The sequence below is a fragment of the Mastigocoleus testarum BC008 genome (assembly GCF_001456025.1).
GTDB classification, from domain to species: Bacteria; Cyanobacteriota; Cyanobacteriia; order Cyanobacteriales; family Nostocaceae; genus Mastigocoleus; species Mastigocoleus testarum.
Genome location: NZ_LMTZ01000094.1, coordinates 1 through 57,671 on the forward strand (window position 1 = coordinate 1; position 57,671 = coordinate 57,671).

General features: G+C 37.3%; 41 protein-coding genes and 2 CRISPR repeat arrays. Of the genes, 31 read left to right on the forward strand and 10 right to left on the reverse strand.

What is annotated here, in order from left to right:
• Window positions 1-86: 86 nt before the first annotated feature.
• The 4 genes from BC008_RS19200 to BC008_RS19215 all read right to left on the reverse strand — a co-directional run bounded on the left by BC008_RS19200 (window position 87) and on the right by BC008_RS19215 (window position 6,079).
• Window positions 87-500, reverse strand: a complete 414-nt coding sequence (locus BC008_RS19200) for a type II toxin-antitoxin system VapC family toxin (protein ID WP_063800782.1) — start codon at window positions 498-500, stop codon at window positions 87-89.
• The gene (locus BC008_RS19205; RefSeq protein WP_058183758.1) at window positions 482-712 is read right to left on the reverse strand and encodes a type II toxin-antitoxin system Phd/YefM family antitoxin; all 231 of its coding nucleotides are present in this window, start codon (window positions 710-712) and stop codon (window positions 482-484) included. The genes BC008_RS19200 and BC008_RS19205 overlap by 19 nt, the downstream gene beginning before the upstream one ends.
• 318 nt (window positions 713-1,030) lie before the next feature.
• On the reverse strand, window positions 1,031-4,351 hold the full coding sequence (locus BC008_RS51410; RefSeq protein ID WP_027846732.1) for an efflux RND transporter permease subunit: 3,321 nt from the start codon (window positions 4,349-4,351) through the stop codon (window positions 1,031-1,033).
• 183 nt (window positions 4,352-4,534) lie between these two features.
• Window positions 4,535-6,079: an efflux RND transporter periplasmic adaptor subunit gene (locus BC008_RS19215; RefSeq protein ID WP_058183759.1), complete on the reverse strand. Its 1,545-nt coding sequence runs from the start codon at window positions 6,077-6,079 to the stop codon at window positions 4,535-4,537.
• Window positions 6,080-6,539: 460 nt separating this feature from the next.
• On the opposite strand from BC008_RS19215, the gene BC008_RS19220 reads away from it, so the two are divergent.
• From BC008_RS19220 to BC008_RS19230, 3 genes are all read left to right on the forward strand, one after another.
• On the forward strand, window positions 6,540-7,415 hold the full coding sequence (locus BC008_RS19220) for an Npun_R2479 family HD domain-containing metalloprotein (protein ID WP_027846637.1): 876 nt from the start codon (window positions 6,540-6,542) through the stop codon (window positions 7,413-7,415).
• A 138-nt stretch (window positions 7,416-7,553) separates the two neighbouring features.
• Entirely contained in the window at window positions 7,554-8,687 is a 1,134-nt protein-coding gene (locus tag BC008_RS19225) for an ABC transporter permease (protein WP_027846636.1), read from the forward strand.
• A 256-nt stretch (window positions 8,688-8,943) separates the two neighbouring features.
• The gene (locus BC008_RS19230; RefSeq protein ID WP_153009620.1) at window positions 8,944-9,366 is read left to right on the forward strand and encodes a four helix bundle protein; all 423 of its coding nucleotides are present in this window, start codon (window positions 8,944-8,946) and stop codon (window positions 9,364-9,366) included.
• Window positions 9,367-9,423: 57 nt separating this feature from the next.
• Here the strand turns inward: BC008_RS19230 and cas6 (BC008_RS19235) are convergent, their stop codons facing one another.
• Both cas6 (BC008_RS19235) and BC008_RS19240 read right to left on the reverse strand, forming a co-directional pair.
• Complete coding sequence (gene cas6 / locus BC008_RS19235; protein ID WP_027846846.1) at window positions 9,424-10,548, reverse strand: CRISPR-associated endoribonuclease Cas6; 1,125 nt, start codon at window positions 10,546-10,548, stop codon at window positions 9,424-9,426.
• Window positions 10,549-10,910: 362 nt separating this feature from the next.
• On the reverse strand, window positions 10,911-11,462 hold the full coding sequence (locus tag BC008_RS19240) for a hypothetical protein (protein ID WP_027846847.1): 552 nt from the start codon (window positions 11,460-11,462) through the stop codon (window positions 10,911-10,913).
• A 518-nt stretch (window positions 11,463-11,980) separates the two neighbouring features.
• Between BC008_RS19240 and BC008_RS19245 the strand changes: the two genes are divergently transcribed.
• From BC008_RS19245 to BC008_RS19315, 16 genes are all read left to right on the forward strand, one after another.
• Window positions 11,981-13,642, forward strand: a complete 1,662-nt coding sequence (locus BC008_RS19245; RefSeq protein WP_153009617.1) for an NB-ARC domain-containing protein — start codon at window positions 11,981-11,983, stop codon at window positions 13,640-13,642.
• Between the two features lie 120 nt (window positions 13,643-13,762).
• Window positions 13,763-13,897, forward strand: coding sequence for a hypothetical protein (locus BC008_RS52120; protein WP_268768230.1), 135 nt, complete (start codon window positions 13,763-13,765; stop codon window positions 13,895-13,897).
• Window positions 13,898-15,046: a VWA domain-containing protein gene (locus BC008_RS19250; RefSeq protein ID WP_027846714.1), complete on the forward strand. Its 1,149-nt coding sequence runs from the start codon at window positions 13,898-13,900 to the stop codon at window positions 15,044-15,046.
• On the forward strand, window positions 15,030-18,257 hold the full coding sequence (locus tag BC008_RS50600; RefSeq protein ID WP_058183760.1) for a tetratricopeptide repeat protein: 3,228 nt from the start codon (window positions 15,030-15,032) through the stop codon (window positions 18,255-18,257). The genes BC008_RS19250 and BC008_RS50600 overlap by 17 nt, the downstream gene beginning before the upstream one ends.
• Window positions 18,258-19,217 carry a hypothetical protein gene (locus BC008_RS19260; protein ID WP_058183761.1) on the forward strand — a complete coding sequence of 320 codons (960 nt, stop codon included), beginning with the start codon at window positions 18,258-18,260 and terminating at the stop codon, window positions 19,215-19,217.
• Between the two features lie 90 nt (window positions 19,218-19,307).
• The gene (locus BC008_RS19265) at window positions 19,308-20,933 is read left to right on the forward strand and encodes an effector-associated domain EAD1-containing protein (protein ID WP_027844486.1); all 1,626 of its coding nucleotides are present in this window, start codon (window positions 19,308-19,310) and stop codon (window positions 20,931-20,933) included.
• A gap of 61 nt (window positions 20,934-20,994) precedes the next feature.
• Window positions 20,995-21,204: a hypothetical protein gene (locus BC008_RS19270; RefSeq protein ID WP_027844487.1), complete on the forward strand. Its 210-nt coding sequence runs from the start codon at window positions 20,995-20,997 to the stop codon at window positions 21,202-21,204.
• An 82-nt stretch (window positions 21,205-21,286) separates the two neighbouring features.
• Window positions 21,287-23,212, forward strand: a complete 1,926-nt coding sequence (locus BC008_RS19275) for a tetratricopeptide repeat protein (RefSeq protein WP_058183762.1) — start codon at window positions 21,287-21,289, stop codon at window positions 23,210-23,212.
• 284 nt (window positions 23,213-23,496) lie between these two features.
• Window positions 23,497-23,997: a DUF2231 domain-containing protein gene (locus BC008_RS19280; RefSeq protein ID WP_027844488.1), complete on the forward strand. Its 501-nt coding sequence runs from the start codon at window positions 23,497-23,499 to the stop codon at window positions 23,995-23,997.
• Complete coding sequence (locus tag BC008_RS19285) at window positions 23,994-24,599, forward strand: DUF2231 domain-containing protein (protein WP_027844489.1); 606 nt, start codon at window positions 23,994-23,996, stop codon at window positions 24,597-24,599. Before BC008_RS19280 ends, BC008_RS19285 begins: the two co-directional genes overlap by 4 nt.
• A 157-nt stretch (window positions 24,600-24,756) precedes the next feature.
• On the forward strand, window positions 24,757-25,689 hold the full coding sequence (locus BC008_RS19290; protein ID WP_027844490.1) for a cytochrome c oxidase subunit II: 933 nt from the start codon (window positions 24,757-24,759) through the stop codon (window positions 25,687-25,689).
• Complete coding sequence (locus tag BC008_RS19295; RefSeq protein WP_082650579.1) at window positions 25,686-27,473, forward strand: cytochrome c oxidase subunit I; 1,788 nt, start codon at window positions 25,686-25,688, stop codon at window positions 27,471-27,473. Before BC008_RS19290 ends, BC008_RS19295 begins: the two co-directional genes overlap by 4 nt.
• A 122-nt stretch (window positions 27,474-27,595) precedes the next feature.
• Window positions 27,596-28,213, forward strand: coding sequence for a cytochrome c oxidase subunit 3 (locus BC008_RS19300; RefSeq protein ID WP_027844491.1), 618 nt, complete (start codon window positions 27,596-27,598; stop codon window positions 28,211-28,213).
• 393 nt (window positions 28,214-28,606) lie between these two features.
• A complete protein-coding gene (locus BC008_RS19305) occupies window positions 28,607-32,032 on the forward strand; it encodes an alpha/beta fold hydrolase (RefSeq protein ID WP_027844492.1) in 3,426 nt (1,141 codons plus the stop codon).
• A gap of 305 nt (window positions 32,033-32,337) precedes the next feature.
• On the forward strand, window positions 32,338-33,837 hold the full coding sequence (locus BC008_RS19310; protein WP_027847018.1) for an MBL fold metallo-hydrolase: 1,500 nt from the start codon (window positions 32,338-32,340) through the stop codon (window positions 33,835-33,837).
• A 352-nt stretch (window positions 33,838-34,189) separates the two neighbouring features.
• Window positions 34,190-35,197 (forward strand): NAD-dependent epimerase/dehydratase family protein, encoded by a 1,008-nt coding sequence (locus BC008_RS19315; protein ID WP_027847070.1) that lies wholly within the window; start codon window positions 34,190-34,192, stop codon window positions 35,195-35,197.
• Between the two features lie 51 nt (window positions 35,198-35,248).
• Here BC008_RS19315 and fabG read toward each other — a convergent pair whose 3' ends face one another.
• Window positions 35,249-35,944 (reverse strand): 3-oxoacyl-ACP reductase FabG, encoded by a 696-nt coding sequence (fabG, locus tag BC008_RS19320; protein ID WP_027846748.1) that lies wholly within the window; start codon window positions 35,942-35,944, stop codon window positions 35,249-35,251.
• Between the two features lie 435 nt (window positions 35,945-36,379).
• Between fabG and BC008_RS19325 the strand changes: the two genes are divergently transcribed.
• Window positions 36,380-37,222, forward strand: coding sequence for a hypothetical protein (locus BC008_RS19325; protein ID WP_027846749.1), 843 nt, complete (start codon window positions 36,380-36,382; stop codon window positions 37,220-37,222).
• A gap of 118 nt (window positions 37,223-37,340) precedes the next feature.
• On the opposite strand, the gene BC008_RS19330 is transcribed toward BC008_RS19325, so the two are convergent.
• Window positions 37,341-38,372, reverse strand: a complete 1,032-nt coding sequence (locus BC008_RS19330; RefSeq protein WP_063800783.1) for a helix-turn-helix transcriptional regulator — start codon at window positions 38,370-38,372, stop codon at window positions 37,341-37,343.
• Between the two features lie 146 nt (window positions 38,373-38,518).
• A CRISPR array of direct repeats spans window positions 38,519-40,309; the repeat unit is 37 nt; unit sequence GTTTCAATCCCGCAAGCGGGATTAAGTAAGTTGAAAG.
• A gap of 484 nt (window positions 40,310-40,793) precedes the next feature.
• Between BC008_RS19330 and cas3 the strand changes: the two genes are divergently transcribed.
• From cas3 to cas2, 10 genes are all read left to right on the forward strand, one after another.
• Window positions 40,794-42,986, forward strand: coding sequence for a type I-D CRISPR-associated helicase Cas3' (cas3, locus tag BC008_RS19335; RefSeq protein WP_235595890.1), 2,193 nt, complete (start codon window positions 40,794-40,796; stop codon window positions 42,984-42,986).
• Window positions 42,987-43,071: 85 nt separating this feature from the next.
• Complete coding sequence (cas10d, locus tag BC008_RS19340) at window positions 43,072-46,176, forward strand: type I-D CRISPR-associated protein Cas10d/Csc3 (RefSeq protein WP_036267899.1); 3,105 nt, start codon at window positions 43,072-43,074, stop codon at window positions 46,174-46,176.
• A 62-nt stretch (window positions 46,177-46,238) separates the two neighbouring features.
• Window positions 46,239-47,228, forward strand: a complete 990-nt coding sequence (gene cas7d / locus BC008_RS19345; protein WP_027846023.1) for a type I-D CRISPR-associated protein Cas7/Csc2 — start codon at window positions 46,239-46,241, stop codon at window positions 47,226-47,228.
• Between the two features lie 123 nt (window positions 47,229-47,351).
• Window positions 47,352-48,128, forward strand: a complete 777-nt coding sequence (gene cas5d, locus BC008_RS19350; protein WP_027843932.1) for a type I-D CRISPR-associated protein Cas5/Csc1 — start codon at window positions 47,352-47,354, stop codon at window positions 48,126-48,128.
• Entirely contained in the window at window positions 48,100-48,903 is an 804-nt protein-coding gene (gene cas6, locus BC008_RS19355) for a CRISPR-associated endoribonuclease Cas6 (protein ID WP_027843931.1), read from the forward strand. Before cas5d ends, cas6 (BC008_RS19355) begins: the two co-directional genes overlap by 29 nt.
• 161 nt (window positions 48,904-49,064) lie before the next feature.
• Window positions 49,065-49,337, forward strand: a complete 273-nt coding sequence (locus tag BC008_RS19360; protein WP_027843930.1) for a hypothetical protein — start codon at window positions 49,065-49,067, stop codon at window positions 49,335-49,337.
• An 8-nt stretch (window positions 49,338-49,345) separates the two neighbouring features.
• On the forward strand, window positions 49,346-49,594 hold the full coding sequence (locus BC008_RS47550) for a PIN domain-containing protein (RefSeq protein ID WP_058183763.1): 249 nt from the start codon (window positions 49,346-49,348) through the stop codon (window positions 49,592-49,594).
• Between the two features lie 413 nt (window positions 49,595-50,007).
• Window positions 50,008-50,592: a CRISPR-associated protein Cas4 gene (gene cas4, locus BC008_RS19370; RefSeq protein ID WP_027843929.1), complete on the forward strand. Its 585-nt coding sequence runs from the start codon at window positions 50,008-50,010 to the stop codon at window positions 50,590-50,592.
• Between the two features lie 20 nt (window positions 50,593-50,612).
• Complete coding sequence (gene cas1d, locus BC008_RS19375) at window positions 50,613-51,590, forward strand: type I-D CRISPR-associated endonuclease Cas1d (RefSeq protein ID WP_027843928.1); 978 nt, start codon at window positions 50,613-50,615, stop codon at window positions 51,588-51,590.
• Complete coding sequence (cas2, locus tag BC008_RS19380) at window positions 51,587-51,880, forward strand: CRISPR-associated endonuclease Cas2 (RefSeq protein ID WP_027843927.1); 294 nt, start codon at window positions 51,587-51,589, stop codon at window positions 51,878-51,880. Before cas1d ends, cas2 begins: the two co-directional genes overlap by 4 nt.
• A 207-nt stretch (window positions 51,881-52,087) precedes the next feature.
• Window positions 52,088-52,775: direct repeats of the CRISPR family, unit length 37 nt; unit sequence GTTTCTAATTACTTAATCCCGCTTGCGGGATTGAAAC.
• Between the two features lie 40 nt (window positions 52,776-52,815).
• Here the strand turns inward: cas2 and BC008_RS50605 are convergent.
• Window positions 52,816-54,522, reverse strand: coding sequence for a hypothetical protein (locus tag BC008_RS50605; RefSeq protein WP_027843925.1), 1,707 nt, complete (start codon window positions 54,520-54,522; stop codon window positions 52,816-52,818).
• Window positions 54,523-55,140: 618 nt separating this feature from the next.
• On the opposite strand from BC008_RS50605, the gene BC008_RS19390 reads away from it, so the two are divergent.
• Window positions 55,141-56,778, forward strand: coding sequence for an ArnT family glycosyltransferase (locus BC008_RS19390; RefSeq protein ID WP_027843924.1), 1,638 nt, complete (start codon window positions 55,141-55,143; stop codon window positions 56,776-56,778).
• Between the two features lie 208 nt (window positions 56,779-56,986).
• On the opposite strand, the gene BC008_RS19395 is transcribed toward BC008_RS19390, so the two are convergent.
• On the reverse strand, window positions 56,987-57,358 hold the full coding sequence (locus tag BC008_RS19395; protein ID WP_058183764.1) for a hypothetical protein: 372 nt from the start codon (window positions 57,356-57,358) through the stop codon (window positions 56,987-56,989).
• Window positions 57,359-57,671: the final 313 nt, after the last annotated feature.

Sequence of the window (57,671 nt, forward strand, 5' to 3'; positions counted from 1 at the left end):
AGTTGCCTTAATATGTTCAAAACTTATTTTTTGTTTTTCCTCGAATAACGAATCAATCTGTATCTTACTTTTTCAGCAAGCCCTAACTACCAAATAGTCTCAACAATTTTCGCATCAATCAGATTTTTATCTGCTGTAACCAATGGACAATTCTCTAAAATAGATGTGGCGATAATCAACCTGTCTGCTGGGTCGTTATTAATTTCATGATTCAAATTAACAGATAGCTCTGCGATTTCAGGAGAAATGCTCTTCACTATGTAATTTCGAGCAATCAAAATAGTATTGATTAAATTTGCTGGTGTCTCATCTACCTGAATTCGAGCTTTTTTGAGCAACATAGATATTTCCCAAATGGATATATCACTGATAATTAAGTTGCTTTTTTGATCCGCTTCCTCGATTGTCTTTTTTGCTTTTGCGCTAAGCTTTTTGGGTTCGAGAGCGTCCCAAATCATAACACATGTATCGATTACAACCACTATTTCATCACATCCCATTCATTATCGATGGGAGAAATTACGTCACCGATCGCAGCTGTTTTAGCTAATTCCTCCAATTTTGCTCTAGCTTGCTTGGATCTATTAATTGGTGGAACAATCGTTGCTAAAACTTCACCGTGAGAAGTAATGTTTAGCTCTGTACCTTCTTTTGCTTTCTTTAAGTAACTCAACAAGTTTGCTCTGAACTCACTGATATTTATGCTTTCCACAATATCAACCTTGATTTTGTACAAATATATTGTACAATAATTGCGAGTAAGAAAAGGGTAATCTTCTCAAAGTTCCCCAGACTTGGGGGATTTATATCATGTCCGGTAAAACACTTGTGATAAGGTTCGCGCTTTAGCGCTAAGATTTGCCTGTGGCGCTAAAGCGCAACTACGAACCAACGCAGGTAATTAAGCGGACATGATATTAGGGGGTGATATTTTTGTTAACACTTACAACCAACAGATTTTGTAGAGACGTTGCAGAGGCTAACGCCGACGCCGCAGGCTCTGGAACGTCTCTACAGCGCGTCATAAATCTCAACTTGCTGGTGGAAGTTCCACGGTTTTATTATCTTCGCGCATTTTCCGTGGTGCTTTCTTCCCAAAACCGTAGCGCACCGTATTGATAATCCACTTCTGGAAATTATCAATATAAGTAAATAATACTGGTACCACCACCAAAGTTAATAAAGTAGAAGTAGTAAAACCACCAATAATTGCAATCCCCATTGGTTGACGAACCTCCGCACCAGCACCCATACCCACCGCAACCGGAATTGTTCCAGCAATGGTTGATAGGGAAGTCATCAAAATCGGACGTAAGCGGGAAATTCCAGCTTCAATTAATGCTTGACGTTGGGATCTACCTCGTTCTAAACCAATCAGAGTATAGTCCACCAACAGAATTGAGTTTTTGGTCACAATTCCCAACAATAATACAATTCCGATTAAAGCATAAAGTCCCAAAGCTTTCTGAGAAACCAATAAAGCGATTAGAGTTCCTCCCAAACATAAGGGTAATGCAACCATGATGGTAATAGGATGGAGGAAATTGTTGTATAACAGCACCAAAATTGCATAAATCATCATTACTGCTAGTCCCAGCGCTCCCCCAAAGCGACCGAAGATTTCCTGCATAATTTCGGCGTTACCACTGGAACGTTGCATCACTTCGTCAGGTAAGTTTTGCAAAGCGGGTAGTTTATTAACAGCTTGCAGTGCTTCACCCAAGGAAATACCATTTAAGTTCGCTTCCAAAGAAACTTGACGCATGCGGTCAAAGCGATTGATAGTTGCAGGACCGCTACCAAAGCGAACCTCTGCGACAGATAACAAGGGAACTAACCCACCGTTTTGGGTCGGAACTTGGAGATTTTTAATCGTATTTATATCTTCTCTAGCTTGAGGATCGATTTGAACTCGGATGGGAATTTGTCGGTCGGGAAGATTATATTTAGCCAAATTTGCTTCATTGTCACCGATGGTTGCTAAGGAAGCAGTACGAGCAATAGACTGGACGGTAACTCCCAAATCAGCAGCCCGTAAGGGGTCGGGAATCACCAAAATTTCTGGTTTAACCAAACTAGCAGAGGAGGAAACTTCCACTAAACCGGGTATGGTGCGCATTTGGCTTTCCAGATTTTGAGCTACTTGGTTCAAAGCTACGGGGTTTTCACTTTGCAACACCAAGGTTACATCCTTGCGTCCTCCCACCGAACCGGTACTGGTAAAGCTAATCCTAGCTCCGGGAATTTGTTCGAATAAGGGACGAATTTGTTGCTCGAATTCCGCTTGGGAAATATCTCGTTCTGCTCTGGGTACTAAGTTGACAGTTAAAGTTGCAGAGTTTATCTCTTCTGTTGCTAAAACATTTTCGACGATTGGGCTTTGTCGGAGAAAATCTGTGGCTTGTTTAACCGTTTTACTAGTATCTTGAAGGGTTGAACCGGGAGGTAATTCAATATTTACAGTTGAAAGTCCAATATCCCCACTATCAACTAAACCTGTGGGAATATAAGGAACTAACATTAAACTAGCAATAAAGAAACCTAAAGCTAAACCGAGGGTAGTAATTCGATGACGTAACGCCCATCTGAGTAAGGAACCATAGGGTTGGAACTTATTACCAAATAATCCATTTTTAGAGGTATTATTTCTGCGTATCTGATTTCTAGATGTTGGATTTTTAAATAATATATTCCTAAGTAATTTATTTCTAAATAATATCTTTTTAAATAAGACCTTTCCAAATAAAATCTTTTTAAATAAAGGTAATTTAATTTTCCGACTATTTTTCCAGCCTTGTTTAGCAGTAGTAGAATTTGAGTTCAATAATAAACTGGAACTTGATAATGAGCTAGAACTTGATTCTGGTGGTTTTTGCTGTAACAAATATGCCCCCATCATCGGCGTCATTAATCGAGCCACTGTGGTAGAAAATACTGTTGCAGCAGTAATAGTCACCGCAAAAGGTTGGAAAAATTGACCCGGAATACCACCCATGAAAGCAACCGGTAAAAACACCGCAACAATAGTCGCAGAAGTTGCAATTACAGCCAAACCCATTTCCGCAGAGGAATCAAAAGCAGCTTGACGCGGCGTTTTACCCATAGCCATGTGGCGTTCCATATTTTCAATTTCCACCACAGCATCATCTACCAGGTTACCCACCGCTAACCCCAAACCAAGTAAGGTCATATTGTTAAGGGTGTAACCCAAAGCATATTGCACCCAAAAAGTAGGAATAACTGATAAAGGTAAAGTAACAGCAGTAATTAAAGTTGCCCGCCAGTTACGTAAAAATAATAAAATTACCAGTACCGCCATTACCGAAGCTACGATTAACTCCTGCATGGTACTTTGGTAAGAATTACGGACAAAAGTCGCCCTAGTAAAAATTAATTTTATTTTGATATCTTCTGGTAAAGTTTTTTCTAGTTTACTAACCGCAGCTTTCACACCCTCTTCCACCGTAACCATAACGCTACCGGTACTGCGTAAAACCTGGAAAGCAACTACAGGTTGGTTATCTAATTTCGCACTTTGACGGACTTCAGCAAAACTATCTTCTACTGTTCCCAAACTAGATAGTGCTACAGAACCACCATTTGGCAAAATAATTTCATAATCCCTTAAAACATCAACACTGGGAGCAGTTCCAAGGGTTCTAATACTCTGCTCCCGACCGCCAACATTAGCCCGTCCCCCTGGTAAATTGATATTTAGGGCGCGCAACTGGTCGTTTACCTGGGTAGCAGTAATCCCCAAAGACTGTAAGCGATCGGGTTCCAAATTTACCCGAATTTCGCGATCAACTCCCCCCACCCGGTTAATTTGAGCAACACCTTTAACAGCTAATAAAGAGCGACTAATAGTTTGGTCAACTAAATTACTTAACTCCTGCACTGAACGTTGCTCGGAACTAACCGTATAGGTCATAATAGCCCCACCAGCAAATTCCAATCGTTGAACGATGGGGTCGTTAATATCTTGCGGTAAATCCTGACGAATTTGAGCAACTGCATTGCGAACATCATTAGTAGCGCGATCGCTATCAGTTCCTAAATCAAAATTAATTGTGGTAGTAGAAATACCATCATTAACAACAGAACGTAAATCATCAATATTACCCAAACCAGCAACAGCATCTTCAATTTTCTTCGTCACCTGGGATTCTAATTCCGCAGGTCCAGCACCGGGTTGGGTCACCGTAACCTGTACAGCGGGAAGATCAATATTAGGATTAGTATCGATTCCCAAAGAATTAAAAGAGAACCAACCAACCACAGTTAACAACAGGAATAAAACTATAGTCGGAATCGGTTTTTTAATAGACCAGGCTGAAACATTGAAAGACATTTTTTTGGTAATGGGTAATTGGTAATTGGTAATTGGTAATTGGTAATGGGTAATTGGTAATCGGTAATTGGTAATCGGTAATGAGTAATTTCTAATTTCTGACTTCTAACTTCTGACTCCTTACTTATGTCCTACGGACACGCTATAGCTGCGCTACCTACAGATCCGCTAATGACTTTTGACTTATGTCCTACGGACACGCTCCGCTAATGAATTTTGACTTGTAACTTCCACCACCCTCACCTTGTCTCCATCTTTGAGATAACCAGCACCGGAAACAACTACGCGATCGCCTGCTTGCAAACCACTCTTAATTTCCACATTCCCATCGTCCATACTCTCTCCCACCTCTATTTTCTGAGCGCGGACTTTTTCTCCTTCGGAAAGGGTAAAGACAATCGCATTACCATCGGGCTGATATGACAAAGCTTTCTTCGGTACTGCTAAACCTAAAGTGGAATTTGTATTAATTTCCGCCCGAGCAAACATTCCTGGTTTGAGTTCGTTGGTTGCAGGTAAATCAATTTTGACTATTGCTGCTCGTTTATTATTCACCAAAGGTTCTATGCTGCTGACCTTTCCTTGTAACTTCACCCCCTTATTTGCACCGGAAATTATCTTTGCTAGATTACCAACTTTAACCTGTGCTAACTGAGTATCCGGAACTTCAGCTTGTAATTCCAAAGCACCATCACTAATAATCGAAAATAACTTTTGGGTGCCGCCAACAGTAGTTGATACCTGGGTTTGAGGTGGAATACCAGTAACATCACCTACCCGCGCTAACATTTCTGCAACGATTCCTGAAACTGGAGCGCGAACGATGGTTTGTCCCAATTGAGTTCTTAGTTGTTGTACTCTAGCCTCGCTACTACGAACATTTGCTTGAGCACTTTTTATCTTCGCCTGAGCGCTTAAAATTCCCGCCCGAGAACTACTAATACTAGCCTGTGCACTAATCACATTAGCCCTTGCGGTTTGAACATTTGCTTCAGCTAAACGTACCGCTTCCCGCGCTGTCGCCAAATCCGTAGTACTGCTATCTAATTCTCGAGTACTAATTGCACCTTCTCCGGCTAATTTCTGATTTCGTTGAAAATTCCGCTCCACATCAGCCAGTCTTGCTTTGGCTTGTGCAACATCAGCCAATCTTTGCTTGACGATCGCCTGATTTGCAGCCACATTCGCTTTTGCTGATTCTAACGCTGCTTGTTGTGATGCTAAATCCGCGTTTCTGGAAGCCACTTCCGCTTGTTGTGACTCCACATCGGCTTTTGCTTGGCGAATTTGCTCTTGTAACAGGGAATCATCTAACACCGCCATAGCTTGACCCTGTTTCACAAAGTCCCCTTGTTTTACCCGAACTTCCTTTACCTGCAAATTATTTGCTTGGGGTAAAACTGGAATTAAATTGCGCGCAGCAATACTTCCTCTAGCATTCAGAGTGCGAATAATTCTGCTGGATTTAACAGGCGTAGTAGTAACAGTCATTGTAGGAGCAAGATTTGCTGCTTGTGCTGTTTGACTGGTATCTTCAATCTGCTGACTAGCAACATTACTTCTATTCGATACCCTCATACCCCCCAAACCAAACAGCAATCCCAAAACACTACCCAACAGAAATGGCATTAACCAAGGACGCTGTTTTGTTTCAATCACTGTTCCATCAATGACTGTCTTATCCATTGCTTCCTCTTTTTTTACTTCAGGAAAATATTCCTCGCCCATAATTACAGCCTCCACCCTGCTTTGCGATTGCTTTCTAATATCCCCGGAGGGAATATTGCTACATAAACTTCTTTAAGAAAGATTGCGAAGTATTGCTATATTTTAATATTACTCATTTTGTCACAATTTGGTGGGGAGATTGTGTATTTTCCACTATGACTTTAGTCATAAGTTTATGAAAATTCTTCGTTTCAATTTAAAAAAAGCCAATACATAAAGTTAGTGAGTGAAGGGAAAATCGAAGAATAATTTTTCGATTGACGAATGTGTTTGCAAACACTCATCAGTTAAAAAGTATACAAAAGTGTTGTACCGAAAGAGTATTTTGGGCATGCTAAGAATGACAGATAAATAATAAAGATGACATCAAGATTGGTAGCAAAAATGATTCACATCATTGCCGCGACTATAAAAACAAAATATATCTTTTTTAAATCAGTAAAACCACTTAATAAAAAATATGTTTAATGCCACTGAAATTTTAATAGATGCTTTTGTAGATCGAATTCGGGAGGGTTATCACCGCACATACGGTTGCCTAAAAACTGACTACCAAGACATTATTGCTTGGGCTGGTAGTATGGCTTTAGAGAATATTGCCAATAGTGATGCTTTGTATCATAACGTCGAACATACAGTGCTCGTAACTTTAGTTGGACAAGAAATATTGCGAGGAAAACATATTCGCGAAGGCGGAATTTCTAGCGAAGATTGGTTGCATTTTATTATTTCCCTGGTATGTCATGATATCGGTTATGTGAAAGGAGTCTGTCAAACCGATCAAGAAGACAAAGGATTATATGCAACAGGTGAAGGCGATAAGATGGTTCAACTGCGCGTAGGTGCTTCCGATGCGAGTTTGACTCCTTACCATGTAGATAGAGCAAAATTATTTATTGATGAAAGATTTGGCGGTCATAAATTAATAGATGTAGAGGTAGTAAAAAGTAATATTGAATTAACTCGTTTTCCCGTACCCACAGAGGAAGATCATCAAGAAACTAACAACCATCCCGGTTTGGTGCGTGCTGCAGATTTAATTGGACAATTAAGCGATCCCCGTTACTTAAAAAAAATTACATTGTTATTTTATGAATTTGAAGAAACGGGAATGAACCAAGTGTTAGGTTATGAGACACCTGCAGATTTACGTAAAAACTACGCAAAATTTTACTGGAATGGTGTTTATCCTTATATTCAGGATGCTTTGCGTTATCTATCTCTTACCCAGCAAGGAAAGCAAATAGTAGCAAATCTTTACTCAAACGTATTTGTCGTAGAACACGAAAGATCCAGTGAGGATAAATTACACTTAGTCGAAAGATTACACGCTTGAGCAGTTAACAGTTAATGCGCTACCGCGCACGCCCTTACAGGCTACAGTTAACAGTTATCAGTTTTCTAATACCAAATCGCCAATCGCCAATCCCTAGTGTAAATTTGTAGGTAGTAAATTTGTAAAAAGTAGATACCTATGAATTGGTGGCAAAGATTAAAGAATAATCCTTTGGCGAAATTCGGCGCAATTGTACTGCTAGTATTCTATTTTGCAGTCATTGCAGCCGATTTTGTTGCTCCCTATGATTCCTTAGCACAGCAACCCAATGGCTCTCTATTACCACCAACTCGGATTTACTGGGTTTCTCAATCATCAGATAATCAAACATCTGGTAAATTTATCGGACCACATATCTACCCAACAACCCAAGGAGAAACGGATTTAGAAACAGGTAAACGGGAAATTATTCGTGACTTTAGCAAACCTTCACCTCTAAGATTATTTGTTCAAGGCAGAAAATATAATCTGTTTGAAATGAAACTACCCTTACCTCCAGAATGGGAAGAAACAACCATATTTCCGGGTATACCCTTAAGTTTGCATTTATATGATGCTGTTGGGGAAGCGAAATTCAATATATTAGGAACTGACGACCAAGGAAGAGACCAATTTAGTCGTTTATTATACGGCGGTCGGATCAGTTTATTTATTGGGATAATAGGTGTAATGCTTACCTTCCCCTTGGGTATGATTATCGGTGGAATTTCGGGTTACTTCGGCGGTTGGGTAGATACCATAATTATGCGATTGGCTGAAGTTATTATGACCTTCCCCAGTATTTACCTGTTGGTGACTCTAGGTGCGGTATTACCACCAGGACTATCAAGTACTCAACGTTTTTTACTAATTATAGTTATTACTTCTTTAATTAGTTGGGCAGGTTTAGCGCGGGTAATTCGCGGACAAGTGTTATCAATTAAAGAACGAGAATTTGTTCAAGCCGCAAAAGTAATGGGTGGCAATCCTTTGTATATTATTTTGCGCCATGTTTTACCACAAACCGCCACTTATATTATTATCTCTGCAACCCTTGCTGTTCCTAGCTTCATTAGTGCAGAAGCGGTACTAAGCTTGATTGGTCTTGGAATTCAACAGCCAGATGCTTCTTGGGGGAATATGCTGTCTTTAGCAACAAATGCTTCTATTTTGGTATTGCAACCTTGGTTGATATGGCCTCCAGCTTTACTAATTATTTTGACAGTTTTATCATTTAACGTGTTAGGTGATGGCTTGAGGGATGCTTTAGATCCTCGGAGTTTGCAGAGATAAGCGATTGGGAAGGTGAGGAGTGTGGGAAGTGTGGGAAGTGTGGGAGGTGTGATATCGTGTCCGGTAAAACACTTGCGATAAGGTTCGTAGTAGCGCTTTAGCGCCAATATCTTTACTATGGCGCTAAAGCGCTACTACAAACAAACATATTTTTTCATAAGTAATTAAGCGGACATGATATGAGAAGAAAGTTTGGGAGATGTGGGAAGATAGTTATCACTTTGCACAACCCCTTGAGGTTATTGCAATTAGAAATATGAAAGAAAAAGGAATAGGGAAAAAGTATTTTACAACTCATGAGGATTTAGCTATTTACCAAATGGCATTTAAGAGCGCAATGCAAATTTTTGAACATTCTAAAAAGTTTCCAGTTGAAGAAAAATATTCATTAACCGATCAAATTCGTCGCTCTTCTCGCTCAGTTTGTGCTAACTTTGCTGAGGCTTGGAGAAAACGGAGATATAAAGCAGCTTTTGTTGCGAAACTCAGTGATTGTGTTAGCGTAGCGTCTCCGCAGGAGATATCTGAAGCTGCAGAAACTCAAGTTTGGTTAAAGTTTGCTGTGAAATGTCGGTATCTCACAGTCGAAAAAGGAAGAAAACTCTACGGAATTTACAATCAAATCCTTAGTGGTTTAGTAAAGATGATTAATCGCCCAGATGACTGGTTACTCGAATAACTCCCCACACTCCCCACACTTCCCACACTTCCCACACTCCCTACACCTCCCACACTCTCAATCCCCAGTCTCCTGAACCAACGCCCTACGAGCCAACTTTGCATAAGTTTTGACAGTCTCATAAGGCATTTCTAAATCGGTTGCAATATCTTGTAAAGATTCCCCAAATTCCCGTCTCGCAAGAATAGTTGCTCTTTTCTGACATACGGAAATCGCCCGCTCTCCTCCCGTCCGCTTTTGCTTTGACATCAAAATATCAGTAATTTGAGAAATTCTCGAAGCTAATATAATCTCTAGTGATAGTGTTTCACTATCTTTTTCTTCTTCTTTTAACCAATCTAAACGGGTTTGCCCCAGACCAAAAGTAGTTTTATGACCAGTACCACAATAGGGAGCAAGTTGACCGAGGGCATAAAATAAATTTACATATTCAGGATTTGAAAATGCATCCTTGGTTAAACCAAATTCCACTTCACCCGTAAATCCAGTAACAGAACCTCTTTTTCCTGCTGCTACTTTGGTTGTAGATATTTGATGATGATGAATGATTACGTTTTTATCTATCCATTCCAAGAAATTTTCCTGTTTGACAGGTAACCCAGAAAAATCATTCCAGCGTCGTAAATAACTTTGAAAAACATTGAAAGGTAGTGGTAAGGGAAAATGATGTCCTTTGCGACGAAAACTGGTAGGACTAATAAAACTCAAAGATAGGTGATTTTTAGTTTCTTTTTTTAATAATTGAGCATAGGTAGTTGCTTGATGAGCGATCGCAACTGATTTAATTTTTAAAGGTGCATTACGAAGATCAATAATTGGTGGTAGATTTTGTAACCAAGTTGCCATCCATTCAACCACTCGCGATGATAATGCAGATAAATACCAACGATAGTTGTAATCTGCTAAAAGTTGTAATTGTTTGCCATTATTTAATATCTCTCCTTCCAAACGAGAAATAGTAAAAGGCTTTTCTGATTCTCCATCATGCAAATATGCTGATAAATTGGGATTTGTTTGTCGTACTCGATCTAAAAACCAGGCATGGAGTCCTTTAGCATATTCTGGGAATACAGTAGAGTTACCGACCGGTGTGACATCAAAAACAATACCAACCAATTCGGTCTCAGATGGCAAAGTCAGGGCTTTTTTGGATGAGGATTTTTTACGAGTGCGTGGAGACATGAGACATGCTGGGGATTGGGGACTGGAAATTGGATCTCAGAAATTAGGGATTGCAGTTTTTTAATTATTTGAACCATACATCCGCAAATCAAAATCTTTGTCCTAGAGTTAGCAATGCTACGTTTTTGCAATAGAGTCTATTTTCTTGAAAATAGCTGCGATGCAAGCAATGAATATATCGATTAGGACATTATATTGTGGTTAGAAGGGAACAAAAAATATTTTATTAATTGTAGCGATTGTTGTACTTATCCGGTAATTATTTTTCCAATGCCAAACAACCAGTTGCTAAACCCCAATTAACAACCGAAACCAACATAAAAGTTATCAGCAAGCTAGATATTCTTTTCTGGTTGCTGCAACTATCGCCCAACTCCTAAATCAGCATAAATTATAATCTCCACAGCCAAGATTATCAAAAGAACGAGTTCCACAACACACAAAATATTAATTGCTAAAGGCGGCTGCGGGACTAGAAACCAGAAAGCGCACAATGCTACTATACCGGATAAGACAAAAGTAATCTCATCAATAATTAATTGTTCTATTTTCCGTCGAAGACGACGTTTATCGCTTCTATGAGCGATTTCCCAACCAAAAATAGATTTTATATCTGTATTACCAGTTAATTCTTTAATTTTATCTACAAGAGTGTAGCGAATATATCTGCCGATTGCTGAGATTTTTTCATCGTTGACCAGATAAGTCCAACCAAGGATAAGACAAACCCAAGGAATCACTAGGAGTGCATAATAGTTTGTTTTACCGGATAACGCGAAGGAGAGAATCGCACCAAATACACCTAAAGTTACATACAGCATATTGTCGCGAAACCCGATTCGCTGTGCTTGCTCTTCTTTTAGTTTTTCGTATTCGTGAAGATATACTTCGAGGATTTGTTGTTGGTCACTCATTTTTAAGTATACAAAGTTAGTTTTTGGATTAACTTTTTAGCGGCACATACTAACATACTATTTATGAGTTAGCGTATATCCGCACGTTCGCTTTGCGACAATCAAAGCTACAACACCTAAAAATAGTTTAATTCCTAAAAATAAAAAAACTGTAATTTTAAATTACTAATAGTCCAAATTCCTTTGAGAACCAAGAATTATCAATTAATCTACTGCTGTAGATTAAGTCTCCTGTTGAATTACTATTGTTACCACTTTAGAAGAGCAGTTACAAGTAATTGAACAACAACAAGGTGGTAAAGAAGCAGTAGCAAGATTAAGGGAATTACTTTTTGAGAGTTGATGCTTAAAAGCAGGAAATGAGTAATTTTACTAAGCCAAATCAGCAGGATTCACCAAACTACATTTAAAAAATTTAGATTCATTTTATTTACACTTAAAATGTACTTTTCTCTCTGCTAAAAACAAAAACTTTACGCTAAATTTGTTATGAGCATTTTTCTTACTTTAAACTGCTAATGGTGAATTCTAACCCTACTCCTCCCAAATTTTTTGTTTACGACAATCGTACTTGGGTCGGTCGCAGTAGCTTGATAAAAGACTTAAGTAGTCAAGTTCGCGATTCATGTCACTTGCTGATACTTGTTGGTATTACGGGTATTGGTAAAACAGCTTTAGGGGAAAGAGTAACAATTGAGTTAGAAGATTGGCTTAATAGTGATTGGGATCGTTATCTTCAGGAAAATTTTGACAACGAAGAACAATCTTCTGATTTTGCCAGTGTAGCAGCAAGATTGTTAGAAAAATGTGGCGAACCAATTACACCAGAAGACCGTAAAGATACTCAAAGATTGCTTCATCGCTTAGTTAGACACTTGCAAGAAAATCGTTATTTGATACAGATTGATTCTTTAGAAAAAATATTGCAAGGGAATGAAGAGGAAGGTTGGAGTGATTTTATAGATGAATGGTGGGCGAAGTTTTTTAAAGCTTGGTTATCAAGTACTGAGAATAGTGAAAGTCGTTTTATTTTAACTTCACAGGACTTTCCTGCACAGATCGATCCAGAAAAACGATTTGAAAAATTTTGGTTTTGTCAGCTTCTGCGTGGATTGGAAAAACCAGAGCAGTTAGCTTTGTTTGGTAAAACTGGGTTAGATGTTAGCAATGAAGCCGAAGGTAGACCATTTTTAGAAAGAATTGGACGTGCTTATGAAGGTCATCCTTTAGCCTTAAAGGTGATAGCTGGGGAAATAGTTAATCGTCCTTTCAATAAAAATGTTTCAGCTTATTGGAAAAGATATGGGAAGGAAGTAGAAGAAGTTGAGAAAGCAATTGAAGAAGCAAAATCTGGAGGAATTACAGCATCAGCCGATGATAAGTTCAAATTGGCTCAATATACCCTCAATTTACGTCGGAATGTCAAATCTAGGCTAGAAAAAACATACAATCGTTTACACACAGATGTTCGTAATGCTTATTTACTTCTGTGTGAATCTTCGGTTTACCGTTGTGAAGTACCGGAAGAGTTTTGGCTTTCCCATTTGGAAGATTGGGATATAGATGAAGAAGGACAAGAGAAAGCTTTGGATACTTTGCGCGATCGCTATTTAGTTGAAGAATTAATTGATGAAAACAATCAAGTTATGCTCAGACAGCATAATTTGATTCGAGGTGTATCGCTCGAGCGTTTGAAAAAACTGGATGATGAGGAAGGTGAGGAAGGTGAGGAAGGTGAGGAAGATGAGATAAATAATTCATCTAGTTTTGAAGCGTCAAATACTGAACAAAAATTAGCAGACGAGCAAATTAATTATCAGATATTTTCTGATTTATCACCTGATGATATTTATCAACTCGAACAAGTTTTTCAAAATGTGTTTAGGCAAATTAATTCGATTGATGCAAGAAGAAGTATTCTGAAAATTTCTGGAATAAATGATGGTTTTATTGATAATTTAGATTTTAACTTGAGTATTAGTGAATTTATCAATATTTTAATTTCCAAATTTTTAAAATATAAAGTTTATAGTCAAAACAAAAATTATCATCCGATGGTAGTCTTCATTGACTATATTATTAAGCGACATCAGCAGTATAACTTGGATGATGCCCAAATCAATTTTTTAAATAGAATAGTTGTAGTAGGTAAAGAAAAAATTAAAGCTTTATTCGCTTAGATTATTTCAAATAATCGCTAAAAAAGTCGAGTAAAAGAAAATGGATGCAAAACAAATGAAACTAAATTTGCTTGGCGGAAAAAACCCAGCACCAGTGAATTTATAAATTGGTTAATACTTTTGGAGCGCGAAGAAGAAGCGAATGAAATTACTGCTCAAGTTTTAGCTGATATAGAGTTCAATAAACTTCCTTTTCTCCATACTTTAGTTAAGAATCAAAGTGACCTCAAAGCTTTGGAGCAATTGAAAATATAGATGACTAAAACTGAATCATTTTTATTACCATTATTTCAGGAGTTACAGAAGCAAGGTATTCCTTTAGGAATGTCTGAATATTTACTAGCCCTTAAATCGATTCGAGAAGGAATAGGAATCGAAGATATTGATAGATTAGAACGCTTTTTGAAGTTACTTTGGGCTAAGTCTCAAGAAGATAGAGAAATCTTTAATTTAAAATTTACTGAATTAGTTAAACCTCGTTTATACAAGCCAATTATAATTGCTTCAAAAATAAACGAGGATGAGCCGTCAACAGATAGTAGTAATAAATCTATTACAGCTTCTCCTAGTTCGAAAAATAATCAAGTTGAAAAATCAAATCAAATAAAAACTGAAACTAAAACTAAAACTCCAACTAAACAGCAACAATATAATATTCCTGCTCGTTCCTCGAGAGAGTTATCTTCTATCAGAAACTTATCAAAATCTACTTATAAAAAAAATCCATATAACCTGATTCCTCGTTTACCTATGAGCCAACGTGATATGACAGTAAGTTGGCGACATCTGCGAAGATTGCGACGAGAAGGTATTGCAGAAGATTTAGATGTACAAGAAACAATTAATGATATTTGTAAAACTGGTTTTTTTCGTCGTCCTGTATTGCAACCTCGTCGTCGCAATCAAGTTGAATTAGTTTTATTGATTGACCGTGAAGGCTCAATGTCTCCCTTTAATCCACTTATGAAAGCTTTACAAAAAAGTATAGAAAAAGGAGGACTATTAGGCAAAATCAGTACTTATTATTTTCACGATTGTCCAGAAGTTTATTTCTATAAAAAACCAAATCTTACTCAAACTTGTCCCATTGAAGATGTATTATCAGAACAGGTTAGGGATAACAGTGTGCTTATTGTCAGTGATGCAGGAGCAGCACGGAGGACTTATGATGGGCAAAGATTAAAAGAAACAAAGGCATTTATTAAGCAGTTAAGACAATATACTTATCTATATGCTTGGTTAAATCCAGTTCCTCAATCTCGATGGAAGACAACTACTGCTGAGAATATTGGCGAATTTGTACCAATGTATCCTTTGGATCGGCAGGGATTGAACGATATAGTTAAAATTTTAATAGGACATCCCTTTCCCCCTGGAGTGAGGTTAGATGACCAAGACTCTTGAAGCAGTTGTCAGAAGGCGATGGCTACCTCCAGAATATGCTGTAAGGGAGGTAGTAGCTTTCGAACGTCGTTTTGGGAAAAAACATTTAGCTCTTGCTTGTCATGCTGCGTTACCTTTAATTTTAACTCCAGAATTAGTTAATCTAATTCGTATCAATTTTCTCGATACTGAAGATATTTCTTGGATAGCTGAAAGTGACTTACTGCTGTCTCCTTTATGTCGCCCCATTCAAGAAGATATTTATGAAGTAGAACCCTGCGTGCGGGAAGTTTTATTAGTAGAATTGGAAGAAAAATTTCCTTGGCGAAGACCGTTTCAATTAGCAGAATTTTTACATTTTTATTTAGACAAACAGCCAGATTGGAAACTGCGCGCAGAATTAACTCGTACCCAAAAATGGATTGCTAAAGCTTATTTAGATCCTGATACTACCATTCAAGAAATCACACAGGAACTAGAGAAAAGTTTACCCGAAGAGAATCCTGTTTTGGGTTTATCTGGTCAATCTTATTTTCCTCATTTGGTGGAAATTTTAGCAGAGCCATTAGAGCGTACAAATTTATGGGATGAGCATCAATATTTGGTAAATACGACTCGTGCTTTGGCAAAACTTCTTGCTGGAGAAAGGGAAGGGTTAAGAGAAGAAGTTGAAGTAGAAGAAGTAGGAAAAGGGGAATTGATTTTAATTTCTCCTGGGATTGGTCAGTTGTTGCAAGATCCAGAAAATGAACCACAACCAACTACATCTCCTAACTTTTTTGCTTACGATGAGGCTTGGGTTGGTCGGGAAAGTTTGATTAATAACTTAATTAGTCGAATTCGCGGTTCATGTCGCTTACTGGTGCTTGTTGGTATTACGGGTATTGGTAAAACAGCTTTGGGGGAACGATTAGCTGTTGAATCGAAAGATTGGTTTGAAGATTGGAATAATTATCTCCAAGAGAATTTTGATAATCAAGAACAATCTGCTGATTTTGGGAGTGTAGCAGCCAGATTGTTAGAAAAATGTGGCGAACCAATTACGTCAGAAGAACATAAAGATACTCAAAGATTACTTAATCGCTTAGTCAGACACTTACAAGAAAATCGTTATTTGATACAGATTGATTCTTTAGACACAATCTTGGAAGGAAATGAAGAAGAAGGTTGGAGTGATTTTATAGATGAGTGGTGGGTGAAGTTTTTTGAAGACTTTCTGAAAAGAGATTTTTGCAAAAGTTCTATCATTCTTACTTCACTGGATTTTCCTCAACAGATAGAAGAAAAAGGACATCGCTTTCAAAATTTCTTATATTTTCAACCAGTAAGCGGATTAGAAAAACCAGAGCAGTTAGCTTTGTTTGGTAATACTGGGCTAGATGTTAACAATGAAGCCGAAGGTAGACCATTTTTAGAAAGAATTGGACAAGCTTATGAAGGTCATCCTTTAGCTTTACGGGTAATTGCTGGTGAGATTGTTAATCATCCTTTTAATAAAAATGTTTTAGCTTATTGGAAGAAATATGGAAATGAAGTAGAAGAAGTTGAGAAAGCAATTGAAGAGGCAATATCTGGTAGATTTACAGTAGGGGCAGATGACCAGTATAACTTACATAAATATACCCGTGATTTACGTCGCAATGTCAAATCTAGGTTAGAAAATACATTTAATCGCCTAAAAACCCAGGTACCTGATGCTTATAAATTATTACTTGAAACTTCTGTCTATCGCGGTTCAGTACCAGAAGATTTTTGGCTTTCTCATTTGGAAGATTGGGATATAGATGAAGAAGCACAAGAGAAAGCATTGAATATTTTGCGCGATCGCTATTTAGTTGAAGAATTAATTGATGAAAATAATCAAGTTATGCTTAAACAGCATAATTTAATTCGAGGTGTATCGCTGGAGCATTTGAAACAACTGGATAAACTGGATGAAGAGGAAGAAGCAGATATCTCTAATCAAAATGATAGAGAAGAAGACTTGACAAATCTTGAAATTCCACCAGATAGACAATCAATTTTAACCAAGCTTGGGATTGAACCAGAATTTGTAAAATCTATCCAGCCACGTTGGAAACGCCAAGGATACAGAGCAGTTGTTAACTGGCTGACTAAATATAAACCTCAACCAGATGCTTCAAACTTAGAAAAAGTAACAGGTCTTCTTGAATCATTTTATCATCTCTGCGAATTAGAGGATTGGGAAACAGCAAGTAAAATTCTTGTTTCTCATCTTGAAACCCCAACTCAAGAAGAATTGTATAACCAACTCGGAACTTGGGGATATTATTATCAGCAAATTAATTTGTGTAAGAAATTAATACACAAGCTAAATTATAAGTTAGATATTGAGTTATTGACTACATTCGGAAATTCTTACTATGCTTTGGGAGATTATTCCATAGCAATTAATTATCTAGAACAAAGTTTAAAAACTGCACAGCAAATTGATGATTATCTTAGTAAAAGCAATGCTTTAGTTAGTTTAGGAAAAGTTTATGAAGCTCTCGGTGATTATTCTAGAGCCATTAAGTTAAATGAACAAAGTTTGTCTATTACTAAAGAAATTAATAATCGTAAAGGAGAAGCACAAGCACTTATTAATCTAGGAGTTGTCTATTATGATATAGCTAATTATGTCAAATCAATGAGTTATTCTGAGCAAGGTTTATCCATTGCCATAGAAATTAATGATAAGCAAAGTGAAGGAATAGCGTTAGGAAACCTTGGTAATGTTTCTCTGGCATTAGGACAATATCAAAAAGCAATTTATTATTATCAACAGTATTTAGCAATGGCTAGAGAAATAGGCGATCGCCTAAATGAAGGAAGGTGTCTAGGAACTTTAGGAAATGCTTATAAATCTTTGGGAGAGTATAAAAGAGCCATTGAGTACTATCAACAAAGTTTAATTATCGCAAAAGAAATAGGCGATCGTAGAGGAGAAGGAGAAGCTTTATATAATTTAGGCAATACTTTTATACAACTAAATCAATATTCAGAAGCTTTAAAATATTTGCAAGCATCTCTGACAATTTTCAGTATGATTGGCAGTCGTGCCAATGAAGCAAAAACTTTAAAAAGTTTAGCCCAACTTTATCAAAATACTGGTAATTTAAATTTGGCTCTTGAATACTGCGACCAAGGTTTAGCTATTGCTACAGAATTACAAATACCTTTGGCTGAGGAATGCCAAAAACTCAAAAACCAATTAATGGAGCAAGACTAATTGAATAATTATAAAATATTTTATGATTTAAAAACAAATGATATTATCCAGCTTGAAACTGCTTTTGTTAGCTTGCTTAATCAAATCGACACTGTTGCTGGAAGACGGAGTATTTTATTAGCTGCGGGTATTGATAATTACTTTATTTCCGAACTCAACCTTAACTTAAATATTAGAGAATTTACCAATATATTAGTTTCTAAATTTATAGATATTCCCATATCTAGTCAACGACCATGTTACCATCCATTAATAGTATTTTTAGATTATTTGCTTCAACAACCACAACGAAAATATAACCTAGATGATGAAGCCTTAGAAATATTGAACAAAGTATATGTCATCGGTCAACACAAAATCAAAAATTTACTTACTGAACTGAGAAATTACAGCCCGGAATCTAATTCAAAAACCAACGATAAACTAAGTAAGTATTTAGAGAAGATTAGTCACCAATTAAGTAGTGAAGGATGTCTGTCTCTACAAAAGAATCTGAGCTATGAAAATCAGCAGTTAAATCTTGTTGGTAAGATAACAAATTTTGAGCTTCCTTTTGGATTATTTAATATGAGAGGGGATGCTTTCTTTATTTTCTCTTACTTTGAATCCATTAATATCAAAATTTTAAGACGGTATTCTAGCTTGTGCCTACAATATGCCACAGAAAAATCTACATCATCTACTGTTGGGCAAATTATAAATGCGAGAGTGCCTTCTAATATTTGTTTTGCGATCGCTGTTATTGATGATTCAAAAGAAAATACTACAAACACAATACGGACAGAAAATCCCTTTGATATAGATACAGATACATTATGGTACAAAGTTCCTGTAGTTTACAGCTTAAATGAAGCAAGACTTTATTATTACGACCGCCCTTCATCATTTTGGGAAAACTTCAAAGGTGAGATTGTATGGAAAAAGTTGAGAGAGGTGATTGAAAAATTTTTGACACCATAACTTTGAAACCATAACTTTGAAACCATAATTCTAAAACCATAATTCTAAAACTGTATTCTATTAGGTAGTTCTTTTGTGAGGAAGTATTAAATGAGTAATTCTAAAATATTTTCCGATTTAGAACTAAATCATACCATTGAGCTAGAATCCGCTCTTCAAAATTTATTTATTAATATCGATGGTGTCGCTGGAAGACGAGGTATCCTGAGAAATGCTGGTATTGATAATCACTTTATTGCGAATTTCGACTTCAACTTAGGTATTAACGAATTTACCACGATCTTAGTTTCTAAATTTAAAGATTATTCAGTATCTAGGAAAAATCCAAGCCATCCATTGGTCAAACTTTTATCTTATATACTTAGACAACCACAAAAATATAATTTAGATGACGAAGATATAAAAATATTTACAGAAATTCTTTCAATTGGGCGCAAAAAAATTGAAGCTTTTCAAACTAATACTACTGAGACAAAAACTGACTTATCCATACCCGCGCAAGAAAAATTAGACCAAAAATTAACTGGTCAGCAGCACCAAAAATTAACAGACGCGTTAATTGCAGCATTTCCTTCTCGACAAAAACTTGCGATGTTCCTCAGCTTCGAACTTGATAAAGAACTGGATGCAATAGCAATGGGTGATAATTTAAGGGAAATAGTTTTTAAACTCATTGAAACAGCGAAGTCGGAGGAATGGCTTGATGAATTGATAAAAGGTGCCCGTAAATCAAATCCTGGAAACCAAGCTTTATTATTATTTGAGCAGGAGTATTACCGCGATACTCCTAATGACAATTTAAATATTTATAAAACTAATACTACTAAAACAAAACCTGACTTATTTATACCCCCTGAAGATGAATTAGAATATCAAGTTGAAGAACAACCTTGGTATGCTTCTAGTTTCCCAGAATTAGAAGAAACTGCTGAAGAAGAATGTAACTCAATTAAATCCGAAATTGATGTCGTTCTTATTACCGCAACAAATACAGAATTAAAAGCAGTCGCAAACTTACTCCAACCTTATCCTGAAAAGCAAAAGATTTTGCTGGTTTATTCTGGACCAGAAACCTACTATATCGGACAATTTGGCGCGTGGAAAACTGTTGTCACTAAATGTCGCATGGGTTCAATTGGTGAAGGTTCAGTTATTCTCGCAACTGAACAAGCTCAACGTCTGTGGAATCCCAGAGCTATTATCATGGTCGGCATAGCTTTTGGTAAAGACCCAATAAAACAAAGGATTGCAGATGTATTAGTAGCTTCCCAGATTATTTCCTACGAACAGCAGCGTGCTGGTGCAGAAAAAATCGAGTATCGCGGTACCATCCCTCCAAGCAATACAACGTTACTGAATCGTTTTGAGAACATTCAAAATTGGGATTTTACTTGTCCTAACGGTCGAAAATCTGAAATTAAGATTGGTCCTATTCTTTCAGGGGAAAAATTAGTGGACGATCCAGTTTTTAAAGCCAAGTTGTTCGAGCAGTTTCCCCAAGCGATTGGAGGAGAAATGGAAGGAGCTGGTTTATGTGCTGCTTCTGGACGCGTCGGTACAGCCTGGATTTTAGTAAAATCTATTTGTGACTGGGGAGATGGGAAGAAACATAAAAAGCATCAACCCTTAGCTGCTGCTGCTGCTGCTTCGCTAGTACATCAGGTTTTGTCACAAAAAACTGTTCTCAATGCAGTCAAAAAGCCGTTAAATAACTAATAATTAAGTAAGTTTTTATCTAAAATAAAATTTAAAACATCAAAATAACTAGCTCAAGATTATGAGTGACCAAGCTGACTCAGAAACAAAACTTTTAGCAGAACTTGGTATCGATCCAACCGAACTGAAATCTATCAAACCCCGTTGGAAACGCACTCAATATAGAGCAATAGTTAATTGGCTCACAAAATATGAAGGTCTTAGATTAGAAAATGCATCAAATTTAGAAAAAGCAAAGGGGCGTCTAGAAGCATTTCACCATCTTTACTAAAATTTTAGGATAACAATTAGTGGATGACCCAGCTTTATAGCTATTATTACCATCAATATTTATAAGCTAAGTGAAACAAAAAATGATAGATCCAGCTAATTCTAAAAATCCTGATATATCAGAAAAAAGTGAAGATGATTTTTCAATATTAATTCCAGGCTTAAAATTTTGGGATAATATTCAGCCTAGTTTCATATCCAATAAAGATAACTATTCAAGAATCAAAAGAGCAAATTATAGAGCAGTAAAAAACTGGTTAACAAAGTATAAGTTTAATCATCATAAATCTTCTAATTTGGAAAAGATCCAAGGCTATTTGGAAGCATTTCACCATTTATCTGCGGCAGAAGACTGGGATAATTTAAAAAAGCTGAGTTCTTTATCTTTAAGTCCTGCATTAGAAGAGAATTTAGATAATCAACTTGGAAATTGGAGTTATTTTCAAAAACAAATAGAATTGTATTCAGTTTTACTTGATAAAGTAGAACCATCATTTCAAATTATCTGTTTGCAAGGATTAGGGAATGCGTATCATGCATTGGGAGACCGTAAAAGTGCCATTCAATACAATCAAAGAAGTATTACTCTTTGCCAGAGTACAAAAAATTGTAAAAGCGAGGGTAGAACTTTAGGAAATTTAGGCAACATTTATAACTCTATGGGTGAATATCACAAGGCGGTTGAATACCACCAAAAAGCCATAGAAATCACAAGGGAAGTGGGAGATACAAAAGCAGAAGGTACATTTTTAGGAAATCTAGCAAATAGTTACTATGCACTGGGTGAATATTCCAAGGCGATTGAATTTTACACGGATAGTTTGGATATTCTTGAAAGTTATGAAGATTGGTTAGCTGTAGAACGTTTTTTAGGAAATCTAGGGTCTGTTTATATATCCTTAGGTGAGCTTTCCAATGCGATAGATTATTTAGAAGACAGTTTACACATAGCACAAGAAATTGGTGATCGATTTGGTGAGGGAATTGCTTTAGGCAAATTAGGATTGATTTATCATAATCAGGGAGAATACTCTCAAGCAATTGAATGTCACCAACAAAATTTGAATATTGCAAGAGAAATTTCAGACAGAGCTGGAGAAGGTGAAGCCTTAGGAAATTTGGGACTATTATACAAGTCTATTGGTGAATATAAAACAGCAGTAGAATATCACCAAAAAAGCTTAACAGTTGCTCAAACTATTGGAGATCGACAAGGTGAAGGGAGAGCATTAGGTAATGTCGGTGATGCCCTGTGTGCTATGGGTAATTATCAAAATGGAATAGAATATAGCCAACAAAGTCTCAAAATTTTTCAGCAAATTGGCTATCGGGAAGGAGAAGCATCTGCTTTTAATAGCTTAGGATATATATATTACATACAGGGAAAATATAATGAAGCTATTGAACTCCATTGCGAGAGCTTAGCTATTTTTGAACAACTTGGAAATCGCCTAGAGCAGGGTACAATTTTCGGAGACTTGGGAAATGTTTATTTATCACAACGCGATTATCCGAAAGCACTAAATTATCATCAGCAGAGTCTGAAAATTAGTAAAGAATTAGGCGATCAAGCGGGCGAAGGAATAGCCCTGATGAATTTAGGCTTAGTGTATGAAGGTCTTAACGATCGCAATCTAGCTCTTAAATATTATCGAGATAGTTTAGATATTGCCAAAAAAATTGGCGATATCAGTACAGAAGGTGCTGTTTTAAGTTGTATTGGAAATACGCTGGTTAACCTCAAGGATTATGAGGCTGCTTTAACACCCTTAAATGAAGCTCTTGAAATTTGCTCTCGAATTGGAGATTTAACTGTTGAAGCTGAAACTCTAGGTAGTTTAGCAAATCTTTATTACGGCTTGGGTAATTTTGAACATGCACTGGAATATTGTAATCATGCCCTAAAAATCTCTACAGAATTGGGTATCCCGTTAGTGCAATTTTGTCAAAAACTTAAAGAAAAGCTGTTGAACGAATATTCAGAAATGAATGATTCTGGAAATATGTAGTATTCCTAAATCTGTTATAAATTCTCCTCATTCTTTTCCAGTCCGGAGTAGTTTGTATTTAGATATTCGCAAAAAATACCCTAATTTCCTTGCTTCCTCATCATCTAACAAGCCAAACAAACATAAAAGTTATCAGCAAGCCAGATATTCTTTTGAGCTTGCTGCGTGCATTACATAAAAAATATCTGAATCTGAATAAATTATTAAAAGTGTAGATTTGTAAACCTGCGCTTTTGGTAAGTGCTTCTGGTTATTACTTCATAATAAATGTCCAGGAGAAGCCTATGCTTGATAATTTTCCATTTTTGAATGACCATAATCTACCATATCCCGACACGATTCACCCAATTGTGGTACATTTCGTCATCGCAATGGTACTATTTGCTGTTGCTTGTGATGTTATTGGCTATTTCACAGGTAACGAGCGTTTGCATGAGGTAAGTTGGTGGAATATATTTATCGCTACGATTTCCATCTTCATTGCCATTATTTTCGGTCAGTTTGAAGCAGGTTTGGCGCAGCCTTACGAACAGGCGCAATCAGTTTTGAGTTTACATACCCTAATTGGTTGGTCTTTATCAGGAATTCTGGCTGCAGTTACAGCTTGGCGCTATGTTCTCAGACGACGTAACCCGAAGAAAATTCCGTTTTCATTTCTCGGAATGGGTTTAGTGCTAACGGCTGTAGTATTTGTACAGGTGTATTTAGGAGATAAATTGGTGTGGGTTTACGGGCTTCACACCGTACCAGTAGTTGAAGCGATTAAGGAGGGGGTTTTACGATGAACTCCGAACTTATAGAGCAGGTGGGAGGACAATTAGGTGCAAACGGATTACCCTACTCGATTCCAATTCATCCTAATTTAGTCCATTTGACCCTAGGTTTATTCATTATCGGTATTACGTTTGATATTTTAGGAGTTCTCTATCCCCTGCAAAAGTGGGTATTTAAATATTTAGAAATTCCTGTCAGCCGCTCCAACTTTTTTGATGTTGGTTGGTACAACATGGTGGCTTCAAGCATTATCACCTTTTTTACTGTGGCAGCTGGTTTTTACGAAATCATGTTGGCGCAACCACCCACGGGTCTCAAAAGTGCTTGGGGGCTGCAAGCAATGGAAACAATGCTTTGGCATGGAGTGGGGGGCGTTATTTTATTTGCGCTGATTGTTGGTATGACTGTTTGGCGGGGCGTTCAGCGTTTTATTTTGCGTTGTAATGCTGAAAACCAAGTGCAGTGGAGTTATTTAGCTTTAGGTGCTGTAATTATGTTCGTCATGTATGTGCATGGAACTTTAGGAGCACAACTTGCTGCCGAATTTGGCGTCCACAATACAGCCGATCGCTTGTTACGGTTAGGCGACAATCTCAATGCAATGTTGAAGTGAACGAATATAGGGAACAGGGAACGGGGAGTAGAGAAAAGGATTAGAGGAGAAAGGGAGCAGGGAGGAAAGGAGTAGTAACAATTTATCAATCATTACCCAATCCCTAGTCGCCAATCTCCAGTCACAAATCCCCAACCCCCAACAAAGGAAACGAAAAATGAACATCTGGAATTTTTTCAGAAGAATTCTGATACTGATCGCAAGTGCGATCGCTTTGACGGTTACGAGTTTATGGGTCGGTCAGCAGGCTTATTCCTGGTTACCACCACAAGGTGCGGCTGAATCTGTATTAATTGATAATTTAATCAGTTTTTTGGTCACCCTGGGAGCTTTTATATTTTTGGGAGTCACGGGTGTTGTTGTATACTCCCTAATCTTCCATCGTGCTGCTCCTGGTGATACTAGTGATGGACCCCCAATTGAGGGAAATCTAACTTTGGAAATTGTCTGGACAGTAATTCCAGTGATGTTGGTATTTTGGATTGCCGGTTACAGCTATCAAATTTATCAACAAATGGGAGTCCAAGGTTCGGATGAGTTGATGAAGTTACAGGTACCTGGAATTGAATCAGCCTATGCTGCAACCATGGAGTCTCCAAATCAAGCTGTTACAGATATTGATGTCACTGCTAAGCAGTGGGCTTGGATATTTCATTATCCTGAAAGAAATGTAACCAGTACCGAATTACATTTACCAGCTAATGAACACGTGCGGTTAGCTTTACAGTCAGAGGATGTGATTCATGGATTTTATATTCCTGGCTTCCGACTCAAGCAAGATATTATTCCCAACACCACAATTGACTTTGAATTTACTCCAGTACGCGAGGGTAAATATCGGTTAACTGATTCCCAATATAGCGGGACTTATTTTGCCACCATGGAAGCGAATGTAATTGTTGAATCCCCAGAAGAGTATCACAAATGGTTGAAAGCTGCGGCTAAAAATCAGCTAGTTCCGGCAAAAAATCAAGCGGCTTTGGAATACGCTCAAGCCTCTGAGTCTGGATTTCCTAATGGCTGGGCTACTGTTGTTCCCGCACAACCTCCTCTGGTTAATTATTCCGGTGGAAAGGAAGATAAACAATGACAAACATTTCCGTCGATACAGACATTAAAATTTTTGGCGAGACATCCTATTCCGAACCGCCAACACATTGGAAGGAATATTTTAGTTTCAGTACCGATCACAAAGTAATCGGTATTCAATACCTTGTCACCTCTTTTATTTTCTTTTTGGTGGGTGGTATTTTTGCGATGATTCTTCGGGGTGAATTAATGACTCCCGAAGCCGATTTAGTTAACCGTACTGTTTATAACGGTATGTTCACAATGCACGGTACAGTGATGCTGTTCTTGTGGACTTTCCCTTCTTTGGTTGGTATGGCTAACTATCTCGTTCCCCTAATGATTGGGGCGCGAGATATGGCGTTCCCTCGTCTAAATGCTGCGGCTTTTTGGATGGTACCTGTCGTCGGTGTTTTACTGATGGTTAGTTTTGCCGTTCCTGGGGGTCCAGCACAAGCAGGTTGGTGGTCCTATCCACCCGTAAGCGTGCAAAATCCGACAGGTAGCCTAATTAATGGTGAGGTTGTCTGGCTGTTGGCTGTTGCCATATCGGGAGTATCCTCGATTATGGGGGCAGTTAATTTTGTGACAACTATCGTCAAAATGCGGGCTCCAGGGATGACATTTTTCCGCATGCCGATTTTTGTCTGGGCTGTATTCAGCGCTCAAATCATCCAACTTTTTGGATTGCCTGCATTGACTGCAGGTGCGGTAATGCTACTGTTTGACCTCACTGCTGGTACTAGCTTTTTCAACCCAGCAGGTGGCGGTAATCCGGTAATGTTCCAGCACTTTTTCTGGTTCTATTCCCACCCTGCAGTTTACGTAATTATTCTGCCTATTTTTGGTATCTTTTCTGAGATATTTCCTGTCTATGCTCGTAAGCCCTTGTTTGGTTACAAAGTAGTTGCCATTTCATCTATGGTGATTGCTGGGGTAAGTGGTTTGGTGTGGGTACATCATATGTATGTCAGCGGAACCCCTGGTTGGATGCGGATGATTTTCATGCTTTCAACTATGTGCGTTTCCGTACCTACAGGGATTAAAGTATTTGCCTGGGTCGCAACTATTTGGAAGGGTAAAATCAAACTAAATACAGCCATGCTGTTCGCCTTGGGTGGATTAGTAATGTTTGTATTTGCTGGTATTACTGGGATTATGCTGTCCTCGGTACCCGTGGACGTTCATGTCAACAATACTTATTTCGTTGTCGGTCACTTTCATTACGTTCTTTACGGAACAGTAACTATGGGGATGTATGCAGCCATCTACCATTGGTTTCCAAAAATGACCGGAAGAATGTATTACGAAGGTTGGGGTAAATTACACTTTGCTTTAGCATTTATCGGTACTAACCTTAACTTTTTACCCATGCATCCATTAGGATTGCACGGTATGTTACGTCGAGTCTCTTCCTATGCTCCAGAATATACATTTTGGAATGTAGTTGCTAGCCTCGGAGCCTTTTTGTTGGGTATGTCTAGTTTGCCTTTCATTTTCAACATGATAGCTTCTTGGATGCAGGGTGAGAAAGCACCTGATAATCCTTGGCGGGCGATTGGTTTGGAATGGGAAGTTGGTTCACCACCCCCGGTAGAAAACTTTGAAGAGATTCCAGTGGTAATTTCAGAACCCTATGGTTATGGAAAATCTGAACCCTTAACACTGAAAACAGTCGAAGAAATTTCCGTATTCGCCAACGAAACATTAGAGCAAGAAGAATTTGAACCAGAAGAATTTGAATCAGAAGAATCTGATACAGAAGAATCAGAAATATTGTCAGCAGATGGACTTGAACGCGAGTAGTTTGATTGATGATTTGCTTTGATTGATGATATGTAATTGGTCGCTGGTAATTGGTAATGAACTTAATGATCTCTTTCCCAATCCCCAGTCGCCAATACCTAGTCGCCACAGGAGAATAACGAATGACAGGGTCTATAATTTCCGAAGAGTATCAACAGCCTATATATCAAACTGGTGGAGGAGAACACCACCACGATGAAGAAGCTAACAGTATGTTTGGCTTTATTGTCTTCTTACTCTCAGAAAGTATTATTTTCTTGAGTTTCTTTGTCGGATATATAGTCTACAAAACCACAGTACCTGACTGGTTACCCCCAGGAGTATCTGGACTAGAGGTTCGCGAACCTGCAATTAATACAGTGGTTCTTGTCACTAGTAGTTTTGTAATTTACTTAGCAGAACAAGAACTTGCTCGTAATAACTTGAATAAATTTCGTTTCTTTTTAGGATTGACAATGCTGATGGGAAGTTATTTTCTCATCGGACAGGGAATTGAATGGAGTAACCTTGAGTTTGGTTTTACCTCTGGGATATATGGAGGAATGTTCTACTTATTAACAGGCTTCCACGGTTTGCACGTTTTTACCGGAATTCTGCTCCAAGGAATCATGTTAACTCGTTCCTTTACTCCCGGAAACTACGATAACGGTCACTTTGGGATCAACGCAACCTCATTATTCTGGCACTTTGTTGACATTATCTGGATTGTTTTATTTGCTTTAATTTATCTGTGGCAATGATTTTGCAAAAGACAGGAAAGAAAATCGCTCTTTTTTACTCATTCCTGTCAACTTACAGTTGTTTAAAAGTGAATATATCGCTGGTAGAGACGTAGAATTCCTGCGTCTCTACAAATTTTTTGCTCTGTTTTTGTTTTTTTCATTTGCCCAGTATTTCTAGGTCAAAACTCTCCTAGGATAAGGTTTTAACAAAGTATAGAATCCAATTGCTTTTCCCCATTTCCCATTTCCTGAAATAACAATACTCTGCTATTACCACCCAATTAAGCGTCTGATTTTACGGAATTCCCCCATTGACCTTTGAAGTTGTCATAAGTCGACGAAAAAACGTACAAAACACCTTTTTACCTTCAGTGTTTTTAGGTGTGCATCTCTACTGTAAAGGTTGATATTATGACCCGCTTGTCAAACCCTATAGAAAGAATCCAAAATCATTATAAAGTAGTAGTTATTGGATCTGGATACGGTGGTGGAATTACTGCATCGCGTCTTGCTCGAGCCGGACAACAGGTTTGTATTTTAGAACGGGGTAAAGAAATCCAACCAGGTGAATTCCCGAATAATCCTAAAACGGCGTTTAAAGAAATGCAGATAGACTTGGAGGGAAAACATATTGGTCCATCTACAGGTTTATATGATTTTCGCATTAATGAAGATATAAATGTTTTTGTTGGTTGCGGTTTAGGTGGAACCTCTTTAATCAATGCGAATGTATCTTTGCGTCCCGAAGACCGAGTTTTTAGAGATAAATGCTTTCCCCAAGAATTTCGTAATGATGTTCGTACTTTACTTGCACAAGGGTATAATCGAGCAGAGGAAATGCTCAAACCTACACCCTACCCAGAAAATTATCCACCTTTAAAAAAATTAGAAGCCTTAGAAAAATCAGCACAATACTTAAATCAACCGTTTGAACGACCACCTATTAATGTTAACTTTGAAGATGGAATCAACCATGTAGGTGTAGAACAACAAGCTTGTAATTTATGCGGTGATTGTGTATCTGGTTGCAATTATAAAGCCAAGAATACTGTTGCGATGAACTATTTGCCAGATGCAAAAAATCACGGTGCAGAAATTTATACGCAAGTATCTGTGTCTTGGATTCAAAAGCAAGATAATCGTTGGTTAATTCATTATCAATTGCTTGAAAATGGAAGAGAAACATTTGATGCTCCGACAATGTTTGTTAGTGCAGATATTGTCATTTTGGCTGCTGGAGCTTTGGGTTCAACGGAAATTTTACTCCGTTCTGCATCCCATGGTTTACCTCTATCGAAGAAATTAGGTCATGGCTTTAGCGGTAACGGTGATGTACTAGCGTTTGGCTACAATAACGAGGAAGAAATTAACGGTGTAGGTTTTGGTTATTTTCCACCACAGAAAATGGAAGATGTTGGTCCTTGTATCACCGGTATTATCGATATGCGATCGCAGCCTCGTCTGGATAATAGTATAATAATTCAAGAAGGTTCGATCCCTGGTGCACTCTCGGGTTTTCTACCAAGAATGTTTGCAGCTGTTGCTCCAATATTGACCAAAGATATAGATAGTGGTCTTGTAGAATCTCTCAAAGAGAAAGGACGAGAGTTAAATTGCTTTGTTAGAGGAGCATATACAGGCGCTCTCAAAAATACTCAGACTTTCTTAGTTATGAGTCACGATGAAGCGAATGGTCGGATATTCTTATCAGAAGACAAATTAAGAATCCATTGGCAAGGAATCGGTCAAAAAACCCACTTTGAACGCGTTGACGACTATATTGGACAAGCTACCCGTGCTTTAGGTGGGACTAAGATCCATAATCCGATTTGGAGTAATTTATTTCAAAAAGATTTGATAACAGTTCATCCCTTAGGTGGATGTCCAATGGGAGAAGATGCAAGTTGTGGAGTTGTTAATCATAAAGGACAAGTATTCTCACAGACCCAAGGTAAAGAAGTTTATCAAGGATTATATGTATGTGATGGTTCAGTGATTCCCCGCTCCCTAGGTGTGAATCCCTTACTGACAATCTCTGCAATCGCCGAACGTTGTGCTGCATTAATCGCTCAAGACTACGGTTGGAAGATTAACTACAATTTACCTTCTCAGACATTTAAGAGTAAAAGCAAAAATCAGATTGCAAGTTCGTTACAGCGTCCGGGAATTAAATTTACCGAAACCATGCGTGGTTATTTTTCCACTCAAGAGAAAGAAGACTACAAAGTTGCAGCAGCAAAAGGTAAAGAAAATAATTCATCTCTGGAATTTACCCTGACAATTAGCTCCTCCGACTTAGAGCAAATGCTTAATTTAGAGAGTCACTCAGCTAAAGTGGTAGGTACTGTAATTGCTCCCGAACTCGAGCCTAAACCAATCACAGTTAGAGATGGGGATTTTCGCTTGTTTGTAGTCAATTCCAATGATTCAGTAAAAACGAAGCGAATGGAATATTTTCTCAAAGCGATCGCAGAAAGTGGAAAAATCTACAATTTAGAAGGTTACAAACTAATACATGATGACGGAGTTTTGGACCTTTGGTCGGATACAACTACCCTATATATCAGTATCTATGAATGCGACACCTTTAAGCGTTCGTTAGTGGGTAAGGGGATTTTGAATATTCATCTCCAGGACTTCCTTCGTCAGATGTCTACATTGCGAATTACTAACGCCAAAAATATCAAGCAATACTTGCAACTTACAACTCGTTTCGGAAGATTTTTTGCCGGAGAACTATTCGATATTTACGGTAAAATTTTTACTAGACCAACAGTTTTTAATCCTGATGCACCACCTCGTCAAAAACGTAAGCTACGAGTTGATGCACCTCAAATCCATTACTTTGAAGCTCGTGATGGTGCACAATTGAGACTAACCAACTATCATGGTGGAAATAAAGGTCCAGTGATGTTGGTTCATGGTTTTGGAGTATCAAGTTCGATTTTCTCCATCGATACCATTGGGACTAACTTAGTAGAATATTTATTTGAGCATGGATATGATATTTGGTTACTAGATTATCGAGTCAGTATTGAATTACCCATATCTAGCACTCAATCAAATGGTGATGATATTGCTCTCAACGATTTTCCTGCTGCTGTTGAGAAAATCAGTAATCTTACTGGAGCAAAAAGTATTCAAGTAGTCGCTCACTGCTTCGGGGCTACAACCTTTTTTATGTCAATGTTAGCAGGACTTGAAGGGGTACGTTCGGCGGTTATTTCTCAAGTCGCAACTCACATGCGATCGCCAATGATAACAAAGATAAATTCCCATTTGCGATTGCCTTCATTACTGAAAAAATTAGGTTTTAAATCCCTTACCGCCTATTCCGATCTCAAGGCTAACTGCATCAATCGAATTATCGATACAGCCTTAAAATTATATCCTGTTAAAGCTGGTAAAGTAGATACTAACCCTATTAGTCATCGCATTTCTTTCCTCTACGGACAGCTTTACAATTTAGAACAACTCAACGATGCAACATATAAGAATTTGCACGAACTGTTTGGAATCGCTAACCTCAGTACATTTGAGCATCTTGCTCTATTAGTTCGTGAATGTCACCTAGTCAGTGCTGACAGTTCGGAAATTTATGTAGGTCAATTAGAAAATTTAGCAATCCCTATAACCTTTATTCATGGAGAAGAAAATAACTGTTGGTTACCTGAAAGTACGGAGTATACTTGTAAACTATTATCTGACGTCAATGGGAAGCAATTATATAAGCGTTATGTAATTCCCAACTACGGTCACATTGATTGTATCTTTGGTAAAAATGCTGTTAATGATGTTTATCCGCTAATTCTAGAACAGTTAGAAGAAACACTTTAAGTTTTGACGCTCGTAGTTGGGCTTTAGCCCTATTAAATAGACGATAACGGTAAAGAGTATCAGTTAACGAAAAAGCTTATATCAATTTCAAAAAACTGCTACATATCAATTGTTTGAATCTGTTCCCTATTTTCTTATACCAATTTGGAAAAATAATGAGACAGATAGATTTCTGTAGAGACGTTGCATGCAACGTCTCTACCGGGGAATCTGTTGCAATGATTTATCGAACTGGTATTAGATTAAAAAAATTGTAGCAATCTTAAAAGAAATTGGTGTATGAATTAGTCGTCTACTAATCTATCATGAAAACTAATAAAACCACAGCAGGTACAAGCAAAGCAGATACAAGTAAAGCAGAAATCTTAGCTTTGTCGGAAGACATGACGCCAATTGATGGATATGTGGATTTACAAATTCCCGTTGATGTTCTCTGGGAAACCTTTAACCGTCCAAATACCTGGAATTATTGGAATAAGTGTTTTTTTTGGACTTTTAACAGCGAACTAAAACTAGGAAAGCAACTGATTTGGGTCTTTGAACCAATACGCTGGTGGTTTTTATATAAAATGCCTGCGATCGCAACCATAGTCGAACTTGAACCACAGCACAAGGTTACTTGGGAAGTAACAATCCTTCCTGGTTTTTATGCTCGTCATACTTACTATATGAAAGACTTGGGTAACGGTTACACTCGCTTTGGTTCGTGGGAAAAAGCAATGGGCTGGAATTTTCGACTCCTCAAGGGATTTTGGCTGGCTCACTTCACTTTTGTGAAGAATTTTTCCTTAGAAGGAGCAAAGCACTTAGAAAAGGTTTACTCTCAGCAGAAGTCTTTAGATTGGCGATACTTGCAATCGAAAAACAACTGGCGTTCAAAAAATAACTGGAAATTTTTCTTGTCCTTAATTTTACTTCTAGTTGTTTTAGGTAGTGGAAGTTTTGCAACTTGGTTTTACCTATCTTACGTACAACAACAAACGGTGGAAATGGCTCCCGGAGTGTACGCAGTTTTAGGTGGTGGGGGAAACTCTTTGGTAGTGGAAGATGGTAAAGAAATACTTGTGCTCGACCCCAAATTTCCTCCAGGAGCTCAAAGTTTACGTCGTTGGATTAAGCGAAATTTACCCAATAGCAACGTTACTAAAATAGTTAATACTCACTACCATTACGACCATACCCAAGGTAATATCCTCTATCCATCAGCCCAAATATTTGCCCATCGTCAAGTTCCTCCACTAATGATGCTTCGGGATGGAAACTGGTGGAAATCTCATCAGGAATATATTCCCCAAAGTGATAATTTAGTCAATAAAACCGATACATTAAAGTTAAAGAACCAAGAAATTATTCTGACATATCCAGGTATCGCCCATACCCACGGTGACCTTTGGGCTTACTTACCAAAAGAAAATATAATTGCTACAGGTGACCTTTTATTTCATACCTATTATCCATTTTTTGATTTGGGTGAAGGTGGAGTTGCAATTCCCCAAACGATAGCAGCTATTCGTGAAATAGCTCAAAAATATCCCGACGCCAAATTTCTCCCTGGTCATGGTCCCATCGCTACAGCTAGCGACTTACAACAATATGCAAATTATTTAGAATATCTGTATCAAAGTGTTGACAATGCTTACAAACAAGGATTGAGTATCGAACAAGCCAGCAACACTATAGACTTATCCCAATGGCATCGAAGAATATTACCATCATTCCATAACAATAGATTGACCTGGGCGACAGCAAAAAACAACATCCGTTGGGTGTATCAAATAGTTGAGCAAGAGCATAATACAGATTAATCTATATGGATCCCCTCTAATATCATGTCCGCTTAATTACTTATGAAAAAATATGTTTGTAGTAGCGCTTTAGCGCCAATGTTTTTCTATGACGCTAAAGCGCTACTATGAATCTTATCGCAAGTGTTTTACCGGACATGATATGACCCCCCTTGAAAAGCGGGGGAACTAGTCAAAGTCCCCTAAATTAGCGGGGGATTTAGGGGATCTTAAAATCAAATAATATTGTAAATAACTAGTTTGAAAACACCCGTTAGGCGCGAAACAATAATATCGTTTAAAGTTAAACTTAATCGCGCCGTAACGCACCATTGAGATTATTTTTGAAAGCGATTGACGAATAAAACAAAAAATGAAAATAGGTATATTGGGTGCGACTGGTGCGATCGGTCATCATACCGCTAATGCTGTTTTAGAACACGGTCACGAACTGCTAGTCATTCACCGAGCATCTTCTAATTTGGAATCAATTAAAGACCTTTCCTTTACTTCTAGAATCTTTAGCAGCAGAATCGGCGATCTAAATGATAGAGCATCTCTAGTGCAAGCATTCACTGGTTTAGATGCCATAATTAACTGTGCAGCTTACTATCCAACAAAACCGCGTTCTTTGCAAGCTGAAGTTAAAACTGCGGTTTCGCAAATGGAAAATTTCTACCAAGCTTGTTCCCAAACAGATATACAAAAAATTATTTATTTAGGAGCCGCGATCGCATTACCAAAACATCCCCAAAATTTACCTGCTACGGAAGAATTAGAGTATGTTCGTACACCACAAAATAAAAATCCCTACCTGCAAGTCAAGTGGGAAATGGATCGTTTAGCAAAACAAAAAGCTAAAAATGGCTTACCAGTAGTTATTGGTATTCCTTCCATGTGCTTTGGTGAATTTGATTATGCTCCATCCACTGGTAGATTAATTGTAGAAATCGCCAACGGTACAATTCCCGGTTATATCAGGGGTGATCGCAACGTTATTTATACAGGAGATGCGGGTAAAGGACTAATACTCGCTTGCGAAGCTGGTAAACCAGGAGAAAGATATTTATTTACTGGTACCAATATTTCAATGGATGAACTAGTCAAACTAATAGCCAAAATTGCTGGGGTTTCCCCACCCAAAATCGCCATTCCTTTACCAATAGCTAAAACGATATCTAAATTTCAAGAAACTAAATATCAACTTTTCGGTGGAAAATTACCCAAAATCAGTTCATCTGCGATCGCAGTCATGGCGTCTGGTCAATTTTTAGATGGTTCTAAAGCACAAAAAGAATTGGGTTTTCAATCAAAAGTAGATTTAAATGAGGCTATTACTCGTGCAATAAATTGGTTTCGCATAAGGAAATATATCAATTAGTTACCAATTACCCATTACCCATTACCCATTACCAATTACCCAATTACCCAATTACGCCTTACCATAAACCGGAATTACTGCACCACTAGTATCTTTAGCAATTTCTGAGCCCAAAAAACAAATAACTTCAGCTAAAGATTCTGGTTTTACCCACTTATCTGCATTTTCTGTACCCATTGCTTGTCGGTTACTGGGGGTATCAATAATGCTGGGTAAAACCACATTCGCAGTAATATTCATTTCTTTTGTTTCATCTGCGATCGCTTTGGTTAAAGCTACTACTCCAGCTTTGGCTGCACAATAAGCTGCTAATTGTCCTGCTGGTTCTACAGCACCTCTAGAACCAATAGTAACAATCCGTCCATAGTCATTTTCCAGCATTCTTCTCAAACTGTGCTTGCAAACTAGGAAAGTAGTATTTAAGTTTAAATCAAAATCTTGTTTCCAACGGTCAAATTCATATTCATTAACCTTACCCATTGAGAAACCCCCAACCAAATGGATCAGTACATCCACTCGTTCCATACTATTAATTAAATTTTCTACCGATTTTTCTTGGGTTAGGTCGGTTTCAATGAATTTGATTCGAGCAAAGTCTGCAGGTGGAATTAAACTTTTGAGATTTTCGACTTCTTTTGCACTGCGGTAAGGTATGGTGACTTCTGCACCTTTGGAAAGAACTACCGGTGTAACACCGCGACCAAGTCCACCAGTCCCACCAGTTAGTAAAACTTGTTTACCTTTCATAATTTTTTTCTATACATAGATTTTCTAATTGAGGTATCCCAACATAAGCAAATATAATTAGTGTCTGTTAGGAAATACTTGGAAAGTTACAAAAATACTTAGAGTTTTTCTTCAAATCTTACGGGAGTGAAAAGTAAAAAATAATTTATGCCCATATATGTGAAGAATTCTAAATTGGGTTTTTGATATTTTTATGTTAAAAATAAAGTCTTCCAAACAACCTTTGAATACAGGAGAAATTAAACGATAAATAGAAATAACCTTTTATATCCATAAGAATAATTTTGCCCACTAAAATCTGTACGATAACTTAAGGTTTAAACATAAATAGATATTTAAACTTAAAGTTTAGAGATTAAGTTCAAAAAAGTTAATAATGATGTCTTAACTTAACGATAGTGGAACGATATTAACATCTCTCGGTCACAAAAGAATATGAATCAAGAAAAAATACCACTATCAGGAATTTGGGATAGTAATGAATTGTGGTGGCTGCGAGGATTCAAGTTACCTACTTTATCTTGGTCGAAACCGATAGTAAAATACATGGGGCTACCAACAGTTCTTGTGGATAATCTACAAGTATGGAAATCTATTTATCCCAGTATTGAATTTGAGTATCACAGACGAACTAAAACTAAACAACCAGAGCTTGAAATATTTCAAGGAATTAATAAACCTTTACCTTGGCAAAAAGTAGTTAAGTTGGCGTTACAAGAATTAGCGACTCTTCTGGGGCATAATGTTGCTGTTGAGTTCGAACATTGGGTTATCAGACACTTTTTATACAAGGAAATTCATTGGTCGATGAATGCTTGGTCCTATGTTTTAGATCGAGCTTGTCAAAACTTTGATTATGATGAAAAACGAGTGGCTCCACCGGCAATTTTGACAATTATTCTTCCAGAAATTAAAAATCTGGTTATTTATAAAAATATAGAAGAACTGAGAGAAATTGTAAGACGTATTTCTCCTCCTCCCGTTGGTGAAGATAAACCCCTGGGTATATGCAGCGATGCTTTATGGATTCAAGATATTGTTGAAGATGAGTCTATTATTAAAGCATTAAAAATTATTGCGAGTAAAACCAGCCCTCAAGAACGTAAAGAAATTGTTAAATGGGCAGAACTTCAAGCAAAAAAGCTAAGTATGGGAACAAGTTTAATTAATCCAGAAGATTTGAAAGGAGATAAATATTTACGGGTTGAGCCACCTTTATTCGACTTTCCTTCCATACTAGATGCTTCTCTTTTAGAAGATACAAATTTTACAATTTAACTTTAGCTTTCGCGCTTCAGCGATCCCAAATATTAGGATTGCGTATTTGGTTTAGGACATTTTTTGTTATTCGTATCCTGTCTAGTGTTCCCTATTTCCCTGTTGCTAGAAGCAACAATTATGTTCTAATATTTCTTAGCTGTTCTGTGTTTTTTGTTCCCTGTTCCCTGTTCCCTTTTAAGAAAACAAATTTTTTCTCATAATTTCTATTACCTTTTTGATATTCTTTTCTAATTTCTTCAACAAACCAATCAGGTGTTAGTACTTGGGCGTTGGAACCATAGCGTAAAATCCTTTGACGAAACCAGAAGGGATAGTCTTGTTCAGCAACAATTTCAACAAATCTGGCGTTTAAATCGCGTTTGATTACTGTCTCATTTGGTCTGCGGGTCTGATAATTTGCTAAACTTCCGCTCAGACGATAAGTAATATCAATTTTTGCAAAGTCACAAGAAACCCAATGAACATCACTTGAAGCGCCAACATTAATAATTTTATCAATCCGAAAGATACGATTTTGGTCTACATTGGGAAACTCTGTAAACCGCCAAGAATTCCAGTCAGGTACAAAAGCAAACAAATAAAGGCTACCATCATGCAATCTTAATTCCGAGCGATCGATATCCCAATTACGCTCTTTCCCTTTACTGCTTTGATACCGAATTGTATAACGTTTTTGTTGTTCGATTCTTTCTTGGATTTTAGTGACAGTATCTTCTAGTTGGCGATCGCTATAGTCTGCGGGAGGACTAAAATCTACTTTGAGATGGGGTGGTATGTCGCTTTTTTTGATGTCCCCAATGCGCAAAATTTGGGTAGCTTGAGCGGAAAAACCCATATCGGTTAAAAAATAAGCTGCTAATGCTAGAGCTTCTCGCTGTTTGGGGGAAAGAATTACCGGAAAGTTTGCATCTATCAATTGGTAGGGGTGATGGGGTGCGCTTTTAATTTCTATTCCGCAGTCTCTGAGTTTGCGAACTGTTCGAGTTAGTTTTTGAGGTGTATCACCATCAGATTTACCATGATTTTCTAGAAAGCCAGAAAGTAATTGGGATAGGTCTTCTCTTGTTCGTGGTTTTTCGGCTAATAGTTTCAGAATTTCTAGAGCAAAACCTATTTGGTTGTAGTTTTTAGTTTTTTTCGCATGCATGTTTTTCAATCCCGTAAGACAGAATTCATGAATTGAAAGATGATTTAAAACTGTTTTATAACCAAATAATTATTGTTTCAAGTCCATAAAGAAGGATTTTTTAATCTTAAAGAAGGAAAGAAATATCTCTTAATTTTTATTATTCTTTGTTTCACCCGCAAGCGGGATTAAGTAAGTTGAAAGTCCGACCAAATAGGGGTATTAGGTTTAATTCTATTTTGGTTTCAATCCCGCAAGCGGGATTAAGTAAGTTGAAAGTAGACTGACCAGTTAATTCAAAATTAAGTCTAAGGTTTCAATCCCGCAAGCGGGATTAAGTAAGTTGAAAGAGCAGCTACCTTAACTTTGTTAGCGTTTGCTGCACGTTTCAATCCCGCAAGCGGGATTAAGTAAGTTGAAAGGATGATTACCAAGAATTAAGAACACCAGACAGTTTGTTTCAATCCCGCAAGCGGGATTAAGTAAGTTGAAAGGGAAATATTGAATCATCTGCCGCCGAAGTTCAGCTGGTGTTTCAATCCCGCAAGCGGGATTAAGTAAGTTGAAAGAATTACGCTGAACAAGTTAAATAAGTCCCGTTTACCGTTTCAATCCCGCAAGCGGGATTAAGTAAGTTGAAAGAATTAAAACGCGCTGCTAAGGTGGTGTTGCATCATGTTTCAATCCCGCAAGCGGGATTAAGTAAGTTGAAAGTAACGTCAATCAACAACACAAAAACCTTGATTAAGAGTTTCAATCCCGCAAGCGGGATTAAGTAAGTTGAAAGCGGGGATTAAAAGAACAACGCAATTTTGATGTTGCGTTTCAATCCCGCAAGCGGGATTAAGTAAGTTGAAAGAAAGGATGGAACTAGAGAAAAACCTAGTGCTGCCGTGTTTCAATCCCGCAAGCGGGATTAAGTAAGTTGAAAGACTTGATCAAAAAAAATTTCAAATTCGTTATTCTTCCGTTTCAATCCCGCAAGCGGGATTAAGTAAGTTGAAAGCTAGAAATTATGCTTTCCTAAAGTGTGTAAGAGAAGGTTTCAATCCCGCAAGCGGGATTAAGTAAGTTGAAAGAGCCAAGAGTTTTTATGATGCTGGGTTTTATACATTTGTTTCAATCCCGCAAGCGGGATTAAGTAAGTTGAAAGCCGTATGGGCATTCCGTCCTAGCTTTCTAGTTAACGTTTCAATCCCGCAAGCGGGATTAAGTAAGTTGAAAGCCTTCGCAAAAAGGGCAAACCTTTCTTACTATTAAAGTTTCAATCCCGCAAGCGGGATTAAGTAAGTTGAAAGGTGTAAGTAATTTCTTAAGTAACCCGTCGTTCAGCATGTTTCAATCCCGCAAGCGGGATTAAGTAAGTTGAAAGTTATCCGTGCTGCATTAGAAACAGATGGTATTCCCCCGTTTCAATCCCGCAAGCGGGATTAAGTAAGTTGAAAGTATCTAAAACCTAAATTCACAAATAATTTGAAGCGGTTTCAATCCCGCAAGCGGGATTAAGTAAGTTGAAAGAATACTAAGCCCAAGAAAAAGAAAGCTCCCAAGACGTTTCAATCCCGCAAGCGGGATTAAGTAAGTTGAAAGAAAAAGTATTCCAACTCATGCAAGATTCAAAAGATTGTTTCAATCCCGCAAGCGGGATTAAGTAAGTTGAAAGTTGGACAATCAAAAATTATCCCATGATGAAGCAGAGGCAAGTTTCAATCCCGCAAGCGGGATTAAGTAAGTTGAAAGTGTATAGAGGTCGTGGTTATATGGAAGCTAGCAATGGTTTCAATCCCGCAAGCGGGATTAAGTAAGTTGAAAGTGTTATCAATTTCCAAACAACTCAGCTCCAGGCAAGTTTCAATCCCGCAAGCGGGATTAAGTAAGTTGAAAGTCATATGATCGGAGATATTCTTATCCCTGATTTCTGGTTTCAATCCCGCAAGCGGGATTAAGTAAGTTGAAAGTCCGCCATCCAGAACCCAATAAAATAGCTATTTCCACAACCGATTTTGTCGGGGGAATTTAAAATTCCCATTTTAGCGATTGAGAAAATATGAAACATCAAGTAACGAAACTCTGAAAATATTGAATTGTCAAGGTTCTGGCGTTTTGTCGGGACCCCAGGGTTTTCGCCCTCGCTTTCCCCCGTCAAATTTACGCTTCCTGTATAAGATACAGCCCTTACTTGAAATTGTCGATTACAAAAATTCATTTTTTTATTTTAAATCTTATCAAAGCTTTGCTACAAGGGCAGTTCGAGACTATGTAACAGAATTTATACCAACAATAAACCAGTTGTTATCATTTTTTGACTAGGACTTTTTTGCAATCAGCATTATCTTGGACTCAATCGAAATTTTTACAAACCATGAAATTGAAATAACTATGAAATCTAAAACTTCGTGACACAAAAAATTTGAATTGAAATTTCAAACATTCTGAGCAAACATGGTGAAACTTCAAATACAACCACTCTACTCCCAACTTAATCCGGGATTGGGGAATTGTCCTCTTGGCTGCAAACACCAATGTCAAGTATATCAGAAAGCCCCCAATCTTAAACCTCCTGTAGGTAGTACTTGTCCTTTATCTTCCCATCAAGCCCAAACTTGTGCGGAAGTCATGCATGGTGATGCAGACATTATATTTAATACTTCTGCAACTGGGGATGGTAAATCTTTAGGTGCAAATTTACCAACATTACTTGATGATAATTTTCGCATCATGGGGTTATATCCCACCATTGAATTAGTTGAAGACCAAGCCGAACAACAAAAAGGTTATCATCAATTATTTGGTTTAGATCCGACCCTAAGAGTTGATCGTATTTATGGCGCAGATTTAAGCCGAAGAGTAAAACAAGCAGAAGAAAGTAACAAATTTCAAGAGTTATTATTGGCGATTCAACAAAAACCAGTTTTACTTACCAATCCCGACATTTTTCACTATATTACCCACTACCAATATCGAGATTCGGCATATGGAAATGATTTATTACCGTTGATATTAGCAGAATGGCCAGACTTATGGGTGTTTGATGAGTTCCATATTTTTGGGTCACATCAAGAAACAGCAGCCTTAAATAGTATGACATTAATTCGTCGTACCCAAGAACACACATCACGTCCTCGGAGATTTTTATTTACTTCTGCAACTCCCAAACCAGATTTTATTACACAGTTGCAGCAAACAGGTTTCAAAATTGCAACAGTGGAAGGAGTATACACAAATCAAGCAGCTCCAGGTTATCGTCAAATTCTCCAAGCAGTAGAATTAGAATTTGTAATTTTGAAAGATACCGATACCTCACAATGGTTAGAGGAAATCGTTCCCCAAATTCGAAAGATATTGGATAGAGAAAAACGAGGTCGGGGACTAATTATCGTTAATTCGGTTGCTAAAGCTGGTTTGATAACTCATCAACTCGAAGAATTATTACCCAATGTAATAGTAAGAGAAGTTAGCGGAAGGGTAGATCGTCAAGAAAGAAAACAAACAAAAGAAGAATTAAAGAATTCCGAACAACCTGTTTTAGTAGTGGGAACATCAGCAGTAGATGTGGGAGTTGATTTTCGGATTCATCTATTGATATTTGAGAGTAGTGATTCCGCAACAGTGATTCAACGTTTAGGACGTTTGGGAAGACATTCTGGATTCTCTTTATATAAAGCCTTTATTTTAATTCCTGGTTATACACCTTGGGTTATGTCCCGTTTGCAAGAAAAACTTGAAACCCTAGTTGATTCTCAAGATTCTCGAAATTCTCACAGTTCTCAAAACTCTCAAGATTCTCAAAAAACTATTGATCGTAGTCAATTAAACGATGTCATTAAAGATGCTTTTGATTCTCCTAAAGAATTCGAGGAATATCGCAAACGTTGGGGTGGATTACAAGCACAGGGGATGCTTTGGCGTATGAGTCGGGAAAACGCTAAAGTAAGTAAATCTATTCGCGATCGCATTACAGAAGACTTGCAAAATATCTGTTCGCAGAACTTAGAATCTCTAAGTAAGCAATGGTATGGAATGGGAAATAGCGATATAGGTAAAGCAACTCAAGAAGAACTTCTACGTTTTCGGGGTAGTTCGACTCTACAAGCAGGTGTTTGGGATCGTTCTTATCGCTTTTATACCTATGATTTACTCAAACTTTTACCTTATGCATTTGTAGAAGTTACAGATAGAGATACTTTCTTAGAAGCAGCATCAAATGCAAATCATGGTGAAGAAGAATTTCCCAAAAATTATATTCGAGTCTACTTCCAGATTGAGGGATGGGTAGACAAACGCTTTGATTTAACTCTGCATTGTAATCGTAAAAGTAACGAACTTAAATATTGTCAATTAATTTTAATAGATAAATTAAGCCTTGTGGGACATCCCCAATCTGAGGTTATTAACTGCTTACAAAAACAGAAAATCCTCGCTTTTCTAGTTCCGGTTGCGAAAAAACCCAGTAATAGTCATTGGGATGTAAGTAAAACTCTGCGACTCAGTCCATTATTTGGTTTATATCGTCTAACTGACGCTGACGAACAAGCTTATGCTTGCGCTTTTAATCAGGATGCATTGCTTTTAGAAGCATGCAAATGGAGATTGAAAAAATTCACCCGTAACCGATTTGAGTCGTCAATATTTTAATTATCCCAGTAATTTTAAAGAAAATAGAATACTTATGTCCTATGGACACGCTTTGCTAATGACTTGCGCGTAGCGCTCAATCACCATGAGAACCCTATTACAAACTCTACTCCTCCAAACCTTAAGTACAGATACCGATCCAATTCTGCGTTCCTACATCGAAACTGTATTACCAGCTTTAGAAAGAGAATTTTCCCTCGCAACAGCTTTAGGAGGTTCAGAAACAGCACACTATCAAGTTTTATCTTTACTTGGTGACCAATACGCAAAAGATAAAGCACAAAAATGGTCTCAAAGCTCTGACCAAAGTTTGATGGTTCATGTCCTCAATGCTTTGCTTACATCTTGGAATTTAATTCCCCATTTAAATTCTGTAAATCTAAATTCTGCAAATCTAAATTCTGCAAATCTAAATCCTGCAAATCTAAATCCTGCAAATTCTCTTTCAGAGATTGAAAAAAGATTGCTATGTTTGGGAATTACCTTGCATGATTATGACAAACACTGTCGCTCTCAAGTAATTCAACCTCCCTCATCAGATAATATTCCCAAAATTCTTAAAATCTGTGAAGAATTGGGGGAAAAACTAAACTTTAGTTTGTTTTGGTCGGAATGGCGAAACTACCTGTTAGACATTGCTTTTTTAGCCCAAAATACTCAATTTAAACATGGAACAAATATCATTCCTGCGAATTGGTTAACAAGCGGATATAAATTTGCAATTAATGACTCTCGTCGTTTGACTTCACCATTACGTCACCTGTTAGCTTTCGGTGATATTGCAGTTCATTTAACCGATCCGGGAGACATTGATACTGAAACAGGAGGTGATAGACTGCGGGAGCATTTACGTTTTTTAAATATCAATAAAAAACTTGTTTATCATCGCTTGAGAGATACTGTAGGAATTCTCACCAATGGGATTCATAATGCTACCATTCAATTTGCTAAAGAGTTAGACTGGGAACCAATTTTATTTTTCGCTCAAGGAGTAGTTTATCTTGCTCCTAATGATAATCAGACTCCCGACAATGTAGAGCTACAAGAATTTATATATTCCCAAATAAGTGGTTTATTGAGTAGCAAAATGTTACGAGGAGAGGTTGGATTTAAACGAGATGGTAAAGGTTTAAAAGCCGCTCCACAAACATTAGAATTATTAACAGCAGCGGAAATTATTCGAGAACTTCCCCTTATTATCGCTGTAAAAGTCGCGAATCAGAAAGACCCAGCGACCCCCAAGCGCTTAGCAAAATTATCTTTGACCGAATCCGAACAAAAATTTTTAGCAAAAGGAGCAGATTTCCGCGCTGATCGCATTGCTGAATTTATTTTATTTGCGGAAAAGGAACTTTTACGGAAATCTCCTAAATATATTACTTGGATTCTCGATAATTTAAAACTAACCAATAAAATTTTACCCGAACAGACACAATTAGAAAAGGGTGGAGTAAACTATGGCTGGTACCAAGCTGCAGCATATTACATAGCAGAGAATTCTGCGTTAATACCGGAAGAAATTACAGATAAATTATTAGAAATAGCGGAAAAATTAGCCGAATGGGCAGAAAATAATGATTTATTAGCTCAACATCATAATGTAACAAAAGAGGTACTGCAAGAGTATCTCAGCAAATATTTAGAAGTAAAGGGATGGGAAAGCGAAGAATCATCATTTTTGAGTGAATTAGCAGGATATACAATTGCAAAAACAAAAGTAGCGAAACAACCAATTTGCTCTCTCAGTTCTGGAGAATTCATTTCAGAAGACCAAATGGATTCAGTTGTGCTCTTTAAACCTCAACAATATAGTAATAAAAATTCCTTAGGTGGTGGGAAAATCAAACGAGGAATTTCCAAAATTTGGTCCTTAGAAATGCTCTTGCGTCAAGCATTATGGGGTGTACCAGCAGGAAAACTAGAAGAACAGCAACCAATATATTTATATATATTTCCAGCATATGTTTATTCACCACAAACTGCTACTGCAATCAAACTTTTGGTCAATAATATAAAGCGATTAAATATGAGGGAAATTTGTAAACAATGGGTAAGTTCGGGAATGAGTAATGATGGGCTACAAAATTTAAATTGGTTATTAGATGATGAAATAGAATCTGGACGCTATCACAAAAACCAACAAAAAGATAAATATGCAGGGGAAGATTTGCCATTTATGGCGATGACTTACACTAAAACACTTGATAAAACACTCACCGATGCATGGGTAAAACCAGCTTTTTTAGCTATAACATTACCAATATTATTAGGTGTAAAAGTAGTTGCTACCAGTAGCTCATTTCCTCTATACAAAAATGATAGTGACTTTAAAGAATCCGTTATTCTTGATGGTCCTGCAGGTTTTTGGAATTTACTTGGTTTATCAACATCTTTACGAATTCAAGACTTACAAAAAGCAATTCAAAAACTATTAATAGCTTACAGTTTGAATTTAGATACTCGCAGTTCGTCAAAAGATCCAAAATGGCGAGATTTAATTAAAACAGTGAGAGAAATAACCACCAATGTACTCAATATATTTGCTTTAGCGAATCAAGGATTGCGACGTAATGATTCAAAACGAAATCCCACATCAGAAGAAATTCAACGTTATTGGAAATATGCTCAAATCTGGGTAGGAAATGACGACAATAATCATGAATCATGTAGAGACATTCCATGGAACGTCTCTACCGAGGATATTTCACAAACAAATAATACTTACCAAAATAAAAGTGGAGGAAAATATTTAATGCAGCTAATGACAAAATTAGTCAAACAATACAGAACTTTCTATCAAGTAAAATTAGGCGAATCAAGCCATACAATATTACTTCCCCTATCAAAAGCCTTAGAAGTAATATTAAGCGTTCCTCAACAAATTGATTGCGAAGACATTATTTTACAAGGAGCGGGACAACTCAAAGATGCTTTAGAACGTCAAGAAGTATATAAACGTCCCTTAATTGCAGATAAATCTATCGACTACACCACTAGACAAGCACAAGAAATCGCAGCTATTCATACCTTTATGACAACCTGCGTCAAAGAATTATTTCTTCAACTTTACCAAGGCGATCGCGCATTGCTCCAAGAAAACCGCAATCGTATCAAGTCAGGTGTTGAATTTGCTTATCGACGCTTAGCTTTACAAGAAAAATCCCCCTCGATTAATTCCGACTGCTCGTAGAGACGTTCTATAGAACGTCTCTACAGAATCTGAAAAATTTAGCAACCTAAAGGAGAAAAATCATGACCATATTAGAAAACCTCAAACCCAAATTTGCAAATGCTTTTCCCCGTTTAGCATCAGGGAATTATATTCACTTTATAATGCTCCGTCACAGTCAATCTTTCCCCGTATTCCAAACCGACGGAATTCTCAACACCGCACGTACCCAAGCTGGATTAGAAAATAACGAACAAATCAGCCGTTTGGTAATGTTCAAACGCAAACAAACAACACCAGAACGTCTCGCAGGAAGAGAATTACTACGTTCTTTGAATATCACCACCCCCGATTCTGGAAATAAAGATAAATATTGCGAATATAACAGCAAAGATGCTTGTAAGAAATGTCCCGATTGTATTATCTACGGTTTTGCAATTGGTGATAGTGGTTCGGAACGCTCCAAAGTTTACTCCGACTCAGCATTTTCTTTAACTTCCTACGAGCGATCGCACCGTAGTTTTACCTTTAATGCACCCTTTGAAGGTGGAACAATGAGTGAAGGTGGAGAAATGCGCAGTTCAATCAACGAATTGGATCATGTTTTACCAGAAATAACTTTTCCAACGGTAGAGACATTGCGAGATTGCACTTACGAAGGTTTTCTTTATGTTTTGGGTAACTTACTGCGAACCAGACGTTATGGAGCACAAGAATCTCGTACCGGAACAATGAAAAATTATCTAGTGGGAATTGTATTTTGTGACGGGGAAATTTTTAGTAATTTACATTTTACCCAAGCCCTTTATGATGCATTAAAAAGTGATATTAATGCTCCCATTGGCGATATTTTAATTCAAGCTAACAGCGTAGCAAATAATTTACTCAATGATGAACCAGTGCGTAAAACTAATCTGATATTTGGTTCCGAATTAGAAGAGTTAATTGGTGAAGTTAATGCAATTTATCAAGATGAAGAAAAACTTGTAGAAACAATTACAAAACTTTCCGAACAAACCAAAACTTATGCATCTTCATTTGGAGCGTTGAAGAAGAAAGCGAGAAAGAAATGAGTAATGAGTAATAAGTAATGAGTAACGAGTAATGAGTTACTTGTTGGTTAAATCTATTAGTCATCAACTGATAACTGATAACTGATAACTGATAACTGATAACTGATAACTGATAACTGATTTATGCCTTTATATCACTGTCTTTTAACCCTGCACGATAATGTATTTTTCGCAACTAGAGAAATGGGGATTCTCTATGAGACAGAAAAATATTTACATAATTGGGCGTTAAGTTTTGCATTATTTAATGTTGATTATATTCCCCATTCCTATCGCCTTTATGGAGAAAAAGCACAAAAACCAACTTATTTAGACGATAAATCAGAGCAAAATTTATTACATCTAAATCAAGCCAAAATTTACGTTTTTCCAGCACAACCGATAGTCTGGTCTTATCAAGTCAATACTTTTAAAGCTGCTCAGGTTGCATATTATGGAAAATCAAAACAATTTGGAGATAAAGGAGCCGATAAAAATTATCCCATTAATTATGGCAGAGCTAAAGAATTAGCAGTTGGTAGTAAATATCGTACCTATATTATTGCACCCGAGCGCATTACAATTCCTCAATGGATTCGTTTAGGTAAATGGTCAGCAAAAGTTAAGGTCGAAAGCATAAAAATACCTGATTCTGTGATCAAAAAATCTTCAGGTGATTATACTTGTTCCCATCCTTTAAATCCTCTAGATTTATCTAATGATACTGATTTAATTCTATACAATCGAATTGTAATGCCACCTGTAAGTTTAATAAGTCAAGCAAGACTTTCAGGAGAATATTTTCAATCTATTGATAATCAGGAATGGCAAAATTTAAAAAGAGCAAATCCTCAATTACCAAATCAATTCCGTTTACCGAGGGGAACCTTATATGGAGCAAAAAATCTCATCGCAGCCTGATAAATCTTCAAATTTGCATTCATTAGTAGTAGAATTAGCAGCTGCAGAAAGAGGTAAATTTTCACCAACTCTTTCCAGAGCACTCCATGCTTTGGTATTGCGATGGTTGCATCTTGGTTCTCCGGAAGTTGCAGAATTTGTTCATAATACCCAGACCTCCCCCATTGGTATATCAAGATTACTAGGTAATCGTCGCCCTAAAGGAACTCAACCGGGAGATATATTTTATTTCCGAATTAGTCTTTTAGATGGTAATTTAATTGCACCTTTATTAAAAGGTTTAGAACAACAGGAAAGACAACCGGTAATTCTGGCAAAATTTTCCTTCATAATTCGGAATATCTACACCTTACCGGGAACTCATACTCTAGTAGAAGCAACTAATTATGGTGCGATATCTAAAAACTCCAATTCTACAGATATTCAACTAACCTTTTTCTCACCTACAAGTTTCAAACAACTTCAAAATATCCAAACATTTCCTTTACCCGAATTAGTGTTTAATTCCTTGCATAGACGTTGGAATCACTTTGCACCAAACGAGTACAAATTTCCTTCTGTGGAATGGATGGGATTAGTATCTGCTTACGAACTCAAAACCCACGCACTCAGAATGGAAGGTGGTGCAGAAATTGGCGCTCAAGGTTGGGTTCGTTATCGCTTTCGGGATGAGGAACAAGCCAAAATAGCTTCAGTTCTCGCTCATTTCGCTTTCTTCTCAGGAGTAGGACGGAAAACCTCAATGGGAATGGGACAGACGAGGATTGGGGGTTAGGGATTGGCGATTGGGATTCAATACAAACAGCAAAATAAAAACTAGTATATAGAATGGTGTGAGGTTTAATCAAACTTAGAACTAATCAAACTTAGAACTAATCAAACTTAGAACTAATTGAGTGCGATAAATTAGTTATAGTGACTTGTCTTGTGGTAAATATGGTTTGGACAATTGAAGAAGCTCAACAAAAACTAAATGAACTAATTAATGCTGCCAGCCTTGAACCCCAAATGATTTATAATCAGGAGCAACCTATAGCAGCAATTGTAGAAGCTCAATTATTTCAGGAATTTCTTAACTGGCGTAATCTGCAAAAAAAATCTTCAATAGCTGATGCTTTTGCACAATTGCGTGAAATTTGTAGCGAAGAAAATTACACCTTAGAGATTCCTGAACGTCAAGATCGTTCAAATCCTTTTATTGATGACTGACAATATTCATGACTTTTCTCTGTGATACTAATATTATTAGTGAACTAGCACGTCCTAAACCTAATTCTGGAGTCCTGAGTTGGAGTGCAAAGGTCTCATCAATTAATTTGAGTGTTATCACAGTCGAAGAAATTTGCTATGGTTTAGCTGCTAAACCAAATCCAAGAATCGAACAATGGTTTGAGCAATTCCTGGGAAACTACTGTAGTATCGTTCCCATTACGGTAAATATTGCAAAATTATCTGGTAAATTATGAGGTGATTTAAGGAGTCAAGGAAAGCAACGCACGCAAGCAGATATTCTTATTGCTGCAACTGCTAAGACTCATAATCTCACACTGGTAACTCGTAATGTCCGTGATTTTGAAAGTTGTGATATAGATATCTTCAATCCTTTTACTTCCTAAAATCAAGAATTATAAGTAAGTAGGCAAGAAAAAAGTAAACTATCTAAAGAAATATAAGATAATCGTATTTGGCTCGTAGTAGCGCTTTAGCGCTATTACAAACAAGTTATGATTTTTCTTACTAACCTACTTAAATTGGGTTTATAGTAGCACTTCCACAGCCCAGCAATCCTATAAGACTTAAACCTAATAAAACTTAGAACATGATGTTTTTGGAGTCGAAAATTTTTGACTCCCCATTCCCTTCTAATAAAACCAAAAAAATGAACGAACAAAATTATCTTCCCCTTGCATATTTAAATGCTTGGGAATATTGTCCGCGTCGATTTTATCTGGAATATCAGTTAGGAGAAAATGCAGATAACGAACATATTATTCTTGGTCGCCACTTACACCGCAATATTAATAATGAAGGTACATATCTCGAAGGAGATACGATTATCTATCGTCAACAATGGGTATGGAGTAATCGCCTTTTCATTAACGGTATTATCGATGCGGTCGAACAACAAGATGACGAACTAATACCCCTTGAATACAAAAAGGGAAAAATGAACAATCATCTCAATGACCATTTTCAACTTTGTGGTGCGGCTTTATGTTTGGAAGAACGCACTGGTAAAACTATTACCAACGGCGAAATTTTCTATCACGCTAACCGTCGTCGTGAACGAGTTAAATTTACCACAACTCTACGTCAGGCTACTGAAGAGGCTATTCAAGCAGCCAAGGAAGCTTTGAAAAAACCGATTCCAAAACCTATCAACCATCCAAAAAAATGTCGGGACTGTAGTCTCAAAGGTATTTGTTTACCAAAAGAAGTTAAACAATTAAGTTATCAAGTCTAATAAGTTCTCAGGTCTAAATTATGTCCGTACTTTATGTAACTCAACCAGAAGCTGTTTTAAGTAAAACTCACGAAGCATTTAAAGTCGCACTCAAGCAATCTGATGGTAGTTGGAAAAAACATTCCGTACCCGCTCAAACTGTTGAAGAAGTTATTTTGATGGGTAACCCACAAGTCACCGGAGATGCTTTAGTTTATGCTTTAGAATTGGGAATGCCGGTTCATTACCTGTCTTATTTTGGTAAACACTTAGGCTCTACACTCCCTGCTTATTCCCGCAACGGTCAATTAAGACTGGCTCAATATGCTGCACATTGCGATCGCTCGCGCAAACTAGAAATCGCTCAAACTATTGTTACTGGGAAAATTCACAATCAACATAGTGTTCTTTACCGCTATGACCAAAAAGATAATCCCCTCAAAAATAGAAAAAAATTAGTTCCAGAACAAACCACTCTTGATGAAGTTAGAGGTGTTGAAGGTTTAGCCGCAAGAGAATATTTTGCTTGTTGGTCAGCAATACTACCCGACAAATGGTCATTTACCGGTAGAAATCGCCGACCACCTACGGACCCTATTAATGCTTTACTGGGTTTTGCTTATGGACTTTTACGAGTTCAAGTCACAGCAGCAGTGCACGTAGCAGGTTTGGATCCTTATATCGGTTGTTTACATGAAACGACTCGTGGTCAACCTGCAATGGTATTAGATTTGATGGAAGAATTCCGTCCCCTTGTTGCTGATAGTTTAATTTTTGCAGTTATCAAACATAAAGAAATCAAGCCGGATGATTTTACTGAAAGCTTGGGTGCATATCGTCTTTCTGATAAAGGACGTAAAAACTTTCTTCAAGCATGGGAACGCAAAATGAATGATGAATTTAAACACCCAAATTTTGGTTATCGATGTAATTACAGACGTGCGATTGAGTTGCAAGCACGTTTATTCAGTCGTCATTTGCAGGAAGGTCTTCCCTACAAACCATTTATACGCCGATGAAAAAGCTATTTTATTTAATTATTTACGATTTACCCGACACAAAGGCAGCTAATAAACGCCGTACGAGATTACACAAATTGCTTTCTGGTTATGGGAAATGGACTCAATATAGTGTTTTTGAGTGTTTTTTAACCAAGTTGCAGTTTACCAAACTTCAGGTGAAAATAGAGAAGTTGATTAAGCAGCAGGAAGATTCGGTACGAATATACGTATTAGATGCTTTTGCTGTACGTAATACGATCGCTTATGGATCGGAGCAGCCGAAACATAATGAAACAATCATTTTGTGACTTTCTGCTACACTTATTTTTGACGGGAGAAAGCGAGGTCGAAAACCCTGGTGCCCCGTCAAAACGTCAGAACCTTGACAATTCAATAGTTTCAGAGTTTTGCTGCGAGGTGTTTCATAGTTTTGCGATCGCTGTAATGGAGTTTTTAAATTCCCCCAGCAAAATCGGTTATGAAAATACCTTTATTATTAGGTTCTGGATGACGGAGTTTCTAATTACTTAATCCCGCTTGCGGGATTGAAACTTTACAGGATTCTCAAGCTATCTAAGCCTTCATTAGGTTTCTAATTACTTAATCCCGCTTGCGGGATTGAAACAAACTCTTCAAATATACCAATAATCTCACCTTGAGTTTCTAATTACTTAATCCCGCTTGCGGGATTGAAACATCGGTTTTTCAGGATACCTAGGATTAGATATTTACGTTTCTAATTACTTAATCCCGCTTGCGGGATTGAAACACTCTCTCCTGGCCATTCTTTCTCCGACGGTTTACCGTTTCTAATTACTTAATCCCGCTTGCGGGATTGAAACAACGGTTTAGTGATCGCCATATAAAGAAAGGCGGTAGTTTCTAATTACTTAATCCCGCTTGCGGGATTGAAACCGAGCAATGGCCTTTGCCCCCATACCAGCCCCAAGTTTCTAATTACTTAATCCCGCTTGCGGGATTGAAACTTCTGAGTTCCACGGCTCAGAAAATACGTAGTTAGGGTTTCTAATTACTTAATCCCGCTTGCGGGATTGAAACTGTATTGTTTATATCTTTAGACTTTATTGAAGTCCAGTTTCTAATTACTTAATCCCGCTTGCGGGATTGAAACCCGCCATTATTCGCTCGGTTGCCATTAACTGGGAGTTTCTAATTACTTAATCCTGGAAACAGGATTGAAATATCTCTCACCTGTTCCCCGTTCCCTGTTCCCCGTTCACCCTTAATAATACTCACTATCAATATTTCTAGAAGGTGGTGGTGTTGGAACCTTACCAGTATTACGAACATTAACAAGTCGATTAATCATATCAAACCAAAATGGTGCGCCCATAGAAATCGCAATACCACTAACTATCCAACCAACAAATATAAAACCCCAACGCAAAATTCTCTGCGGGAATAAATTTGGTCCACTAAAAGTCCAGCTAATAATTTTTTGAAATAAAGGAAGACCATCAGAATTATTATTTTGTCCTCCCTGTGCTCCTTGATAACTCATTAATGTCTTCACACCTGCTTGGGAGTTTGCTTCCGTTTCAGCTTCAGAACCCCAATCTAGTTGTCTTCGTAAATTTGTTTCTGTCCATCCCACAGGTAAAGAAATATCCGTTAATGCTGAGTCCGTTGATTCTTTGATATTTCTTAAATTAGCTTGCATTTGTTGTACTGTAATTCCAGTACCTGAATTATTTTGATTCAAAACATTACTAGCATTTTGAGTAACGGTCTGACGTAAAATAGAATCTTTTGATAACCTACTAACCATATGGAAAGTATCGGCATTAGCACCTAAAGCCAGTAATAGACCAATCAGTACCGCAACTCCTTTAGCATTACGCTTGTAGACACCGGATGCTCGATCCATAGATTTATCAAATGAACCTTCTAGATGTCTGCGCAATGAAACAATTCCCTCTTCTGTATCAATTACTTTTGTTCGAACTCCCCGAGCTAATGCTGTCAGATTATCAGATAGAGATGGAGGTAAATTTTGAATAAATCTTTCAATCTTTTGATGAGTAGCGTTATCTTTTCTCTTTAAAACTTTTGCGGCTTCTTGATAAATATCTGTACTAGTATCGACTAATTTTATTACTTCATTAATATTAGGTTTTAGTCCTGCCAATAAAATTGTTCTATCAAAATCGGAGAACATATCTTTATGCAGTGATTTTAAACGGAAAATTGCGATTTTTGATAGTTCGCCCTCACCTAAATTTAATTGTAAATTATCTATATATCGTTCTACACTAGTACCTAAATAACTAATTGTTCCATTTAAGGTTGCTTTTTTTTCTTCAAAGTTTAAGACGGCTCTTTCAAAATCTGCTTCTAACTGGATAAATTCTCGATTTGCGTTATTGAGAAAAACTTGAAATTCTTCGTCGAAACTATTTTCCTGACTTAACTTATCTAAAACTTGTTTAATTTCTGTTAAACGTTCTTTTGTGAATAATTCTAATCTCGATTCAACCAAATTTTGCACTAACTCAGGTAGATGTAAGGTATCGAGTAAACTAGAAGCAAAACTTCCACTAGGAATGTAAGAAGGCGCGCTACGTTGCTTTTCGCCAAAAAAAGTTTCGTTTTGACCCATTCCCGCTCTAGGTTTTTTGAACAAACGGTACAAACTTGCAAACAACCAAGTCAAACGCCGTGGTAAGGTAGCCATAAATCCTTTGGCTTCTTGATTTAAACTTTGAATTAATGGATTACTATAAATCTTGTTTGCAAGGTAAATTACTTTTGCTTCTTCCGAAGTGCGCGCGTCACCACCTAATAAAATTTCTATAGATTTTCTTAAATGTTGGGCTCTCCATTGAAATACTGTTGCAATCATTTCTTGAATTTCTGCAGCAAGTAAGCTCAAACTCAAGTAGATAAAGATTAATCCTAATGTGACATCAAAAATTAGGGGTAAATTCACCTTAGTAGCTCCTGTGGGGTATAGATATTTTTTGTTGCTATCGATTATGCAAACTTTCCAGGCAAAATATTTAGTAATAAGAATCTTCGGTAACAAATTTAATAAATATGAGGTAGTAATGTCAAAAAAGATAACTACTCATGGAAAATAATTAATTTCAAGCATCACTAATTTAAAAACTTGAATTTTATATAAAGATAAATTAAGAGTCTTAATGTATTTAAGTTTTCATTTCCAATTTAGATTTAATTTTAAGTTAAGTTTAAATTTAAATTTCAATTTAAAATTTATAAATTTATAAACTTAAAAATTATGAAGCATCAAACGAACATCAAATTAATTCAAACTTTTAGTTCTTTTGCAAATATTACACAGGTATAATGTTGGCTTTTGGGAAGATATAGCAGTCGCCATAATTTTTAGGACGTTTTCCGTTTTTCTGCTTCCCGCTCCCTGTTCCATTTAAACCAAAATATGATGTCCCAAATGAAGTGTCTGTTGCTATATAAAATTTTTCTCTGTCACCACCAACCCAATTTGGTCAAACGGAAGGGACTATGATTACCCTTACGGGACTATGGAATATATCGGTCGCCAAGCAAAATAACTTCTGAGATTATGCCAAAAAAAAGCTTTAGTTGGAGTGATGCAAAAATAACATATCCTGCAATTGCAAAACGAATTGATTTTGCATGGTTCCTAGTTTTACTATCCGCAGCAATATTAATTTTTACAATTGATTTAGGAAATTTACCACTAAGGGATTGGGATGAAGGTACTGTCGCACAGGTCGCTCGGGATATTTGGCGCGCTCCAACAGGCTCGATGCGTTGGCTTTATCCAACCATAGCAGGAGAGCCCTACCATAACAAACCACCTTTAATGCATTTGTTAATTGCGTGGACTTATTCTTTGGGTGGTGTAAATGAATGGACAACTCGTCTACCAGGCGCAATTTTAACAGCTTTTTCTGTACCTTTGCTTTATTCCATCGGGCGAGAAATATTCCGTCAGCGTTTGGTTTGTGTCTACAGCGCATTAATTTATCTGACGATGTTACCGGTAGTCCGTCACGGTCGTTTGGCGATGTTGGATGGAGCAGCATTATGCTTTTTTATGTTAATGATGCTGTGCTTATTAAAAGCGCGTCGCGATCTGCGTTATAGCTTGGGTGTAGGGATTGGATTTGGTTTAATTTGCTTGACAAAAGGAATGTTGGGTATCTTACTGGGAAGCATTGCGATTATTTTTATTTTTTGGGATACCCCTCGTCTACTTTTTAGCCCCTATATGTGGCTGGCAATTTTCATTGGTAGCGTACCTGTCATATCATGGTACGGGGCTCAGATATGGCACTATAGTGATATTTTCACCAACGAAGGTTTAGTACAACAATCCCTCAGTCGTATTTGGCAGCCAGTTGAGGGGAATAAAGGGCAACCCTGGTACTATCTATTAGAAATCTTAAAATATACTTTTCCGTGGCTGATTTTTTTCCCATCTAGTTTACGTTTTACCTGGGCTAATCGCAACTTAAGTTGGGCAAAACTAATCATTGTATGGTTTGGAGTTTATTTGATTACCATTTCTTTAATGAGTACTAAACTTCCATGGTATGTCTTTCCCATTTATCCCAGCATTGCTTTATCCTGCGGAGCCTTCTTGGTCTACTCAGAAAATCTACCTCTACTTACACCTTATCCCCGGAGTTGGTTTGCGACTTTAATTTTGATTGCTGTAATAGCCGCAGGTGGTAGTATTTATTTCGCCTTTAGTCTCACACCCGAAATAGATTTGGCAGTGATTTTTGTCACACTTACCATCACAATGATTTTGACTGCTATTTTGATGCAAAAAGGTGACAAACAGTTTCTTATAATTCTTTTATGGGGAACCTATATCTCTTTAATATTATTAATGACATCAAATCATTGGCTTTGGGAACTTAATGAAAGATATTCAGTCAAGCCTGTAGCTGCAATGATTCAAAGAGTTAATCCACCGACCAAAAAAATTTACACTTCCTTTCCAGAAAATCGCCCTTCTTTAAACTTTTATAGCGATCGCATCATTATTCCCACAGCAGAAAAAGGAAAATTGCAAAAACTTTTGAATATTTTGCAAACAGAAAAACATCCTTACTTACTTCTGGATAAACCGACCTTGCAAAACTTACCTCAAGAATCGATCAATGCGATCGGGGAAACTAATAATTGGATTTTAGTTACAAAAAACACTGAACAAAATAAAATATAGTTTATATGTAGCTTATGATTGGTATCTCCTATAATCTCCTAAGCCTTAAGTAACAAAGATTATAAGAGTAAAAATCTAGTAAAAATTTTCTATTTAGAAATGATGTATACCGCAACGTCAAAGTATTATTTGATATACTCTTACTGAAAACTGTGGAAGAGGCTATGAATCCCAGAGGGAAAAACTCGCTGGGATTTTTTTTGTTTTTCTACTCTTGCTTATCAGTATTTAATTCTTGCTGGGTAGTATTATTTACATCAGTGTGTTGTTGACTAGTAGCTAGTACTCCCAAAACAATAAAAATTCCCACCATAAAGGAAAGCAAAGGACGTTTAAGAAGAACAAAATCCCGTAAAATTCTCGCTATTGGTTGACTTTGGCGGCGCAGAGTTGATGAAATCATTATTCGCTTGAGCACAAACGGGTCTCGAACATAATTACCGCTCTTGCAAACTACTATTCGTTCTTGACAATACGGACAAGTATATAATCCTGTACAGCTTTTAATCGGCTTAGGAGCCGCATCTTTCTGACAAATCGGGCAAGTAAGATAATGATTATCAAATGTGTGCGTATTCATTTAATTAGTCAGCCTCGTCCACTTAATCGCTGTATAACAATATCTATATTGATGTTCCAAAAATGCAGATCTCGATCGATACTGGTCTTATTTATTGAATGCCTCATTTCATATCAACTGATATAGTCTGTCAAATCGAACCCATTTAGCATTAAAGTTTTACAATATTGCAAATACCACAGAACTTTTGGACATTACGTCAAGGAAGACGTCAATATTTTGCATACAGATGCATAGAAGTTCATCATATTTGCATGGTGTAAACCATTGGATATTAAAATCATCTTCCATAGCGTGGAGGCTCAGCATAGCA

Excerpts from the sequence above, each read along its gene's own strand:
- BC008_RS19200 (WP_063800782.1), bottom strand. The coding sequence starts at position 500 with ATGGGATGTGATGAAATAGTGGTTGTAATCGATACATGTGTTATGATT.
- BC008_RS51410 (WP_027846732.1), bottom strand. The coding sequence starts at position 4,351 with ATGTCTTTCAATGTTTCAGCCTGGTCTATTAAAAAACCGATTCCGACT.
- BC008_RS19215 (WP_058183759.1), bottom strand. The coding sequence starts at position 6,079 with ATGGGCGAGGAATATTTTCCTGAAGTAAAAAAAGAGGAAGCAATGGAT.
- BC008_RS19220 (WP_027846637.1), top strand. The coding sequence starts at position 6,540 with ATGTTTAATGCCACTGAAATTTTAATAGATGCTTTTGTAGATCGAATT.
- BC008_RS19225 (WP_027846636.1), top strand. The coding sequence starts at position 7,554 with ATGAATTGGTGGCAAAGATTAAAGAATAATCCTTTGGCGAAATTCGGC.
- BC008_RS19230 (WP_153009620.1), top strand. The coding sequence starts at position 8,944 with ATGAAAGAAAAAGGAATAGGGAAAAAGTATTTTACAACTCATGAGGAT.
- cas6 (WP_027846846.1), bottom strand. The coding sequence starts at position 10,548 with ATGTCTCCACGCACTCGTAAAAAATCCTCATCCAAAAAAGCCCTGACT.
- BC008_RS19240 (WP_027846847.1), bottom strand. The coding sequence starts at position 11,462 with ATGAGTGACCAACAACAAATCCTCGAAGTATATCTTCACGAATACGAA.
- BC008_RS19245 (WP_153009617.1), top strand. The coding sequence starts at position 11,981 with ATGGTGAATTCTAACCCTACTCCTCCCAAATTTTTTGTTTACGACAAT.
- BC008_RS19250 (WP_027846714.1), top strand. The coding sequence starts at position 13,898 with ATGACTAAAACTGAATCATTTTTATTACCATTATTTCAGGAGTTACAG.
- BC008_RS50600 (WP_058183760.1), top strand. The coding sequence starts at position 15,030 with ATGACCAAGACTCTTGAAGCAGTTGTCAGAAGGCGATGGCTACCTCCA.
- BC008_RS19265 (WP_027844486.1), top strand. The coding sequence starts at position 19,308 with ATGAGTAATTCTAAAATATTTTCCGATTTAGAACTAAATCATACCATT.
- BC008_RS19270 (WP_027844487.1), top strand. The coding sequence starts at position 20,995 with ATGAGTGACCAAGCTGACTCAGAAACAAAACTTTTAGCAGAACTTGGT.
- BC008_RS19275 (WP_058183762.1), top strand. The coding sequence starts at position 21,287 with ATGATAGATCCAGCTAATTCTAAAAATCCTGATATATCAGAAAAAAGT.
- BC008_RS19280 (WP_027844488.1), top strand. The coding sequence starts at position 23,497 with ATGCTTGATAATTTTCCATTTTTGAATGACCATAATCTACCATATCCC.
- BC008_RS19285 (WP_027844489.1), top strand. The coding sequence starts at position 23,994 with ATGAACTCCGAACTTATAGAGCAGGTGGGAGGACAATTAGGTGCAAAC.
- BC008_RS19290 (WP_027844490.1), top strand. The coding sequence starts at position 24,757 with ATGAACATCTGGAATTTTTTCAGAAGAATTCTGATACTGATCGCAAGT.
- BC008_RS19295 (WP_082650579.1), top strand. The coding sequence starts at position 25,686 with ATGACAAACATTTCCGTCGATACAGACATTAAAATTTTTGGCGAGACA.
- BC008_RS19300 (WP_027844491.1), top strand. The coding sequence starts at position 27,596 with ATGACAGGGTCTATAATTTCCGAAGAGTATCAACAGCCTATATATCAA.
- BC008_RS19305 (WP_027844492.1), top strand. The coding sequence starts at position 28,607 with ATGACCCGCTTGTCAAACCCTATAGAAAGAATCCAAAATCATTATAAA.
- BC008_RS19310 (WP_027847018.1), top strand. The coding sequence starts at position 32,338 with ATGAAAACTAATAAAACCACAGCAGGTACAAGCAAAGCAGATACAAGT.
- BC008_RS19315 (WP_027847070.1), top strand. The coding sequence starts at position 34,190 with ATGAAAATAGGTATATTGGGTGCGACTGGTGCGATCGGTCATCATACC.
- fabG (WP_027846748.1), bottom strand. The coding sequence starts at position 35,944 with ATGAAAGGTAAACAAGTTTTACTAACTGGTGGGACTGGTGGACTTGGT.
- BC008_RS19325 (WP_027846749.1), top strand. The coding sequence starts at position 36,380 with ATGAATCAAGAAAAAATACCACTATCAGGAATTTGGGATAGTAATGAA.
- BC008_RS19330 (WP_063800783.1), bottom strand. The coding sequence starts at position 38,372 with ATGCATGCGAAAAAAACTAAAAACTACAACCAAATAGGTTTTGCTCTA.
- cas3 (WP_235595890.1), top strand. The coding sequence starts at position 40,794 with ATGGTGAAACTTCAAATACAACCACTCTACTCCCAACTTAATCCGGGA.
- cas10d (WP_036267899.1), top strand. The coding sequence starts at position 43,072 with ATGAGAACCCTATTACAAACTCTACTCCTCCAAACCTTAAGTACAGAT.
- cas7d (WP_027846023.1), top strand. The coding sequence starts at position 46,239 with ATGACCATATTAGAAAACCTCAAACCCAAATTTGCAAATGCTTTTCCC.
- cas5d (WP_027843932.1), top strand. The coding sequence starts at position 47,352 with ATGCCTTTATATCACTGTCTTTTAACCCTGCACGATAATGTATTTTTC.
- cas6 (WP_027843931.1), top strand. The coding sequence starts at position 48,100 with ATGGAGCAAAAAATCTCATCGCAGCCTGATAAATCTTCAAATTTGCAT.
- BC008_RS19360 (WP_027843930.1), top strand. The coding sequence starts at position 49,065 with ATGGTTTGGACAATTGAAGAAGCTCAACAAAAACTAAATGAACTAATT.
- BC008_RS47550 (WP_058183763.1), top strand. The coding sequence starts at position 49,346 with ATGACTTTTCTCTGTGATACTAATATTATTAGTGAACTAGCACGTCCT.
- cas4 (WP_027843929.1), top strand. The coding sequence starts at position 50,008 with ATGAACGAACAAAATTATCTTCCCCTTGCATATTTAAATGCTTGGGAA.
- cas1d (WP_027843928.1), top strand. The coding sequence starts at position 50,613 with ATGTCCGTACTTTATGTAACTCAACCAGAAGCTGTTTTAAGTAAAACT.
- cas2 (WP_027843927.1), top strand. The coding sequence starts at position 51,587 with ATGAAAAAGCTATTTTATTTAATTATTTACGATTTACCCGACACAAAG.
- BC008_RS19390 (WP_027843924.1), top strand. The coding sequence starts at position 55,141 with ATGCCAAAAAAAAGCTTTAGTTGGAGTGATGCAAAAATAACATATCCT.
- BC008_RS19395 (WP_058183764.1), bottom strand. The coding sequence starts at position 57,358 with ATGAATACGCACACATTTGATAATCATTATCTTACTTGCCCGATTTGT.